43 protein-coding genes and 1 pseudogene (1 of these 44 only partly in view) are annotated in these 57,033 nt (G+C 72.8%); 17 read left to right on the top strand and 27 right to left on the bottom strand.

The window, feature by feature from the left end; genetic code table 11:
• The 9 genes from ACFWP3_RS21250 to ACFWP3_RS21210 all read right to left on the bottom strand — a co-directional run.
• Positions 1 to 557, bottom strand: partial view of a GNAT family N-acetyltransferase gene (locus tag ACFWP3_RS21250; protein ID WP_384223266.1) — the 5' portion only. Its footprint begins 37 nt before the window's first position; only the first 557 of its 594 coding nucleotides appear in the window; its start codon is at positions 555 to 557; its stop codon lies beyond the left edge, outside the window.
• Positions 554 to 1,882, bottom strand: a complete 1,329-nt coding sequence (locus tag ACFWP3_RS21245; RefSeq protein ID WP_384223264.1) for a lysine N(6)-hydroxylase/L-ornithine N(5)-oxygenase family protein — start codon at positions 1,880 to 1,882, stop codon at positions 554 to 556. Before ACFWP3_RS21245 ends, ACFWP3_RS21250 begins: the two co-directional genes overlap by 4 nt.
• Positions 1,839 to 3,329, bottom strand: a complete 1,491-nt coding sequence (locus tag ACFWP3_RS21240) for a pyridoxal phosphate-dependent decarboxylase family protein (protein ID WP_384223260.1) — start codon at positions 3,327 to 3,329, stop codon at positions 1,839 to 1,841. The genes ACFWP3_RS21245 and ACFWP3_RS21240 overlap by 44 nt, the downstream gene beginning before the upstream one ends.
• Before the next feature lie 147 nt (positions 3,330 to 3,476).
• Positions 3,477 to 4,376 carry a siderophore-interacting protein gene (locus tag ACFWP3_RS21235; RefSeq protein ID WP_384223257.1) on the bottom strand — a complete coding sequence of 300 codons (900 nt, stop codon included), beginning with the start codon at positions 4,374 to 4,376 and terminating at the stop codon, positions 3,477 to 3,479.
• A gap of 41 nt (positions 4,377 to 4,417) precedes the next feature.
• Positions 4,418 to 5,455, bottom strand: a complete 1,038-nt coding sequence (locus tag ACFWP3_RS21230; protein ID WP_384223254.1) for an ABC transporter substrate-binding protein — start codon at positions 5,453 to 5,455, stop codon at positions 4,418 to 4,420.
• Positions 5,456 to 5,774: 319 nt separating this feature from the next.
• Entirely contained in the window at positions 5,775 to 6,935 is a 1,161-nt protein-coding gene (locus ACFWP3_RS21225; RefSeq protein WP_384223252.1) for an acyl-CoA dehydrogenase family protein, read from the bottom strand.
• Between the two features lie 7 nt (positions 6,936 to 6,942).
• The gene (locus ACFWP3_RS21220; protein WP_384223294.1) at positions 6,943 to 7,860 is read right to left on the bottom strand and encodes a hydroxymethylglutaryl-CoA lyase; all 918 of its coding nucleotides are present in this window, start codon (positions 7,858 to 7,860) and stop codon (positions 6,943 to 6,945) included.
• Between the two features lie 11 nt (positions 7,861 to 7,871).
• Entirely contained in the window at positions 7,872 to 9,929 is a 2,058-nt protein-coding gene (locus ACFWP3_RS21215) for an acetyl-CoA carboxylase biotin carboxylase subunit (protein ID WP_384223250.1), read from the bottom strand.
• Positions 9,930 to 9,945: 16 nt separating this feature from the next.
• Entirely contained in the window at positions 9,946 to 11,562 is a 1,617-nt protein-coding gene (locus tag ACFWP3_RS21210) for a carboxyl transferase domain-containing protein (RefSeq protein ID WP_384223248.1), read from the bottom strand.
• A 99-nt stretch (positions 11,563 to 11,661) separates the two neighbouring features.
• Here ACFWP3_RS21210 and ACFWP3_RS21205 point away from each other — a divergent pair, with 99 nt between their 5' ends.
• The 3 genes from ACFWP3_RS21205 to ACFWP3_RS21195 all read left to right on the top strand — a co-directional run bounded on the left by ACFWP3_RS21205 (position 11,662) and on the right by ACFWP3_RS21195 (position 14,373).
• Positions 11,662 to 12,240: a TetR/AcrR family transcriptional regulator gene (locus ACFWP3_RS21205; protein ID WP_384223246.1), complete on the top strand. Its 579-nt coding sequence runs from the start codon at positions 11,662 to 11,664 to the stop codon at positions 12,238 to 12,240.
• A gap of 56 nt (positions 12,241 to 12,296) precedes the next feature.
• On the top strand, positions 12,297 to 13,109 hold the full coding sequence (locus ACFWP3_RS21200; protein ID WP_384223243.1) for a phosphatase: 813 nt from the start codon (positions 12,297 to 12,299) through the stop codon (positions 13,107 to 13,109).
• A 451-nt stretch (positions 13,110 to 13,560) separates the two neighbouring features.
• Complete coding sequence (locus ACFWP3_RS21195) at positions 13,561 to 14,373, top strand: DUF4253 domain-containing protein (protein ID WP_384223241.1); 813 nt, start codon at positions 13,561 to 13,563, stop codon at positions 14,371 to 14,373.
• Here ACFWP3_RS21195 and ACFWP3_RS21190 read toward each other — a convergent pair whose 3' ends face one another.
• The 6 genes from ACFWP3_RS21190 to ACFWP3_RS21165 all read right to left on the bottom strand — a co-directional run bounded on the left by ACFWP3_RS21190 (position 14,374) and on the right by ACFWP3_RS21165 (position 21,964).
• On the bottom strand, positions 14,374 to 15,315 hold the full coding sequence (locus ACFWP3_RS21190) for a cation diffusion facilitator family transporter (RefSeq protein WP_384223238.1): 942 nt from the start codon (positions 15,313 to 15,315) through the stop codon (positions 14,374 to 14,376). It lies immediately after the preceding gene.
• 19 nt (positions 15,316 to 15,334) lie between these two features.
• Positions 15,335 to 16,213, bottom strand: a complete 879-nt coding sequence (tesB, locus tag ACFWP3_RS21185; protein ID WP_384223235.1) for an acyl-CoA thioesterase II — start codon at positions 16,211 to 16,213, stop codon at positions 15,335 to 15,337.
• Between the two features lie 27 nt (positions 16,214 to 16,240).
• Complete coding sequence (locus ACFWP3_RS21180) at positions 16,241 to 17,398, bottom strand: acyl-CoA dehydrogenase family protein (protein WP_384223232.1); 1,158 nt, start codon at positions 17,396 to 17,398, stop codon at positions 16,241 to 16,243.
• Between the two features lie 105 nt (positions 17,399 to 17,503).
• Positions 17,504 to 19,012, bottom strand: a complete 1,509-nt coding sequence (locus ACFWP3_RS21175; protein ID WP_384223230.1) for a cytochrome ubiquinol oxidase subunit I — start codon at positions 19,010 to 19,012, stop codon at positions 17,504 to 17,506.
• 147 nt (positions 19,013 to 19,159) lie between these two features.
• Positions 19,160 to 20,191: an FUSC family protein gene (locus ACFWP3_RS21170; protein ID WP_384223227.1), complete on the bottom strand. Its 1,032-nt coding sequence runs from the start codon at positions 20,189 to 20,191 to the stop codon at positions 19,160 to 19,162.
• Positions 20,192 to 20,296: 105 nt separating this feature from the next.
• Positions 20,297 to 21,964 carry a helix-turn-helix domain-containing protein gene (locus tag ACFWP3_RS21165; RefSeq protein WP_384223224.1) on the bottom strand — a complete coding sequence of 556 codons (1,668 nt, stop codon included), beginning with the start codon at positions 21,962 to 21,964 and terminating at the stop codon, positions 20,297 to 20,299.
• A gap of 116 nt (positions 21,965 to 22,080) precedes the next feature.
• Here ACFWP3_RS21165 and speB point away from each other — a divergent pair, with 116 nt between their 5' ends.
• From speB to ACFWP3_RS21150, 3 genes are all read left to right on the top strand, one after another.
• Positions 22,081 to 23,043: an agmatinase gene (gene speB, locus ACFWP3_RS21160; RefSeq protein ID WP_361713502.1), complete on the top strand. Its 963-nt coding sequence runs from the start codon at positions 22,081 to 22,083 to the stop codon at positions 23,041 to 23,043.
• A 5-nt stretch (positions 23,044 to 23,048) separates the two neighbouring features.
• Positions 23,049 to 24,731, top strand: a complete 1,683-nt coding sequence (locus tag ACFWP3_RS21155; protein WP_384223220.1) for a thiamine pyrophosphate-binding protein — start codon at positions 23,049 to 23,051, stop codon at positions 24,729 to 24,731.
• 172 nt (positions 24,732 to 24,903) lie between these two features.
• The gene (locus ACFWP3_RS21150; RefSeq protein ID WP_384223217.1) at positions 24,904 to 28,692 is read left to right on the top strand and encodes an ABC transporter ATP-binding protein; all 3,789 of its coding nucleotides are present in this window, start codon (positions 24,904 to 24,906) and stop codon (positions 28,690 to 28,692) included.
• Between the two features lie 12 nt (positions 28,693 to 28,704).
• On the opposite strand, the gene ACFWP3_RS21145 is transcribed toward ACFWP3_RS21150, so the two are convergent.
• Positions 28,705 to 29,259 (bottom strand): EF-hand domain-containing protein, encoded by a 555-nt coding sequence (locus tag ACFWP3_RS21145; RefSeq protein WP_384223214.1) that lies wholly within the window; start codon positions 29,257 to 29,259, stop codon positions 28,705 to 28,707.
• A 256-nt stretch (positions 29,260 to 29,515) separates the two neighbouring features.
• Here ACFWP3_RS21145 and ACFWP3_RS21140 point away from each other — a divergent pair, with 256 nt between their 5' ends.
• Positions 29,516 to 29,887 carry a hypothetical protein gene (locus tag ACFWP3_RS21140; RefSeq protein WP_384223211.1) on the top strand — a complete coding sequence of 124 codons (372 nt, stop codon included), beginning with the start codon at positions 29,516 to 29,518 and terminating at the stop codon, positions 29,885 to 29,887.
• Positions 29,888 to 29,971: 84 nt separating this feature from the next.
• Positions 29,972 to 31,405 (top strand): aminopeptidase, encoded by a 1,434-nt coding sequence (locus ACFWP3_RS21135; protein ID WP_384223207.1) that lies wholly within the window; start codon positions 29,972 to 29,974, stop codon positions 31,403 to 31,405.
• Positions 31,406 to 31,444: 39 nt separating this feature from the next.
• Here ACFWP3_RS21135 and ACFWP3_RS21130 read toward each other — a convergent pair whose 3' ends face one another.
• The gene (locus ACFWP3_RS21130; protein ID WP_384223292.1) at positions 31,445 to 33,205 is read right to left on the bottom strand and encodes a glycoside hydrolase family 3 protein; all 1,761 of its coding nucleotides are present in this window, start codon (positions 33,203 to 33,205) and stop codon (positions 31,445 to 31,447) included.
• A 55-nt stretch (positions 33,206 to 33,260) separates the two neighbouring features.
• Positions 33,261 to 34,217, bottom strand: a complete 957-nt coding sequence (locus tag ACFWP3_RS21125) for a LysR substrate-binding domain-containing protein (RefSeq protein WP_384223204.1) — start codon at positions 34,215 to 34,217, stop codon at positions 33,261 to 33,263.
• A gap of 101 nt (positions 34,218 to 34,318) precedes the next feature.
• Here ACFWP3_RS21125 and ACFWP3_RS21120 point away from each other — a divergent pair, with 101 nt between their 5' ends.
• On the top strand, positions 34,319 to 35,287 hold the full coding sequence (locus tag ACFWP3_RS21120; protein ID WP_384223202.1) for an EamA family transporter: 969 nt from the start codon (positions 34,319 to 34,321) through the stop codon (positions 35,285 to 35,287).
• On the opposite strand, the pseudogene ACFWP3_RS21115 reads toward ACFWP3_RS21120, so the two are convergent.
• Together ACFWP3_RS21115 and ACFWP3_RS21110 are read right to left on the bottom strand one after the other, a co-directional pair.
• Positions 35,193 to 35,696, bottom strand: a pseudogene (locus ACFWP3_RS21115) (GNAT family N-acetyltransferase); the annotation flags it as partial. The gene ACFWP3_RS21120 and the pseudogene ACFWP3_RS21115 sit on opposite strands and share 95 nt — an antisense overlap.
• Positions 35,697 to 35,747: 51 nt before the next feature.
• A complete protein-coding gene (locus ACFWP3_RS21110) occupies positions 35,748 to 36,314 on the bottom strand; it encodes a DUF937 domain-containing protein (protein ID WP_384223199.1) in 567 nt (188 codons plus the stop codon).
• 277 nt (positions 36,315 to 36,591) lie between these two features.
• On the opposite strand from ACFWP3_RS21110, the gene ACFWP3_RS21105 reads away from it, so the two are divergent.
• Positions 36,592 to 38,850: an ATP-dependent RecD-like DNA helicase gene (locus tag ACFWP3_RS21105; protein WP_384223196.1), complete on the top strand. Its 2,259-nt coding sequence runs from the start codon at positions 36,592 to 36,594 to the stop codon at positions 38,848 to 38,850.
• Positions 38,851 to 39,032: 182 nt separating this feature from the next.
• Positions 39,033 to 40,322 carry a citrate synthase gene (locus ACFWP3_RS21100; RefSeq protein WP_030229520.1) on the top strand — a complete coding sequence of 430 codons (1,290 nt, stop codon included), beginning with the start codon at positions 39,033 to 39,035 and terminating at the stop codon, positions 40,320 to 40,322.
• 406 nt (positions 40,323 to 40,728) lie between these two features.
• Here ACFWP3_RS21100 and ACFWP3_RS21095 read toward each other — a convergent pair whose 3' ends face one another.
• Positions 40,729 to 43,017, bottom strand: coding sequence for a heavy metal translocating P-type ATPase (locus ACFWP3_RS21095; RefSeq protein WP_384223193.1), 2,289 nt, complete (start codon positions 43,015 to 43,017; stop codon positions 40,729 to 40,731).
• A 93-nt stretch (positions 43,018 to 43,110) separates the two neighbouring features.
• Positions 43,111 to 43,344, bottom strand: a complete 234-nt coding sequence (locus ACFWP3_RS21090) for a heavy-metal-associated domain-containing protein (RefSeq protein WP_384223192.1) — start codon at positions 43,342 to 43,344, stop codon at positions 43,111 to 43,113.
• A gap of 162 nt (positions 43,345 to 43,506) precedes the next feature.
• Between ACFWP3_RS21090 and ACFWP3_RS21085 the strand changes: the two genes are divergently transcribed.
• Complete coding sequence (locus ACFWP3_RS21085; protein WP_384223190.1) at positions 43,507 to 44,730, top strand: cation:proton antiporter; 1,224 nt, start codon at positions 43,507 to 43,509, stop codon at positions 44,728 to 44,730.
• Here the strand turns inward: ACFWP3_RS21085 and ACFWP3_RS21080 are convergent.
• Positions 44,708 to 45,367 carry a TetR family transcriptional regulator gene (locus ACFWP3_RS21080; protein ID WP_384223188.1) on the bottom strand — a complete coding sequence of 220 codons (660 nt, stop codon included), beginning with the start codon at positions 45,365 to 45,367 and terminating at the stop codon, positions 44,708 to 44,710. The two genes, ACFWP3_RS21085 and ACFWP3_RS21080, sit on opposite strands and share 23 nt — an antisense overlap.
• Before the next feature lie 131 nt (positions 45,368 to 45,498).
• Between ACFWP3_RS21080 and ACFWP3_RS21075 the strand changes: the two genes are divergently transcribed.
• A complete protein-coding gene (locus ACFWP3_RS21075; RefSeq protein WP_384223186.1) occupies positions 45,499 to 47,766 on the top strand; it encodes an MMPL family transporter in 2,268 nt (755 codons plus the stop codon).
• A gap of 59 nt (positions 47,767 to 47,825) precedes the next feature.
• Here the strand turns inward: ACFWP3_RS21075 and ACFWP3_RS21070 are convergent, their stop codons facing one another.
• From ACFWP3_RS21070 to ACFWP3_RS21060, 3 genes are all read right to left on the bottom strand, one after another.
• A complete protein-coding gene (locus tag ACFWP3_RS21070; protein ID WP_384223183.1) occupies positions 47,826 to 48,026 on the bottom strand; it encodes a helix-turn-helix transcriptional regulator in 201 nt (66 codons plus the stop codon).
• Between the two features lie 382 nt (positions 48,027 to 48,408).
• The gene (locus tag ACFWP3_RS21065) at positions 48,409 to 49,422 is read right to left on the bottom strand and encodes a Gfo/Idh/MocA family protein (protein WP_384223180.1); all 1,014 of its coding nucleotides are present in this window, start codon (positions 49,420 to 49,422) and stop codon (positions 48,409 to 48,411) included.
• Between the two features lie 20 nt (positions 49,423 to 49,442).
• Positions 49,443 to 50,357: a sugar phosphate isomerase/epimerase family protein gene (locus ACFWP3_RS21060; RefSeq protein WP_384223178.1), complete on the bottom strand. Its 915-nt coding sequence runs from the start codon at positions 50,355 to 50,357 to the stop codon at positions 49,443 to 49,445.
• Between the two features lie 41 nt (positions 50,358 to 50,398).
• On the opposite strand from ACFWP3_RS21060, the gene iolC reads away from it, so the two are divergent.
• From iolC to ACFWP3_RS21040, 4 genes are read left to right on the top strand one after another with little or no spacing between them, the layout of a single operon-like run.
• Complete coding sequence (gene iolC, locus ACFWP3_RS21055; protein WP_384223175.1) at positions 50,399 to 51,385, top strand: 5-dehydro-2-deoxygluconokinase; 987 nt, start codon at positions 50,399 to 50,401, stop codon at positions 51,383 to 51,385.
• 7 nt (positions 51,386 to 51,392) lie between these two features.
• On the top strand, positions 51,393 to 52,403 hold the full coding sequence (gene iolB / locus ACFWP3_RS21050) for a 5-deoxy-glucuronate isomerase (RefSeq protein WP_384223289.1): 1,011 nt from the start codon (positions 51,393 to 51,395) through the stop codon (positions 52,401 to 52,403).
• Positions 52,400 to 54,268: a 3D-(3,5/4)-trihydroxycyclohexane-1,2-dione acylhydrolase (decyclizing) gene (gene iolD, locus ACFWP3_RS21045; protein WP_384223173.1), complete on the top strand. Its 1,869-nt coding sequence runs from the start codon at positions 52,400 to 52,402 to the stop codon at positions 54,266 to 54,268. The genes iolB and iolD overlap by 4 nt, the downstream gene beginning before the upstream one ends.
• A 13-nt stretch (positions 54,269 to 54,281) precedes the next feature.
• Positions 54,282 to 55,781, top strand: coding sequence for a CoA-acylating methylmalonate-semialdehyde dehydrogenase (locus ACFWP3_RS21040; protein ID WP_384223171.1), 1,500 nt, complete (start codon positions 54,282 to 54,284; stop codon positions 55,779 to 55,781).
• 76 nt (positions 55,782 to 55,857) lie between these two features.
• Here ACFWP3_RS21040 and ACFWP3_RS21035 read toward each other — a convergent pair whose 3' ends face one another.
• Positions 55,858 to 56,886: a WxL protein peptidoglycan domain-containing protein gene (locus tag ACFWP3_RS21035; protein ID WP_384223169.1), complete on the bottom strand. Its 1,029-nt coding sequence runs from the start codon at positions 56,884 to 56,886 to the stop codon at positions 55,858 to 55,860.
• Positions 56,887 to 57,033 lie beyond the last annotated feature (147 nt).

Here is a 57,033-nt window from a genome sequence, read left to right as displayed (position 1 = left end):
TCGAACTGCGCGCGGGTGCAGAAGCTGAGGAGGGCTTCCTTCTCCGGCTTCTGGACCGGGCGCTCGGGCACGAAGCCGACGGCCTCGTTCAGGGCGTGGACGGCGGTGTTGGCGACATCGGGTTCGACGACGACGCGCTCGGTGGCCGGGTCGGCGAAGATCGCGGCCATGACGGTGGTGATGACCGCGCGGGTGAACCCGTGCAGCGGCCGGTCGCTGGGCGCGACCAGGAAGTGCATGCCGACGTCGCCGGGCTGGGCGTCGTACAGGCCGACCAGCTCCAGCTCGGCCGGGTCGTACGTCTCCATCAGGAAGGCGGGGCGGCCCTCGTGCAGGCCGATGAAGGCCTGGTGGTGCTCGTGGGCGGCGATCCGCATGTACTCGCGCTCGACGTCCGGCAGCGAGGCGTCCTGCATCATCCAGAACGAGGCCTTGGGGTGCGTGACCCAGCCGTGCAGCAGCTCCGCGTCGGCGAAGGGGTCCAGGGGACGGACGGAGAAGGTCCCGAGGGCCGCGTCGGTGCGGCTGTAGAGGGTCTCGTTGGCGGTGGTGCTCATACGTGCGCGCCTTCCGGGGCTGCGAACTGCTGGAACGCGATGGACTTCTCGACCTTGTAGTGCTCGCGGCCGAGGAGCTCGGCGACGATGTAGGCGTTGCGGTACGCGGCCATGCCCAGGTCGGGGGAGGTCAGGGAGTGGTTGTGGGTCGTGCCGTTCTGGAGGTAGACCCCGCGGCCCGTGGTGTCGATGCTGTAGTTGCGGGCGGCGTCGAGACGGCCGCGGCCGTCGAAGTTCAGCCGCTCGCGCACCGGGGCGAGGAACTCCGGGATCCGGTACTTGTAGCCGGTGGCCAGGACCAGGCCCTCGGAGGCGAGGGTGAAGTCGCGCTCCTGCTCCTCCTGGCGCAGCCCCAGGGTGTAGGTGCCCGTGGTGGTGTCGTACGCCGTGCTGTTGAGCGAGGTGTTGGTCAGCAGGGTGGTCGGCACCCGGCCCGGCATGCCGATCTTCTTCTGGTAGAGCAGGTCGAAGATCGCGTTGATCAGGTCGCCGTCGATGCCCTTGAAGAGGTTCTTCTGCTGGGTCTCGAGCCGGTAGCGGGTGTCCTCGGGGAGGGCGTGGAAGTAGTCCACGTACTCGGGGGAGGTCATCTCCAGCGTCAGCTTCGTGTACTCCAGCGGGAAGAAGCGCGGGGAGCGCGTGACCCAGTTGAGCTGGTAGCCGTGCACGTCGATCTCGGCGAGGAGGTCGTAGTAGATCTCGGCCGCGCTCTGGCCGGAGCCGACCAGGGTGATCGACTTCTTCTTCTGCAGCTCGGCCTTGTTCTGCATGTAGGCGGAGTTGTGCAGGAAGTCGCCGCCGAGGTTGGCGCAGGCCTCGGGGACGAACGGCGGGGTGCCGGTGCCCAGGACCAGGCGGCGGGCCCGGTGGGTCTCGCCCTTGTCCGTGTGGACCTCGTACAGGCCGGCCTGCTCGTCGTAGGTGACCTCGGTGACCGAGGTGGACCACTGGACGTTGTCGAGGCGGTCGGCGGCCCAGCGGCAGTAGTCGTTGTACTCGGCCCGCAGCGGGTAGAAGTTCTCCCGGATGTAGAAGGAGTACAGCCGGTCCTGGTCCTTCAGGTAGTTCAGGAAGGAGAACGGCGAGGTCGGGTCGGCGAGGGTGACCAGGTCCGACATGAACGGCGTCTGGAGGTGGGCGCCGTCCAGCAACATCCCGGCGTGCCACTCGAAGTGCGGCTTCGACTCGATGAAGAGGCCGTCGATCTCGTCGAGCGGGGCGGTCAGGCAGGCGAGTCCCAGATTGAACGGACCGACGCCGATGCCGATGAAGTCGTGGGTCTTAGCGGTGGAGGGCAAGGGATTCTCCCAGGAACTGCTCGGCATGTGCGGCGAGAAGGTCGAGGACGGCGGTGATGTCGGCCGTCGTGGTCTGCGGGTTGAGGAGGGTGAACTTCAGGTACTGGTCCCCGTCCACCTTGGTTCCGGCGACGACGGCCTCGCCCGAGGCGAACAGGGCCTTGCGGGCGTGCAGGTTGGCCTCGTCGACGAGCTCCTTGCGGACGTCGCCCTCGGGGACGTAGCGGAAGACCAGCGTGGAGATCTGCGGCTTGACGACGACCTCGAAGCGCGGGTCGGCGTCGATGATGTCCCAGCCGGCGGCGGCCAGGTCGATGACCTCGTCGAAGAGGGAGCCGATACCGTCGGCGCCCATGACGCGCAGGGTCATCCAGAGCTTGAGCGCGTCGAAGCGGCGCGTGGTCTGGATGGACTTGTCGACCTGGTTGGGGATGCGCTCCTCGGCCATGCGGCGCGGATTGAGGTAGTCCGCGTGGTACGTGGCGTGCTTGAGGGTGTCGCGGTCGCGGACCAGCATGGCGCTGGAACTGACGGGCTGGAAGAACGACTTGTGGTAGTCGACGGTGACCGAGTCGGCGCGCTCGATGCCGTCGAGGAGGTGCCGGCGGGTGGGGGAGGCCAGCAGCCCGCAGCCGTAGGCGGCGTCCACGTGCATCCACGCGGAGTGCTCGTCGGCCAGGCGGGCGATCTCGGGGAGCGGGTCGATGGACCCGAAGTCGGTGGTGCCGGCGGTGGCGACGACGGCCATCGGGAAGAGGCCCTCGGCGGCGCACTCCTCGAGCTCCAGGGCGAGCACGGAGGTGTCCATCCGGCGGTTGCGGTCGACGGGGACCGAGATGACGGCCTCGTAGCCGAGTCCGAGCATGGCGGCCGACTTCTTCACGCTGAAGTGGCTGGCCTCGGAGGTGAAGATGCGCAGCTTCGGCAGGAGTTCGGCCTTGGTGAGCTCGCGGCCCGCGTCCAGTTCCTTCTTCATGACCAGGCGGCAGGCCTCGTCACGGGCGAGCAGCAGCGCGTGGAAGTTGGACTGGCTGCCGCCGGAGGTGAAGATGCCGTCCGCGGCCGGGCCGAGGCCGATGCGCTGCGTGGTCCAGTCGACGAGGCGGCGCTCGATGAGCGTGCCGCCGATGGACTGGTCCCAGGTGTCGAGGGAGGAATTGACGGCCGAGAGGACCGCCTCGCCGAGCACCGCCGGGATCACGACCGGGCAGTTGAGGTGGCCGAGGTAGCGCGGGTGGTGGAAGTAGACCGCGTCGCGCAGGTAGACGTCCTCCAGCTCGTCCAGGACGGCGGCCGCGTCGCCGAGCGGCTGGTCCAGGTCGATCCCGTTGATGACCGGGGCGAGTTCGTCGACGGATATACCGGTGTGGGGACGCTCCGTGGTCGCGAGTTTGGCGGCGACGCGAGCGACGCCCTCGGTGACGGAACGCCGGTAGAGGTCCGCGGTCGTCTCGTTCAGCAGATGCGAGCGCATCAACTTTCCTCCGGGCAGGGGGGAGAAGGGGAGGGTGGGGCGTGTGAGGCTTAGGTTAGCCTAACCTAAGCGAATAGGCCAAATGAAGAGGGGCCCTGGCTGAAAACCAGGGCCCGTCTCAACTGCCTTACTGCCTGCGGAAACTGACTAGAGCTCGGACGCGGGGTCCTCACTCGGGGCCTTGCCCGCGTATGCCTCGGCGAGGAGCTGCTCCTCGCTCGCGCCGAGCCGCCAGTAGCCGGTGAAACGCACCGAGCGGCGGTCGACGGATCGTTCCTGCACGAAGTGGCGGCGCGTGGCGCGCACCGTGCCCGCCTCGCCCGCCAGCCACACGTACGGAGCTTCGGCGGCGAGCGGGCCGGCCGCGCGCAGCGCGTTCAGCACCTGCTCGGTGCGCTCCCGGCCGTCGCCCTCGCGGACGATCCAGGTGATGTCCGCCTCGGCGAGGGTCGACAGCGCGAGCCGGTCGTCCTCGTGCGGAACCTCGAACCAGGCCCGGACCCGGGTCCCGGCCGGCAGCCGGTCCAGGATCGCGGCCGCGGCCGGCAGGGCGGTCTCGTCCGCGTACATCCAGACCGCGTCGGCCCCGGCCGGCGGCTGGAACCGCACCGACTTGTTCTCGGCGACGGCCGGGCCGATCGCCAGGATCCGGCGGCCGGTCACCGCGCGGCCCGCCCAGTGGGAGGCGGGGCTCGCGTCCCCGTGCAGGACGAAGTCGATGTCGACCTCGTCCACGCCCCCGGCCGTACGGCGCTGTTCGCGCACGGTGTAGGAGCGCATCACCGGCCGGTCCTCGTCCGGCATCCCGCGCCAGGCGGCGAACCAGGTGTCCTGGTCCGTGGACGGGAGCACGGTGTGCTCCTGGCCGGGCGAGGGCAGGAAGAGCGACAGGCTCTGGTCGAAGCCGCCCGAGCGGAAGTCCGCGAGGGACTCACCGCCGAACGTCACCCGCAGGAAGGAGTGTCCGAGGCGGCGCGTGCGGAGCACGTCCAGCGCGAAGAACCGGAAGTGCAGAGCGGCCGGGACGTCGGACGCGGTGACGGTCATACGGAGAGTCCCCCCTGGGATTCAGCCGGAAGGAAGGGCGGTCAGCCGACCTTCTTGGCGTTCTGGATGGCCTTGGCGAGGTCCTCGAGGATCGTGGCGCACTTGTCGTACGAGTAGATCGGCTCGGTGACGCGCGGGGTGATCTGGCCGGCCTTGACGGCGGGCAGCTCGGCCCAGGTGGCCTTCGCCTTCAGGTCCTCCGGCTGCAGGGTGCCGGTGCGGTTGTCGAGGAAGACGACGTCGGCCTTGTACTTGCCGGCGTTCTCCCAGCTGAGGCTCTCGAAGAAGCCGCCCTCGTCCAGCTTCTCCGGGGTGACGAACTCGACGCCCAGGGTCTTGAAGTACTTCAGGTCGGCCGAGGTGTCCGGGGTGGAGACATAGAACAGGTCGGCGGAGCCGGAGCCGACGAGGACCTTGATGCCCGGGTTGGCCTTGGTGGCCTCGCGGACCTTCGCCGCGGCCGCCTCGAAGCGGGCCCTGGCGTCGACGGCCTTCTTGTCGTTCATGTCGGCGCCGAGGGACTTGGCGAGCTCGGCGGTGCGCTCCAGGGCCTTGTCCAGGGTGGCGTCGCCGCCCACGGAGATCGCGGCGGCCGGGGCCAGCTGCAGGATCTTGTCCTTGGAGGCCTCGGGCACGTACCAGTAGCTGCCGTCCCACGTGTTGGTGACGAGCAGGTCGGGCTGGAGGGCCGCGTACTTCTCGACGTTGAACTCGTCGTAGACGTTGCCGATGATCTCGAGCTTGGAGATGTCCATCGAACCGGCCTGGACGTCGGGCTTGCCGTCGGCGGTCTTGGTCGGGCCGAAGACGCCCTTGACCGGGATGCCGTAGTCGTACAGCGCGGCGGCGGTGCCGGTGAAGGCGACGATGTTCTTCGGCTTGGCCTTGGTGCTGACGTCCTTGCCGAGGTCGTCCTTGAAGGACCAGGCGCCCGACGCCGCGGCGCCCTTGTCCGCGCCGCCGTCGCCCTTCGCCGAGTCGGTGCCACCGCACGCGGCCAGCGCCGCGACGAGGCCGAGGGCGCCGCCTGCCGCGATGAAACCGCGGCGGGTGAAGGAGAGGGTTCGGGACTTGGGCATGTCGGTGTCCGTTTTCGTGCGTGCCGGGCGGCGCCTGTGCCGTTCGGTGGGAAGGTTAGCCTAACCTTGGCCGAAAACGGTAAGGGGGCCCTAAGTTTTTCAGGGCCCCCGGCGCGCGGGCGTCCCGCGCGCCGTACCGCGTCCGGTGCTGCGACTAGGGCCTGTCCGGCGGATCATGGCCGGGGTCGCGGCGTCTGGCACGGCACCTCGCCGCGTTGCCGAAACGCCCCAATAGCTCCGCTATCAGGACGCTTCGGCGCCTTGCGATGCACCGCACCAGACGCCGCGACCCATCCGACCCTGATCCGCCGGACAGGCCCTAGGCGGAGAAGCCCAGTTCGCGCGCGATGAGCATGCGCTGGACCTCGCTGGTGCCCTCGCCGATCTCCAGGATCTTCGAGTCCCGCCACATCCGCGCCACCGGGTACTCGTTCATGAACCCGTAGCCGCCGTGGATCTGCGTCGCGTCCCGGGCGTTGTCCACGGCCACCGTGGAGGAGTACAGCTTGGCGATCGCCGCCTCCTTCTTGAACGGCTCGCCGCGGACCAGCCGGGAAGCGGCGTCGCGCCAGCCGATACGGGCCATGTGCGCGCGCGTCTCCATGTCCGCCAGCTTGAACTGGATGGCCTGGTTGTCGCCGATCGCCTTGCCGAAGGCGTGCCGCTCCTTCGCGTACTTCACCGACTCGTCCACACAGCCCTGGGCCAGGCCCGTCGCGAGCGCGGAGATGGCGATGCGGCCCTCGTCGAGGATCCGCAGGAACTGCGCGTAGCCGCGGCCCTCTTCGCCGACCAGGTTGGCGAGCGGCACCCGTACGCCGTCGAAGGACAGCTCGCGGGTGTCCGAGGCGTTCCAGCCGACCTTGGAGTACGGCGCGGCCACCGTGAAGCCGGGCGTGCCGGACGGGACGATGATCGAGGAGATCTCCGGGCGGCCGTCCGCCTTGCGGCCCGTCACGGCGGTGACGGTGACCAGGCCGGTGATGTCCGTACCGGAGTTGGTGATGAAGCACTTCGAGCCGTTGATGACCCACTCGTCGCCGTCGCGGACGGCCGTGGTGCGGGTGCCGCCGGCATCGCTGCCCGCGCCCGGCTCGGTCAGGCCGAAAGCGCCCAGGATCTCCCCGGAGCACATCTTCGGCAGCCACTCGCGCTTCTGCTCCTCGGTCCCGAAGAGGTAGAGGGGCATGGCGCCGAGGGAGACCCCGGCCTCCAGGGTGATGGCGACGGAGGAGTCGACGCGGGCCAGCTCCTCCAGGGCGATGCCGAGGGCGAGGTAGTCGCCGCCCATGCCGCCGTACTCCTCGGGGAAGGGCAGGCCGAACAGGCCCATGCGGCCCATCTCGGCGACGATCTCGTACGGGAACTCGTGGCGCTCGTACAGGTCGCCGATCTTCGGCGCGATCACGTCGTGCGCGAAGGCCTCGACGGTGCGGCGGAGTTCCTCGTGCTCGGGGGTGAGCCGGTGGTCGAGGGACATGAGTCACTTACTCCTTGTGGGAGAGGGCGCGGACGGTACGGGAGGGGCTGGGGCGTCCCAGCCGTTCGGCCATCCACACGCTCGTGGCGGTGAGGGCGGCCAGGTCGACACCGGTCTCGATGCCGAGGCCGTCGAGCATCCACACCAGGTCCTCGGTGGCGAGGTTCCCGGTGGCGCTCTTGGCGTACGGGCACCCGCCGAGGCCGCCGGCGGAGGCGTCGACCGTGCTCACGCCGTGCTGGAGCGCGGCGAGGGTGTTGGACAGGGCCTGGCCGTAGGTGTCGTGGAAGTGCACGCCGATCCGGTCGGTGGGCACGCCTTCCTCGTTGAGCGCGCTCAGCAGGGCCTGGACGTGGCCGGGCGTGGCCACGCCGATGGTGTCGCCGAGGCTCAGCTCGTCACAGCCGAGGTCGAGCAGGGCCTTGGCGGTGCGGACCACCTGGTGGACCGGGACCGGCCCCTCCCAGGGGTCGCCGAAGCACATCGACAGATAGCCGCGGACGTGCGTCTTGCCCTCTTTGGCCCGGGCCACGACGGGCTCGAACATGGCCAGGGACTCGGCGACGGTCCGGTTGAGGTTGCGCAGGGCGAAGGTCTCGGTGGCCGAGCCGAACACGGCGATGCGGGTGGCACCGAGCGCCAGCGCCCGCTCGAGGCCGCGCTCGTTGGGCACGAGCACGGGCAGCGCGGCGTCGAGGTCGCCGAGCAGCGGGAAGAGCTGCTCGGCGTCGGCGAGCTGCGGAACCCACTTCGGGTGGACGAAGCTGGTGGCCTCGATCGTGGTGAGGCCGGCGGCGGCCAGCCGGTGGACGAACTCGGCCTTGACGGCGGTCGGGACGGCCGTCTTCTCGTTCTGCAGGCCGTCACGGGCGCCGACCTCGTGGATCTTGACCCGGGCCGGCAGGCCGGGCGCCGGGACGGTCATGGGCAGGCCGCTCACGCGCCCTCCTCCTCGTCCGGGGTGACGACGGCCAGGACCTGGTCCATGGCCACGGTGGCGCCAGCGGTGACATCGAGCTCGGTGACGGTCCCGGCGTGCGGGGAGGAGATGACGTGCTCCATCTTCATCGCCTCGACCACGAGGAGGCTCTGGCCGGCGGCCACCTTGTCGCCGACGGCCACCTTGACGACCGTGACGGTGCCGGGCATCGGGGCGGCGAGGGTGTCGGCGCCCGCGCCGGCCGCGGCCTTCGCCGAGACGGGGTCGTGGTGCTGGACGTGCCAGCTGTCCGCGTCGCGGCCCAGCCAGGTCCCCTCCGGGGAGGTCGCGTACGCGAAGCGGTGCGTCACGCCGTCGACTTCGACGGTGACGGTGTCGTCGGTGCGGGTGACGATGCGGCCGCGCGCCGGTGCGCTGGGGCTCTGCCCCAGACCCCGCGCCTCAAGCGCCGGCGAGGCTGGATCTGCCCCGGCTTCGTCGGCGACGAGCAGCTCCGTGGCCGAGCCCGACGGGCGGGTGCGGACCGTCACCGGGTCCTGGCCCGGGAGGCGGAAGTGGTGCACCGTCCAGGCCGGGGTGCCGCCGAGGCGCCAGCCGTTGCCGGCGTCGAAGGGGTCGGTCCAGCCCTCCTGCCGCGGCTTCGTCACGGGCTGCGCCAGCAGGGCAGCCGCCGCGTACACCTCATCCGGGACGCCGTCCGGGAGCAGCCCGGGAAGGTCCCGCTCCACCAGCCCGGTGTCCAGGTCGCCCGAGACCACATCCGGGTGCGCCAGCAGCCTCCGCAGGAAACCCGCGTTGGTCTGCACCCCCAGAATCACCGTGTCCGCCAGCGCAGCCCTCAGCACCCGCAGGGCGGTCGCCCGGTCCGGCCCGTACGCGATCACCTTTGACAGCATCGGGTCGTACGTCGAACCCACGGGCACGCCCGCGGTCAGACCCGAGTCGGTGCGCACCGCCCCGCCCGACGGTTCCGAAAGCGCCAGCACCGTCCCGCCGGAGGGCAGGAACCCCCGCGCCGGGTCCTCCGCGCACACCCGGGCCTCGATCGCGTGGCCCGTCAGCCGGACCTCGTCCTGGGTGAACGGCAGGACCCCGCCGGAGGCCACCCGCAGCTGCTGCTCCACCAGGTCCAGGCCGGTGATCAGCTCCGTCACCGGGTGCTCGACCTGGAGGCGGGTGTTCATCTCCATGAAGTAGTAAGAGGACGGGTCCCCGCCCGGGACGATGAACTCCACCGTGCCCGCGCCCACGTACCCGCACGAGCGGGCCGCCTCCACCGCCGCCGCGCCCATCGCCGCCCGGGTCTTCTCGTCCAGCAGGACCGACGGCGCCTCCTCGATCACCTTCTGGTGGCGCCGCTGGAGCGAGCACTCGCGCTCGCCCAGGTGGACCACGTTTCCGTGGGAGTCGGCGAGCACCTGGATCTCGATGTGCCGGGGCCGGTCGACCCACCGCTCGACCAGGAGCGTGTCGTCGCCGAAGGAGGAGCGGGCCTCGCGGCGGGCCGCCGCGATCTCCTCGGCCAGCACGGCCTCGTCCCGCACCAGCCGCATGCCCTTGCCGCCGCCGCCCGCCGAGGGCTTCAGCAGCACGGGCATGCCGATCTCCTCGGCGGCGGCGACCAGTTCGGCGTCGGACAGGCCGCTGCCCGAGGAGCCCGGGACCACCGGGACCCCGGCGGCGCGCACCGTCTCCTTGGCCCGGATCTTGTCGCCCATCAGGGAGATCGCCGAAGCCGGGGGCCCGATGAAGCCGAGACCGGCCTCCGCGCACGCCTCCGCGAAGGCCGCGTTCTCCGCGAGGAAGCCGTAGCCCGGGTGGACCGCCTCGGCGCCCGTCCGCCGCGCGGCATCCAGCAGCCGCTCCACCGACAGGTAGCTCTCGGCGGCCGCCGCCGGACCGATGCGGACGGCCGTGTCGGCCTCCCGCACGTGGCGGGCGTCCGCGTCCGCGTCGCTGAAGACGGCCACCGACCGCACGCCCAGCTCGCGCAGGGTGCGGATGACGCGTACCGCGATCTCGCCGCGGTTGGCGACCAGAACAGTGCTGAACATCAGTGAGGTCCTCACGTCACATACGGAAGATGCCGAAGCCCGAGTCGCCCAGCGGGGCGTTCGCGCACGCGGTCAGGGCCAGACCCAGCACCTGTCGGGTCTCCAGCGGGTCGATGACCCCGTCGTCCCACAGCCGGGCGGTGGCGTAGTAGGCGTTGCCCTGCTCCTCGTACTGCGCCCGGACCGGGGCCTTGAAGGCCTCCTCGTCCTCGGCCGGCCACTCCTGGCCGGCGCCCTCGATCTGGTCCCGCTTGACCGTGGCCAGCACCGAGGCCGCCTGCTCGCCGCCCATCACGGAGATCTTGGCGTTGGGCCACATCCACAGGAACCGCGGCGAGTACGCCCGCCCGCACATCGAGTAGTTGCCGGCCCCGTACGAGCCGCCGACGACCACCGTCAGCTTCGGCACCCGGGTGCAGGCCACCGCCGTCACCATCTTGGCGCCGTGCTTGGCGATGCCGCCCGCCTCGTAGTCGCGGCCGACCATGAAGCCCGAGATGTTCTGGAGGAACAGCAGCGGGATGCCGCGCTGGTCGCACAGCTCGATGAAGTGGGCGCCCTTCTGGGCGGATTCGGAGAACAGGATGCCGTTGTTGGCGACGATCCCGACCGGGTGCCCGTGGATCCGGGCGAAGCCGGTGACCAGGGTCTGCCCGAACTCGGCCTTGAACTCCTGGAAGCGGGAGCCGTCCACGATCCGCGCGATGATCTCGCGGGCGTCGTACGGGGTGCGGGAGTCGACCGGGACCGCGCCGTACAGCCCGTACGGGTCCACCTTGGGCTCCTCGGGAGCCTCCACCGACCAGGGCAGGGCCCCGCGCTCCGGCAGGGTCGACACGATGTTGCGCACGATCCGCAGCGCGTGCGCGTCGTCCTCCGCGAGGTGGTCGGTGACGCCGGAGGTCCGCGAGTGGACCTCGCCGCCGCCCAGCTCCTCCGCCGTGACCACCTCGCCGGTGGCGGCCTTCACCAGCGGCGGGCCGCCGAGGAAGATCGTGCCCTGGCCGCGGACGATGACGGCCTCGTCGCTCATCGCCGGGACGTACGCGCCGCCCGCCGTGCACGAGCCGAGGACGGCGGCGATCTGCGGGATGCCGGCGCCCGACATGCGCGCCTGGTTGTAGAAGATGCGGCCGAAGTGCTCGCGGTCCGGGAAGACCTCGTCCTGCATGGGCAGGAAGGCGCCGCCGGAGTCGACCAGGTAGAGGCAGGGGAGATGGTTCTCCAGGGCCACCTCCTGGGCGCGCAGGTGCTTCTTGACGGTCATCGGGTAGTACGTGCCGCCCTTGACGGTGGCGTCGTTCGCGACGATCACGCACTCGCGCCCGCTGACCCGTCCGATGCCCGCGATCACCCCGGCGGCGGGGGCCGCGCCCCCGTACATGCCCTCGGCGGCCAGCGGGGCCAGCTCCAGGAAGGGGGACCCGGGGTCCAGGAGGGTGTCCACCCGGTCGCGGGGCAGGAGCTTCCCGCGGGCGGTGTGGCGGGCGCGGGCCTTCTCGCCGCCGCCGAGCCGCGCCGCGTCGAGCCGGGCCCGCAGGCCCTCGGTCAGCTCGCGGTGGGCGGCCTCGTTGGTCCGCCAGGCCTCGGACGCCGGGTCCGCGGCGCTCGTCAGCACTGGTGCCTGCTGCATCGGTCGAGCTCCCTTGCTCGGTGCACGCTGTTAATGAGCGTTAACGCATGTACCGCCTAGGTTAACGAGCGCTAACGGCCCTGTCTAGAATGGTTTCCCATGAGCACCAGTGCCGCCGCCCCGACACGTCGCGAGCAGATCCTCAGCGAGGCCGCCCGCCTCTTCGCCGCGCGCGGATTCCACGGCGTCGGGGTCGACGAGATAGGGGCCGCGGTCGGCATCAGCGGCCCCGGCCTCTACCGCCACTTCGCGGGCAAGGACGCCATGCTGGCCGAGCTGCTGGTCGGCATCAGCGAACGGCTGCTGACCGGCGGCCGACACCGGGTGGAGGAGGCCGCGGGTGATCCCGCGCTGGTCCTGTCCTCCCTCATCGACGGGCACATCGACTTCGCCCTCGACGACCGGGCGCTGATCACCCTGCACGACCGGGAGCTCGACCGGCTCCGCGACACCGACCGCAAGCTCGTGCGGCAGCTCCAGCGCCAGTACGTGGAGCTGTGGGTGGACGTCGTACGGGAACTGCACCCGGAGGTGGGCGAGGCCGAGGTACGGGTCTCCGTGCACGCGGTCTTCGGCCTGCTGAACTCCACCCCGCACCTGGCGGCCCTCGGCCGGGAGGCGACGGAGTCCCTGCTCCGGCGGCTCGCGCACGGGGCGTTCGGGGCTCTGACGGTGTGAACCGGCGCGTCCACCGGTCGGGATGGGCGAGGCGGCTGCGCCCGGGCGGCGGCAGAATGGGCCGCATGCCGAAGCCGATAGAGACGCCCGTACCGAGCCGCGCCGAACTCGTCGACCACCTGGTCCGCACGCGCATCGCGGGACAGGTCGCCACGCCGCGCGAGAACAACCTCTCCCACTACCGCAAGCTCGCCAACGGCGACCGGCACTACTGGCTCGGGCTGGAGCTGGGCGACCGCTGGAGCGACGAGCAGGACGTGCTCGCCGTCATGGCGGAGCGCTGCGGGGTCGTGGACGACCCGGCGCACCGCTTCGGCCAGGACACCATCGACCCGGAGCTGACCGTGTCCGGCCTGGACCGGCTGGCGGCCCGGCTGCACAAGGCCGCGCTGGACCGGCAGAGCGTGCTGCTCGCCACCGGGCACCCGGGCGGGCTGCTGGACGTCCACCGGGCCACGGCGGCGGCCCTGCGGGCGGCGGGCTGCGAGATCGTGGTGATCCCGTCCGGGCTGACCGCCGACGAGGGCTCCGTGTGGCAGTTCGCGGACGTCGCCGTGCTGGAGCGCGGCGCGACGCTGTGGCACACCCACTCGCCGGAGCCGATGGCCGCGATCCTGGACGGCCTCGCGGCGGCCGGCCGGCCGCAGCCGGACCTGATCGTCGCCGACCACGGCTGGGCGGGCTGCGCGGCGCAGCGCGGCCTGGACGCGGTGGGGTACGCGGACTGCAACGACCCGGCGCTCTTCCTCGGCGAGGCCGAGGGGACCCTCCAGGTGGCCGTCCCCCTGGACGACCACGTCCGCGACCCCCGCTTCTACGACCCGATGACGGCCTACCTGCTGTCCGCGGCCGGGCTGCTGGACACGTAGCCGCACCCTGCCGGGCGCCACGCCGCGCCGGGCGTACCGCGCCGTACCGCGCCGCGCTGGGCCGTGCCGCGCCGTACGGTGCCGCGCCGGGCCGTACCGTGCCGCGCCCGGCCGTACCGCGCCGTACGGTGCCGCGCCCGGCCGTCCCGCGCCGTACGGTGCCGCGCCGGGCTGTACCGCGCCGCGCCCGGCCGTCCCGCGCCGTACGGTGCCGCGCCGGGCTGTACCGCGCCGCGCCCGGCCGTCCCGCGCCGTACGGTGCCGCGCCCGGCTGTACCGTGCCGCGCCCGGCCGTCCCGCGCCGTACGGTGCCGCGCCCGGCCGTCCCGCGCCGTACGGTGCCGCGCCCGCCCGTACCGCGCCGCGCCCGGCCGTACCGCGCCGCGCCCGGCCGTCCCGCGCCGTACCGGCCCGCCCCGCGCTGTCAGTGCGGGTCGTTACGGTCGCGGCCATGAGCGAACTCCCGAATCCGCTGTCGGCGCTCGGCTCCGCCGCAGGCCTGCCGCCCGGCCGCCTGGTCACCCGGGACGCCCGGCGCCGGCTGCGGCGCACCCGGCAGGAGCCGGTGCTGTGGCTCTCCGACGGGCCGGTCGACGCCCCCGCCGCCGCGTACCCGGCGCCGCCCGGGTTGCGGACCGTACTGCTCCACGACCGGCACGGGCCCGAGGAATGGTGGGACACCCGGGAGTTCCTGCGGCCGGAGTGGACGTCCGCCCCCGACGACCACCACGTCCAGCCGGTGCTCCGCGAGTTTTGGGAGGCCGTGGTCCCGGACCCCGAGGAGGGGCGGGAGGGCGAGGATCTGATCGCCCCCTTCGGCCGGGCCTGGCCGGGACTCGCCGAGGCGGGCCGGGCCCGGGAGGCGGACCCCGACGCGGGCGCCGACGGGCTCGCCCGGCAGCTGATCCGAGACGGCTCGCTCGGCCGCCCCCGGCTGGCCCTGGTCCCGGCCGGGCGCGGCGCCGACATCCCGGCCGCGATCGGCTGGGCCGGTCCCGTCAACCACGAGAACGACACGGGCCGGATCAGCGCCGTCCTGCGCTCCTGGGAGGACCGCTACGGCGTCCGCGTCCTGGCCCTCGGCTTCGCCACCCTCGACCTGTACGTCCCCGCCCCGCCCCGCACCCTCGCCGAGGCCCTGCCGCTGGCGGCCGAGCACTTCGCCTTCGCGCCCGACAACGTCTGCCAGGGCTCCGGCACCGTCCGCGACTACGCCCAGGAGGCCCTGATCGGCTCGACGCACTGGTCGTTCTGGTGGGACTAGCTAGTCCCGGAACACGCCCGGCGGAGCCGGGGCCGGTGTCGGGTCCAGGTAGACGCGGCGGATGGCCGGGAACGCCTCGCGGAGCCGGGCCTCCGCCTCCTCGCACGAGGCCTCCACCTGGCCCGCCGACGCCAGGTCGCGGAAGTCGACCTTCGCCGCGACCAGCACCTCCGCCGGGCCCTGCACCAGCGTGGTCAGCTCCAGCACCGCCTCGACGTGCGGCACCGCCAGCAGCTCCTCCCGGACCCGCGCCCGCATCGCGGCGGGCAGCGGCCGCCCGATCAGGTACTGCGCGTTCGAGCGCCCCAGCTCCCACGCCACCCACACCAGCAGCAGCCCGATCAGCAGCGAGGCCACCCCGTCGAACACCCCGGACCCGGTGAGCTGCGCTCCCAGCAGCCCGCCCGCGGCCAGCGCCAGGCCGATCAGCGCGGCCACGTTCTCCAGCAGCACCGCCTTCACCGCCGTATCGGGGGTGTGCTTCACGTACCGCCCCAGGGGAGCCCCCATCCGGGCGGCCTCGCCCCGCATCTGACGCCAGGCCACCAGCAGCGAGTAGCCCTCCAGGACGAAGGCCACCGCGAGGATGAGGTAGGACAGCGTCGGGTTCCCGGGCTCCTCGCCCTGCACCAGCGTGTGGATGCCGTCGTAGACCGCGAACACCGCGCCGCCGGCGAAGGTCGCGATCGACGCCAGCAGCGCCCAGATGTACCGCTCGGGCCCGTACCCCAGGGGGTGCGCCTCGTCCGCCGGTCTCGCGCTGCGCTTCAGCGCGGTCAGCAGCAGTACCTCGGTCACCGTGTCGGCCACCGAGTGCGCGGCCTCGGACAGCATCGCGCTGGACCCGCTGACGATCCCGCCCACCGCCTTCGCGGCGGCGATGCCGAGGTTGGTCACGACGGCGACGACGACCGTGCCGACGCTTTCGGATTCTCCGGACATGATGTGACGGTATGTCTGATCATGTGCGCGGGACGCGTACGACACCCTCCTGGATGACGGTCACGGCCAGCCGGCCGTCCTGGGTCCAGATGCGGGCCTGGCCCAGCCCCCGGCCGGCGGCCGCCGACGGGGACTCCTGGTCGTACAGCAGCCACTCGTCCGCGCGGAACGGCCGGTGGAACCACATCGCGTGGTCCAGCGAGGCGCCGACCACGTCGCCGACCGCCCACCCGCCGCGCCCGTGCGCGAGCAGCACCGAGTCCAGCAGGGTCATGTCGGAGACGTAGGTGGCCAGGCAGGTGTGCAGCAGCGAGTCGTCGCTCTCCAGCTTGCCGGCCGTACGGAACCACACCTGCGAGCGCGGCTCCACCGGCTCGCCGACGCTGCCCCAGGGCGGGGTCGTGGCGTACCGCAGGTCCACCGCGCCGCGCGCCTCGATCAGCCGCTCCACCGTGCCCGGGTCGCGGAAGATCTCCCGGTACGCGGGCAGCGACTCGGCCGCGGTCGGCAGCGTCTCCGGATCGGGCGCGGAGGGCATGGCGGCCTGGTGGTCCAGGCCCTCCTCGTGCGTCTGGAAGGACGCGGAGAGGTGGAAGACGGGCTGGCCGTGCTGGACGGCGACCACCCGGCGCGTGGTGAAGGAGCGCCCGTCGCGGATCCGGTCCACCGAGTAGACGATGGGCGCGCCGGGGTCCCCGGCGCGCAGGAAGTACGAGTGCAGCGAGTGCGCGGTGCGGTCCTCGGGCACGGTGCGGCCGGCCGCGACCAGTGCCTGGGCCGCGACCTGGCCGCCGAAGACCCGCGGTACCACCGCCGAACGGCTGGTGCCGCGGAAGATGTTCTCCTCGATCTGCTCGAGGTCGAGCAGATCGAGGAGCGTCGTCAGTGCCTCGTTCATGGGGGAAGGGTAGGTGCCCCGACTCCCTTACAGGCCCATGGACTTGGCGATGATGGACTTCATGACCTCGCTGGTGCCGCCGTAGATGCGGTTCACGCGGTTGTCGGCGTACAGGCGGGCGATCGGGTACTCGTTCATGTAGCCGTAGCCGCCGTGCAGCTGGAGGCACTTGTCGATCACGCGGTGCGCGACCTCGGTGCAGAACAGCTTGGCGGAGGCGGCCTCGGCGGCGGTGAGCTCACCGGCGTCCAGGGCCTCCAGGGCGCGGTCGGCGACGGCCTCGGCGGCGTCCACCTCGGCCTGGCAGGCGGCCAGCTCGAACTTGGTGTTCTGGAAGTGCGCGACGGGCTTGCCGAAGACGGTGCGCTCGGTCACGTACTGCTGGGCGAACCGGATGGCGGCCTTGGCCTGCGCGTACGCGCCGAAGGCGATGCCCCAGCGCTCGGAGGGCAGGTTGGCGCCGAGGTAGTAGAAGCCCTTGTTCTCCTCGCCGAGCAGGTCCTCGACCGGCACCTTCACGTCGACGAACGCCAGCTCGGCGGTGTCGGAGGTGCGCAGGCCCAGCTTGTCCAGCTTGCGGCCGATCGAGTAGCCCTCGGACTTGGTGTCCACGGCGAACAGGGAGATGCCGAAGCGGCGGTCCTCCGCGCTCGGGGCGGAGGTGCGGGCGCAGACGATCACGCGGTCGGCGTGGACGCCACCGGTGATGAAGGTCTTGGCGCCGTTGAGGACGTAGTGCGTGCCGTCCTCGGAGAGCTTGGCGGTGGTCTTCATGCCCGCGACGTCGGAGCCGGTGCCCGGCTCGGTCATCGCCAGCGCCCACATCTCCTCGCCGGAGACGAACTTCGGGAGGTAGCGCTTCTTCTGCTCGTCGTCGGCGAGCATCTTGATGTAGGGGAGGGCGAGCAGCACGTGCACGCCGGAGCCGCCGAAGTTCACGCCCGCGCGCGAGGTCTCCTCGTAGAGCACGGCCTCGAACTTGTGGGTGTCCAGGCCGGCGCCGCCGAACTCCTCGGGGACGTTGATACCGAAGACGCCGAGCTCGCCGAGCTTGTAGTAGAAGTCGCGCGGCGCCTGGCCGGCCTGGAACCACTCGTCGTAGACCGGGACGACCTCGGCCTCGATGAAGGCGCGGATGGTCTCGCGGAACGCCTCGTGGTCCTCGTTGAAAACGGTACGGCGCACGGCCGACTCCTCTCGGTGGCGGCGCGACGCCGCTTATGCCTAAGCGCTTGCTCAGACTAAGTTACCGGCGGGTTGTCGTCCCTGTCCATACCGGGTTCCCGACCGTCAGTACGAGAACGCCATCGGCCGGTCGGGGTCCTCGTCTTCGCCGCCGATCCGGCGCGGCGCGGCCAGGTCGGAGGCGGTGACCTCGGGCGGGCCGGCCATGACGGACCTGGCCAGGAGGCGGACCTCGATGACGGCGAGGAGCGCGTACAGCAGGCCGAACGCGGCGAGGGAGGCGATGACCTCGCCGTGGGACACGCCGGGCGAGACGGCGTCGGCGGTGCGCAGGACTCCGTAGACCGCCCAGGGCTGGCGGCCCATCTCGGTGAAGATCCAGCCCCAGGAGCAGGCGATCAGCGGGAAGGCCAGCGTCCACACGGCCGCGCGCCAGTACCAGGTGGTCAGCAGGGACCCCAGGGTCCGGCCGCGGGTCAGGGCCAGGTGCGGCACCTCGTCCTCGCCGGTCCGCAGCCCCGGGGCGAGCAGGACCTTGCGGCGGGTCAGCCACAGCCCGACCGCGCCCACGGCGAGCGAGGTCATGCCGAAGCCCATCATGAAGCGGAAGCCCCAGAACGCGACCGGGATGTCGGGCTTGTAGTCCCCCGGCCCGTGCTGCGCCTCCTCGACCGCCTGCGTGTCGTTGATGCCCGCCACGTACCCGGTGAAGTTCCCCACCGCGAGGAACGAGAGCAGGCCGGGGACCGACCACTCCACGCTGTTGTGCCCCTTGGAGACGTCGCCGACGGCGAACACCGAGAACGGGGCGGACGTCTGGCCGTCCCACAGCGCCTCGGCCGCGGCCATCTTCATCGGCTGCTGCTGGACCATCACCTTGCCGAGGCTGTCCCCGCTGAAGGCCACCAGCACCCCGGCCACCAGCATCGTCACCAAGCCCAGCCGCATCGAGGCGCGCATCACCGGCACGTGCCGGCCGCGCCGCAGGTGCAGGGCCGAGATGCCCAGCATGAACGCCCCGCCGACCAGGAAGGCGGCCGAGAGGGTGTGGTAGACGACGACCAGCGTCGTGTTCTGGGTGAGCACGAGCCAGAAGTCGGTGAGCTCGGCGCGGCCGCGCTCCCCGTTCATCCGGTAGCCGACGGGGTGCTGCATCCAGGAGTTGGCCGCCAGGATGAACCAGGCGGAGAGGACGGTGGCGACCGCGACGATCCAGATGCAGGCCAGGTGGATCCTCTTCGGCAGCCTGTCCCAGCCGAAGATCCACAGGCCCACGAAGGTCGACTCGAGGAAGAAGGCGATCAGCGCCTCGAAGGCCAGCGGAGCCCCGAAGATGTCACCGACGAACCGCGAGTAGGCGGACCAGTTCATGCCGAACTGGAACTCCAGCACGATCCCGGTGACCACACCCACCGCCATGTTGATCAGGAGCAGCTTTCCCCAGAACTTGGTGGCCGAAAGGTACTTCTCCCGCCCCGTCCGCACCCACGCGGTCTGGAGCACCGCGACCAGCGTCGCCAGGGAGATCGTGAGCGGGACGAACAGGAAGTGGTAGACGGTCGTCATGCCGAACTGCCACCGGGCCATCGTGTCGAAGGCCACCGCCAGCTCCATCCGGGATCCTCCCTCGCCTCGCCCGCCCGGTCCGCAGGGGACACTCTCGCCCGGGCCGGCCGCGCCGCCCGCCAGCGGCGGTCCGACGGCCCGGGATGTACACCGGACGGCCGAGGCGCCCGTCCCGTCCGAGCCGGCCGGACGCGCTCAGCCCGCGGCCGGGTCCGGGTACGCGGCCAGCGCCTCGAGGGTGAGGTGGACCCCGGCCCGCAGCGCGGCGTCGCGGCGGCCGGGATACGAGGCCCGGTGCTCCGCTTCGAGCTCCCGCGCCCGCCGCAGCCGCTCCGCGCAGTCCTCCCCGCGCAGGGCCGCGTCCAGGGCCGAGGCGGTCGCCTCCACGAGCGGAGCCATGGCGCGCACCGCCCCCTCGGCCCCGCCGGCGGACCGGGTCTCCAGCTCCTGCGCGAGGAAGTACAGGGCCGGAGCCGTCCGCGCGGCCAGCCGCAGGCGGGGGCGCAGGACGTCCGCCGCCCCGGCGGGGGCCCGCCGGGGCGGCAGCAGGAGCAGCCGCGCCGACCGGTGGTCCAGTGCGGCGGACAGCTCGTACGGGCGGTGCCACAGCGCGAACGACTCCGCGGGGGCGGGCGCGGGCGCGGGGGCCGGGCCCGTGGGACGCCCGGCGGCAGCCAGGGCGGCGATCCGCTCCAGGCGGGCGCGCAGACCGGTGCGGTACGCCTCCAGGCCGTCCGCCGCCTCGCGGTACAGGTCGGGCGGCCACAGCAGCGGGCCGAGGAGCGCCACGACCGCGATGCCGACCGCGCTCTCCCACAGCCGGGCCGGCGGATACCCGGGCACCGGAGTCGCGTAGATCACCAGGGCCGTGACCAGCACCTGCTGGTTGGGGGAGCCGTCGTGGCGCAGCAGGTACATCCCGGCGCAGCCGCCCACCAGGAGGAGCACGAACGACAGGGAGCCCAGCGGCAGCCAGTGCAGGACCACCACGCTCAGCACCACGCCCACGACCACGCCCACGAGCCGTTCCAGGGCCAGCCGGGGCGCCGCGAACACGTCCCCGCGCAGGATCAGCACGGCCGGCAGGGCGGCGGGCACCGGGGCCGTGCTCGTGCCGATCCACAGGCACACGAACCAGGGCAGGGCCGCGCACACCACCATCCGGGCGGCCGGTGCCAGCTGCTCACGCAGGAGGCGGCTCCGCGCCGGTGCGGACATCCCGGACATGCGGCACATCGTAGGGGCGGGCCCCGCCTCCCGAGGACCGGTGCGGCGCGCGCCGGGCCGCCGTCAGCCGCCCGGCCGGGCGTACGGGGCGGGCCCCGGGCCGCTTCAGGCCTCCGGGGGCCCGGCCCAGCGCAGGGCGAACCACAGCTCCATCCGGACGTCGGGGTCGTCCAGGTCCCGCTCCAGCAGCTCGGCGCAGCGGGCCACGCGCTGGCGCACGGTGTTGCGGTGCACGCCCAGGTCGGCGGCCGTGCGGTCCCAGCCGCCGTGGTGGGCCAGCCAGCCGCGCAGGGTGTCCCGCAGCGCGGGCGGGAGCGGCGCCAGCAGGGCCGCGGCGTGCGCACGGGCCTCCGCCTCGCCGACCAGGCCCGCGAAGCCGGGGGCGGAATGCCGGGCCAGCGGGGTGCGGGCCGCCTCCGCGCGCTCCAGGGCGCGTGCGGCCTGCGCGTCGGCGCCGGCCAGGGCCCCCGGCGCGGCCGGGGCGCTGACCCCCAGCCGCCACCCCGGCTGCGGGACGGGCTCCCGGTCGGTCAGCAGCCGCACGCCGCCCTCGTACGGGTCGAGCAGTACGGTGCCCAGCGCGGCCCCGAGGGCCCGCGGGTCACCGGCCCCCCGGGCGTGGACCACGTGCCAGGGTCCGGGGGCCAGGGCGTCGGCCGGGTTGGCGCCGAGCAGCAGCCGGGTCAGCGCGGAGGCCTCGTCCCCGGCCGGGCGGGGTGCGGTGAGCAGGGACAGCAGGACGGCCGCGACGGAGGCGACGGTGTGGTCGCCCGGGGCCCGGCCCGGGGTGGCGAGGGCCAGCACCCGGCCGCCGCCGACGGCGTAGGCGGCCAGGTGCGTCCCGGCCAGGGTGTCGGTGGCGGTCGCCGCGGACCCGGGCGCCACCCGCTCCGCAAGCGCGTCCACCGCACCCCGCACCTCCGCACCGGGCGCACCCCCGGCACTGCGCACCACACCCCACCCGGTCCCGCCCCGCCCTGCCGCGGCCCCGGCCGCGGCAGGGCCGCCCACCGCGTCCCGCGCCGGTGCGGATCCGACGGACCCGGACCCGGACCCGGCGGGCGCGGCCCCGCGGCCTGCGGCCTGCGCGGACCCGGCGGGCACGGCCCCGCGGCCTGCGGCCTGCGCGGACCCGGCGGGCACGGCGGGCACGGCCCCGGCAGGCGCGGACGCGCCCGGTCCGGACCCGCCCGCCCCGGGGCCGGGATCGGGCTGGGCCGCGGAGGCCGGCGCGAGCAGGGCTGCCCAGCCGCCCAGGATTGCCGCCAGGCGGGCGAGGACCGCGGGGACCGGGTCGGGTCGGGCGGCCGCCGCCGCGAGGGACTGCTGCGCCTCGGTCACGCGGCGCAGCTCGCGCGTACGGGCCTCCTCCATCAGCCGCCACACGGCCCGGCCCACGGCGGTGAACGGCGTCGCGGGCGGCACCTCGACCAGCGGCAGCCCGTGCCGGGCGCAGGCTTCGGCCAGCGCCCGCGGCACCGTCTCGTGCACCGGGGTGACCCCGAAGCCGACGGCGGCCGCCCCGGCCCGCACGAGCCGCTCGACGTACGGCCCGGCCTCCGCCCCGCCGCCCTGCGGGCCCGCCCCCGCCAGCCCCGCCCCCGCCGTGAGCAGCAGCTCCCCGCCCAGCAGGTACGGCGACGGGTCCGCCATCTCCGAGGCGTGCACCCCGTGCACCTCGGCCTCGGCGGGCCCGGCCAGCCGGCGCAGCCCCAGCTCCGCGTCGGCGAGCAGCCGCCCGAGGGCGACCGGCGGGGTGGGAGGGGCCTCCATGGATACTCCGTACACATCGAAGGGCGGTAGTGGATGAAACGTACACTTCGCGGCCAGAGAGCACCGGCTTACGCTCGAAGGACCGCACTTGTAGGACCTCCAGAAGGGCACCCCCCATGAGCACGCAGCCGCGCGGCCCCGTCGACTCCTCCCGCATCCCGCGCTACGCGGGCCCGGCGACCTTCGCCCGGCTGCCGCGCCTCGACGAGGTCGGCTCCGCCGACGTCGCCGTCGTCGGCGTGCCCTTCGACTCCGGCGTCTCCTACCGCCCCGGCGCCCGCTTCGGCGGCAACGCGATCCGTGAGGCCTCGCGCCTGCTGCGCCCGTACAACCCGGCCCAGGACGCCTCCCCCTTCGCCCTCGCCCAGGTCGCGGACGCCGGCGACATCGCCGTGAACCCGTTCAACATCAACGAGGCCGTCGAGACGGTCGAGGCCGCGGCCGACGAGCTGCTCGGCGCCGGCTCCCGCCTGATGACCCTCGGCGGCGACCACACCATCGCCCTCCCGCTGCTGCGTTCCGTCGCCAAGAAGCACGGCCCGGTCGCGCTCCTCCACTTCGACGCGCACCTGGACACCTGGGACACCTACTTCGGCGCCGAGTACACCCACGGCACCCCGTTCCGCCGCGCCGTCGAGGAGGGCATCCTCGACACCGAGGCGCTCTCGCACGTCGGCACGCGCGGCCCGCTGTACGGCAAGCAGGACCTCGACGACGACGCCAAAATGGGCTTCGGCATCGTCACCTCCGCGGACGTCTACCGCCGCGGCGCCGACGAGGTGGCCGACCAGCTGCGCCAGCGCATCGGCGACCGCCCCCTCTACATCTCCATCGACATCGACGTACTGGACCCGGCCCACGCGCCCGGCACCGGCACCCCCGAGGCGGGCGGCATGACCTCCCGCGAGCTGCTGGAGATCATCCGCGGTCTGTCCTCCTGCAACCTCGTTTCCGCCGACGTGGTGGAGGTGGCCCCGGCGTACGATCACGCGGAGATCACCTCGGTCGCGGCCTCGCACACCGCGTACGAGCTCACCACGATCATGAGCCGACAGATCGCGCAGTCGAAGGGCAAGTAACAGAAGTGACGCACGACCACGACCTGGTGCTCCGTCCCACCGAGGCCCAGACGGCCGCCGCGCTGTCGCCGCCGCCGGGCCGCACGGGCGGGGACCTGGTCGTGGAGACCCTGCGTTCGCTGGGCGCCACCACCGTCTTCGGACTGCCCGGCCAGCACGCGCTGGCCGTCTTCGACGCGGTCGGCCGCTCGGACCTGCGCCTGGTCACCCTGCGCACGGAGAACAACGCGGGCTTCGCGGCGGACGCGTACGGCCGCATCACGGGCGAGGCCGTGCCGCTGCTGCTGTCGACGGGGCCGGGCGCGCTGATGGCCCTGCCGGCGCTCGCCGAGGCGGCGGCCGCCTCCGCCCCCGTCCTCGCCATCTCCTCCCAGGTGCCGGTGGCGGGCCTGGGCGGCGGGCGCCGCGGGCACCTGCACGAACTGCGCGACCAGTCGGCCTCCTTCCGGGACGTGGTCAAGTCGGTCCACGTGGCCCGCACCCCCTCGCAGATCCCGTCCGTGGTCGCGGAGGCCTGGGAATCGGCCCTGACCGCACCCCACGGCCCGGTCTGGGTGGAGATCCCGGAGGACGTGCTGCGCGCCGAGACGCTCATCCCGCAGGTCACGGGCGTGGACGCGACCCCGCACGAGCTCGCCCCGCGCCCGGAGCTGACCGCCGTCGCCGCCCACTGGCTGTCCGGGGCCTCCCGCCCGGTGATCATCGCGGGCGGCGGGGTCATCCGCTCCGACGCCTCGGGCAAGCTCAGGCAGCTGGCGGAACGCCTGAACGCGCCCGTGGTCACCACCTTCGGCGGCAAGGGCGCCTTCCCGTGGACCCACCCGCTCTCCCTCCAGTCCTGGCTGGAGGACCGCCACATGACCGACTTCCTGGAGGACGCGGACGTCCTCCTCGTCGTCGGCTCGGGCCTGGGCGAGCTGTCCTCGAACTACCACACGTTCTTCCCCACCGGCCGGGTCGTCCAGATCGAGGCGGACCTCGGGAAGCTGGAGTCCAACCACCCGGCCCTGGGCATCCACGCAGACGCCCGCCTCGCCCTCCAGGCCCTGCTGGAGACGGTCGACGAGCGCCCGGACCCGTACGCCCCGGACCGCGTCAGGATGGTCCTGTCCGACATCGCGGACCGGCTGTCCGCCCAGGAGCTCACCCTGGAGCAGGGCCTGCTGGCCTCGATCCGGGCCGCCCTCCCGCCGCGCTCCCCGTCCTTCTGGGACATGACGATCCTGTCCTACTGGGCGTGGTCGGCCTTCGACGCCAAGCACCCCAACACCATGCACTCGGCCCAGGGCGCGGGCGGCCTCGGCTACGCCTTCCCCGCGGCCCTCGGCGCCGCCGTCGCCGAGCCGGGCACCCCGGTGCTCGCCGTGTCCGGCGACGGCGGCGCGATGTACTCCGCCGCCGAGCTGGCCACCGCGCGCCAGCACGACCTGGACGTCACCTGGCTGATCGTGGACGACGGCGGCTACGGCATCCTGCGCGAGTACATGACGGAGTCCTACGGCCGCTCCACCGGCACCGAGCTCACCCGCCCCGACTTCGGCGCGCTGGCGGCCTCCTTCGACGTCCCGGCGACCACCACCACCACCGAGTCCCTGACGGCTGACCTCAAGAAGGCCCTCGCCACCCCCGGCCCCTCCGTCGTGGTCCTCCCGGCCACCCTCAGGATGTTCGCGCCGACCCACCTCTGAGCGCCCGGGCCCCCTGCGGGCTCCCCGATCCCCCTCCGAGCCGCCGCCCGCCCCCGACGGGCGAAGCCCGCTCGCGGCACCCGGACACCGGTGCGATTGTTGCGGCGGGATGAAATCCGCCGGTCCGGGCGTTGGGGCATGTCGGTAGTACGGACGAACGGGGAGGCTTCACGTGACGGCGGCTGGCGAAAAACAGGGCTGGGGCAGGCGGCTCGCCGCGTACACGTGGCGCTACAAGGTCAACGTGCTGCTCGCGCTCGGGTCCTCGCTGGCCGGCATGGCCGTCATGGCGCTCGTACCGCTGGTCACCAAGGTGATCATCGACGACGTCATCGGGGACCGGTCCAAGCCCATGGGGCCCTGGGCGGGCATGCTCATAGCCGCCGCCCTCCTCGTGTACGTACTGACCTACATCCGCAGGTACTACGGCGGGCGGCTCGCCCTCGACGTCCAGCACGACCTGCGCACCGACATGTACGACACCATCGCCCGCCTCGACGGGCGGCGGCAGGACGAGCTGTCCACCGGGCAGGTCGTCGGGCGGGCCACGAGCGACCTCCAGCTGATCCAGGGCCTGCTCTTCATGCTCCCGATGACCATCGGGAACTTCCTGCTGTTCGGGATATCCCTCGGGATCATGCTGGCGCTGTCCCCGCTGCTGACCCTCGTCGCACTGCTGATGGCCCCCGCCCTCTGGTTCATCGCCAAGCGCAGCCGCAAGAAGCTCTTCCCCGCCACCTGGTACGCCCAGGGCCAGGCCGCCGCCGTCGCGAGCGTCGTCGACGGCGCCGTCACCGGCGTCCGCGTGGTCAAGGGCTTCGGCCAGGAGGAGCAGGAGTCCGCCAAGCTGCGGACCGCCGGGCAGCGGCTGTTCGCAGGCCGGATGCGGACCATCCGGCTGAACTCGCGCTACACCCCCGCCCTCCAGGCGGTGCCCGCCCTCGCCCAGGTCGCCATGCTGGCCCTCGGCGGCTGGATGGCCACCCGCGGCCAGGTCACCCTCGGCACCTTCGTGGCCTTCTCCACCTACCTCGCCCAGCTCGTCGGCCCCGTCCGGCTGCTCGCCATGGTGCTGACGGTGGGGCAGCAGGCGCGGGCCGGCGTGGAGCGCGTCTTCGAGCTCATCGACACCGAGCCCGTCATCCGGGAGGGCAAGCACGAACTGCCCGCCGACGCGCCCGCGACCATCGCCTTCGACGAGGTCCGCTTCGGCTACGACCCCGAGCGGCCCGTCCTCGACGGGTTCTCGCTCTCCGTCGCCGAGGGCGAGACCGTCGCCGTCGTCGGCGCCTCCGGCAGCGGCAAGTCCACCGTCTCGCTGCTCCTGCCGCGCTTCTACGACGCCGACGGCGGATCGGTCCGCGTCGGCGGGCACGACGTGCGCGAGCTGACGTACGGATCCCTGCGCGCCGCCATCGGACTGGTCCCGGAGGACTCGTTCCTCTTCTCCGACACCATCCGCGCCAACATCGCCTACGGGCACCCCGGCGCCACCGACGAGCAGATCGAGGCCGCCGCCCGCGCCGCCCAGGCCGACGGGTTCATCAGGGCCCTGCCCAACGGGTACGACACCAAGGTCGGCGAACAGGGGCTCACCCTCTCCGGCGGCCAGCGCCAGCGCGTCGCACTCGCCCGGGCCATCCTCACCGACCCGAGGCTGCTCCTCCTCGACGACGCCACCTCCGCCGTGGACGCCCGCGTCGAGCACGAGATCCACGAGGCGCTGCGCTCGGTCATGGCCGGCCGGACCACCCTGCTGATCGCCCACCGCCGCTCCACGCTCGCACTGGCCGACCGGATCGCCGTACTCGACCGCGGCCGGCTCTCCGACATCGGCACCCACGAGGAACTGGAGCGCCGCTCCGCCCTCTACCGCAGGCTGCTGACCGACCCCGACGCGCTCGGCGCCGGCTCGCCGCGGACCCGCGAGGCGCTGCCGATGGCCGAGTTCGAGCGGGACATCGACCGCGACATCGAACGGGACATCGAGCTCGAGGCGGAGATCGACTCCGAGCCCGTCAGCGCCAAGCGCCGGGTCGCCGGCGGGATCACCCCCGAGCTCTGGCGGCGTCAGGAGGAGTCCGACAGCGCCGCCGCAGCCTCCATCCCCGGCATGCCGGCCACCCCCGAACTGCTTGCCCAGGTCGCCGCCCTGCCGCCCGCCGACGACAAGCCCGATGTGGACGAGACCCGCGCCGCGGCCGCCGAGCAGAGCTACGGCCTGCGCCGCCTGCTCCGCGGCTTCGGGGCGCCGCTCGCGATCAGCCTCGGCCTCGTCGCCGTCGACGCGGGCTCCGGACTGCTCCTGCCGATCATGATCCGGCACGGGATCGACCAGGGCGTGGAGAAGGCCGCCCTGGGCGCGGTCTGGGCCGCCGCCGTCCTCGCCCTCGTGGTCGTCCTCGGGCAGTGGACCGCGCAGTTCGCCGAGACCCGGATGACGGGCCGCACCGGCGAGCGCGTGCTGTACTCGCTCCGCGTCAAGATCTTCGCCCAGCTCCAGCGCCTCGGCCTCGACTTCTACGAGCGCGAGCTGACCGGCAAGATCATGACCCGGATGACCACCGACGTGGACGCCCTCTCCACCTTCCTCCAGACCGGGCTCGTCACCGCCGTCGTCTCCGTCTTCACCTTCTTCGGCATCCTGGTCGCCCTCCTCGTCCTCGACGTCGAGCTCGCCCTGATCGTCTTCGCCACGCTGCCGCTGCTGGTGCTCGGCACGATCGTCTTCCGCCGCAAGTCGGTCGCCGCGTACGAGCTCGCCCGCGACCGGGTCAGCCTGGTCAACGCCGACCTCCAGGAGTCCGTCGCCGGGCTCCGCATCGTCCAGGCCTTCCGCCGCGAGGGCTCCGGCGCCCGCCGCTTCGCGGAGCGCAGCGACTCGTACCGCGAGGCCCGGGTGCGCGGCCAGTGGCTGATATCCGTCTACTTCCCGTTCGTGCAGCTGCTGTCCTCGGGCGCCGCGGCCGCCGTGCTGATCGCCGGCGCCGGCCGGGTCGAGGCGGGCACGCTCACCACCGGCGCGCTGGTCGCGTACCTGCTCTACATCGACCTGTTCTTCGCCCCGGTCCAGCAGCTGTCCCAGGTCTTCGACGGCTACCAGCAGGCCACCGTCTCCCTCGGCCGCATCCAGGGGCTGCTGCGCGAGCCGACCAGCACCCCGCACGCCGAAGAGCCGCATCCGGTGCCCGAGCTGCGCGGCGAGATCGCCTTCGAGGACGTCCGCTTCGCCTACGGCACCGCCGAGGAGCGGGGGGAGAAGGGCGACGCCCTGGCGGGAATCAACCTGCGCATACCCGCCGGGCAGACCGTCGCCTTCGTCGGCGAGACCGGAGCCGGCAAGTCCACGCTGGTCAAGATGGTGGCCCGGTTCTACGATCCGACCTCCGGCCGGATCACCGCCGACGGGGCCGACCTGCGGGAGCTCGACCTGACGGCCTACCGCCACCGGCTGGGCGTCGTCCCCCAGGAGCCCTACCTCTTCCCCGGCACCGTGCGCGACGCCATCGCCTACGGGCGGCCCGACGCGCAGGACGCCGAGGTGGAGGCGGCCGCCCGCGCGGTCGGCGCCCACGACATGATCGCCACGCTCGACGGCGGCTACCTGCACACCGTGGCCGAGCGCGGCCGCAACCTCTCCGCCGGGCAGCGCCAGCTGATCGCACTGGCCCGGGCCGAGCTCGTCGACCCGGACGTGCTGCTGCTCGACGAGGCCACCGCCGCCCTGGACCTGGCCACGGAGGCCCAGGTCAACCACGCCACCGAACGGCTCGCCGGCAAGCGCACCACCCTGGTGGTGGCGCACCGGCTGACCACGGCCGCCCGCGCCGACCGGGTCGTGGTCATGGACCGGGGCCGGGTCGTCGAGGACGGCACCCACGCCGAACTCCTGGCGCACGGCGGCCGGTACGCACGGCTGTGGCGCACCTTCGTCGGAGAGGACGAGCGCGCCGCGGCCTGACCGCCGGGCGGGTCAGAGCTCGCCGAAGAACAGGTTGCCCGGGGCGTCCTGGTCGGTGCCGGTGTAGTACTCGCGCACGGCGTCGAGGAGTTCGTCCACGGTCAGGGTGCCGTCCCCGTCGGCGTCGATGCGCCGGAACAGCGCCTCGGCGTCATCGGGGCTCAGCTCCGTGTCGAAGGCCTCCTGGGCCCGGTGGAACTCCTCCGGGCTGATGCGCCCGTCGTCGTCGGTGTCCACGACGGTGAGGATCGCCTGCATCATCGGCCGCAGCGAGCGGTCGTACGCGGGGCCGCCCTGCTGGTACAGCCGCGTCATGCCCACCTTGTACTCCTCGGGCGTGACCACGCTGTCCCGGTCGGTGTCCAGCTCCGTGAAGAGGTCCTGCCAGAAGTTGGCGATCCCCTGGATCACCGCGTCGGCCTTGGGCGAGTCCTCGGGCTCGGACAGGGCCGTCAGCATCCGGGCGCCGAGCGCGAAGATGTCCTTCGCGTCGATCACGCCGTTCCCGTCCGCGTCGAGGCGGTTGAAGGAGCGCTCCAGCTTGCGGTCGAGCAGGTCGTTCGTCACGTGGGTGCCTTTCACGGCTACGGAGAGAGGGGACGGGTAACACAGCGTAATGTCCCCTCCGGTCGCGAACTCCCGTTCTCCCGCCGGGGGATGGCGGATGCACCCTTACGGGCGACGGGCGCCGAGAAGCAACCTTCCAGGGGTTCCGCGCGTCGTACGTGCGTGCGCACGTTGTACGTACGACCGATCGGGGGACAGGGTGTTGCAGGGAACGAGGGGGTGGCGGGGGCGCGGCCGGCGGGCCGCGGTGCCCGGGGTGTTCGCCACCGCGCTGTGGCTCGGCGTCGGCGGGCTGTTCGCGGCTCCGCCCGCGTGGGCGCAGCCGGGGGGCGGGGCCGCCGCCGGCACCTGCGCGGGCCGGCTGGCCAGGACGCTGCCGCTCGCGGAGGGCGAGGTGCGCGTGTACAAGAGCCGCACCCACGCCTGCGCGCTCACCGTGGCCCGGGTCCCCGGTCAGCGGCGGGAGATGGCGGTGAGCATCCAGGGCCGTGGCGGGGCACCGATCCGCGATATCGGGCAATTCACCCATTACGCCGGTCCCGTCACCGTGGGAGCGATCGGCCGCTGCGTGTATGTAAAGGGGAGCGTGGGGGCCGAATCGGCCGAATCCGGCTGGATCCTGTGCTGACGGACCGGCCCAACTAGGTCTGTTCAGCAGCGTGTTCGCCCCGCTAGGTTCACCGCGACCGAAGTGAACTCAAGGGGAGGGTGAATGCGCAAGACGCTCGGATGGCTGCTGTCGCTCGTGGTGCTGATCGGCACCATGGGCGCGGCCGGCTCCACGGCACAAGCGGCCACCGCCGCGGGGCCCGCGGCCGCCACGGACATCAAGGACCAGATCCTCGGCATTCCCGGCATGAGCCTGATAGAGGAGAAGCCGTACCCCGGCTACCGCTTCTTCGTACTGAACTACGAGCAGCCGGTCGACCACCGGAAGCCGTGGAAGGGCACCTTCAAGCAGCGTCTGACCCTGCTGCACAAGGACGTCTCGCGCCCGACGGTGTTCTTCACCTCCGGCTACAACGTCAACACCAACCCGCGCCGCAGTGAGCCGACGACCATCGTCGACGGCAACCAGGTGTCCATGGAGTACCGGTTCTTCACCCCCTCCCGGCCCGACCCGGCCAACTGGGAGAACCTGGACATCTGGCAGGCCGCCAGCGACCAGCACCGCATCTTCGGCGCGCTGAAGAAGATCTACCCCAAGAACTGGCTGTCCACGGGCGGCAGCAAGGGCGGTATGACGGCGACGTACTACGAGCGCTTCTACCCGCGCGACATGGACGGAGTCGTCGCGTACGTCGCGCCGAACGACGTCGTCAACAACGAGGACTCGGCCTACGACCGGTTCTTCGCCAAGGTCGGCACCAAGGAGTGCCGCGACCGGCTGAACGCCGTGCAGCGCGAGGCGCTGGTGCGCCGTGAGCCGCTGGAGGCCAAGTACGCGGCCGCCGCCGCCGAGAACGGCTGGACCTTCACCACCGTCGGCAACCTCGACAAGGCCTACGAGGCCGTCGTGCTCGACTACGTGTGGGCCTTCTGGCAGTACAGCCTGCTCGCCGACTGCTCCTCCATCCCGGCCGCCGCCACCGCGAGCGACCAGGAGATCTGGGACACGATCGACGCGATCTCGGGCTTCTCCGCCTACGCCGACCAGGGCCTGGCCACGTACACGCCGTACTACTACCAGGCGGGCACCCAGCTCGGTTCGCCCGACATCAAGCAGCCCCACCTCAAGGGCCTGAGCCGCTACGGCTACCAGCCGCCGCGCAACTTCGTGCCCCGCGACATCCCCATGACCTTCCAGCCGGGAGCCATGAAGGACATCGACGGCTGGGTGCGCGACAACGCGAACCAGATGCTGTTCGTGTACGGGCAGAACGACCCGTGGGGCGCCGAGCCGTTCCGCATCGGGTACAAGGCGCGCGACAGCCACGTGATGATCGCGCCGGGCGCCAACCACGGGGCCAACGTCGCCCAGCTCCTCGACGGCGAGAAGGCCCTGGCGACCGCGAAGATCCTCCAGTGGGCCGGGGTCGCCCCGGCCGCCGCGATCGCCGACGAGGCGAAGGCGGCGCCGCTGGCCGCGCCGGACGCCACGCTCGACCAGCGCGACCTGGAGCGCGAGCCGCAGCTGCGGCCGTAGTCCCCGGCCTCCGGTCCGCCCCGGGTGACGGGGTGGCGTCTAGTACGCCGCCCCGTGGCCCAGCGGGTAGCGGCCCGGGACCGGGACCGGCAGGCGGCCGGCCGGGCGCACCGCACCGGTGAGCACCCGGGCGGCCGCCCGCATCTCCGCATCACCCCAGGTGTAGGTCGCCACCTCCGCCGCGCACGCCGGCAGCCGGGCCGAGTCGTACGGATTGCGGAGCGCGACCACGACCACCGGCACCCCGGTGGCCAGCAGGTCGGCCACCAGCGTGCGCTGCGGGCTCTCGCCCTCGGGCACGTTGTACGTGCACACCAGCACCGCCGCGTGACCGGGCGCGGCGGCCGCCGCGCGGGCGGGCGGCAGGGCCGTGGCCCGGCAGCCCAGGGCGGTCAGCTCCCGCGCCAGGACGGCCGTCGGGGGCCCCGTGGTGCCGCTGGGCGAGACCGGGTCCGTCCCGGTGACCAGCAGCCGGGGAGCGGCCGAGGCGTCCAGCGGCAGCAGGCCGGCGGGATTGGCCAGGACGGTCGTCGTACCCTCCGCGATCGCGGAGGCGGCCGCGAGGTGCTCCGGGACGCCGACGCTCTCGTCCACCGTCCCGGCCGAGGCGCCCGCCCCGTCGAACAGGCCCCGGCGCGCCTTCAGTTCCAGGATCCGCAGCACCGACTCCTCGATCCGCTCCTCCGTCAGCTCCCCGCTCTCCACGGCCGCCAGCACGCTGCGGTGGGCGAGCCCCAGGTCCGGCGGGTTCAGCAGCTGGTCGCAGCCCGCGAGCAGGGCCAGCACCGGCACCCGGTCGTCCCCGTACTTCTGGCGGACCCCGGCCATGTCGAGGGCGTCGGTGACCACCACCCCCCGGAAGCCCAGACGTTCGCGCAGGATGCCGGTCACGATCGGCCGGGACAGGGTCGCCGGATCCCCGGAGGGGTCCAGCGCCGGGAAGACGATGTGGGCCGTCATGACCGCGTCCACGCCCGCCTCCACCGCGGCCCTGAACGGTGGTTCGTCCAGCTCCTCCCAGACGGCCCGGCTGTGCCGCATCACCGGCAGCCCGACATGGCTGTCGGTCTCGGTGTCCCCGTGCCCCGGGAAGTGCTTCGCGGTCGCCGCGACACCGGCCGCCTGGTAGCCGCGGACCTGGGCGGCGACCAGCTCCGCCACCGCACCGGGGTCGGCGCCGAAGGACCGTACGCCGATCACCGGATTGGCCGGATTCACGTTGACGTCCGCCACCGGCGCGTAATCCTGCCGGATGCCCATGGCCGCCAGCTCGGTCCCCGCGATGCGCGCGGCCCGCCGGGCTTCGGCGGTGGAGCCGGTCGCGCGGTGCTGCGCGCCGAGCGCCATCGCCCCCGGGAACAGGGTCGCGGGCTTGCCGACGCGGGCCACCGCCCCGTGCTCCTGGTCGGTGGAGAGCAGCAGCGGGATGCCGGGGCCGGAGGCGAGGGCGGCCTCCTGGAGGCCGGCCGACAGCGCGGCGATCTGGTGCGGGGTACGGGTGTTGTGGGCCCAGGCGAAGTAGATGATCCCGCCCAGGTGGTAGCGGGAGACCAGCTCGGCCGCGGTGCGCACCCCGAACAGCTCCAGGTTCTTCTCGGCGTCCGCCGGGTCCGGCTCGGTCGCCGAGTGCCCGTACGCGCGGGACACGAAGAGCTGCCCGACCTTCTCGGCGAGGCTCATCCGGTCGACCAGGCGGCGAACCGGCCGGGCGGGGGCACGCCCGGGGGCCCGCCCGTCGTCCGCGGTGCGGTCGGCGCCCGCGGTGGCGGCGGCGGCCCCGGCGCCCGCGACGGCGGCCATGGCGGCCGCGGCGAGCAGGGTCCGGCGTGAGGCGTGGTTCGGCACGCGCCGGACCCTACTGCGGGGCCGCGGCCGAAGGGGGAGGGACACTCGGGAGTTCCCCCGGATGACCTGAACGCGCGGCCCACTGCTCCTGGAGCGTCCGGACGGCCTCGGTGATCGCCGGACGGCGGGCGGCACCGGTCCGCCACAGCGCGTACAGCCGGCGCACCGGGCCCGGCTCCAGCGGGACGGCCACCGCGCCCGGCGGCAGCGCGCCGGTGCCCAGCCGGGGCACCACGGCCACCCCGAGCCCGGCCGCGACCAGGGCGGTGATCGTGTGGTTCTCCTCCGCCACGTGCGCGATGTCCGGCTCGAGGCCGGCCGTGCGCAGGGTCCGCACCAGCCAGTCGTGGCAGACCCGCCCCGGCGGCTGGCACACCCAGCGCTGGCCGCCGAGGTCGGCCCGCAGGATGACCGCGCGCGTGGTGAACGGGTGCCCGGCCGGCACCACCAGATCGCAGAGGTCGTCCCCGATCACCGCCTGTTCGACCCCTTCGGGGGCCGGCAGCGGGGCGATGTCCCAGTCGTGGGCCACCGCCAGATCGGTGACGCCCCGGGCCACCAGGTCCACCGACAGGTGCGGGTCCACCTCTGTCAGGCGTACGTCGAGCGCCGGATGCCGGCGGGCCAGATCGGCCAGCACCCCCGGCAGCAGCCCGCGCGCCGCCGAGGCGAACGCGGCCACCGTCAGCAGCCCGCTGGGCCGTCCGCGGCGCTCCTCCAGGGTGGTCTCGGCACGTTCCACGATCGCCAGCAACTCCCGGGCGGTGTCGGCCAGATGCCGGGCCTCCTCGGTCAGCGCCACCCCGCGTCCGCGCCGTTCGAGCAGGGTGGTGCGGGTCTCCCGCTCCAGCTTGGAGATCTGCTGCGAGACGGCGGAGGGGGTGTAGCCGAGGGCGGCGGCCGCTCCCGCGACCGAGCCGTGGACGGAGACGGCGTGCAGGGCGCGCAACCGGGCGAGATCGAGCATGCCCTCATCGTGGCACCCCCGATCACCCGGTAGCAATGCTTCATCCATCCCGGAAGACATTCGCGCTGGTGCTACATGGTCGGGCGGCCGATGCTCGGAGCATGCGTCCCGTACACACCGCACTCGCCGTGCTCGTCGCCGCCGTCTGGGGCTTCAACTTCGTCGTCATCGAGATCGGGCTCGGCCACTTCCCGCCGCTGCTGCTGTCCGCCCTGCGCTTCCTCGTCGCCGCCCTGCCCGCCGTGTTCTTCGTCGGGCGGCCCAAGGTCGCCTGGAAGTGGGTCATCGGGGTCGGCCTGGCCCTGGGCATCGCCAAGTTCGGCCTGCTCTTCACCGGCATGGCCGCCGGGATGCCGGCCGGCCTGTCCTCCCTCGTGCTCCAGGTCCAGGCCGTCTTCACCGCCGTCCTCGCCGCGGTCCTGCTGCGCGAACGGCCGGGCCGGGTGCGGCTGCTGGGGATGGGCGTGGCGCTCGCCGGGATCGCGGTGGCCGCCGTGGACGGCGGGACGTCCGGGCCGGTGCTCGGCTTCACCCTGGTCGTCGCGGCCGCCGCCTGCTGGGGCGTCTCCAACGTGCTGACCCGCAAGGCGTCCCCGCCCGACGCGCTGAACTTCATGGTCTGGGTGTGCACGGTGCCCGTGCTGCCGCTGTTCGGGCTCTCCCTGCTGCTGGAGGGCCCCGAGCGGGACCTGGCCGCGCTGCGCGCCCTGGACTGGTCGGGGGCGGCCGTCATCGGCTACGTGGCCTGGGTGTCCACCGTCTTCGGCTTCGGCGCCTGGGGCTATCTGCTGCGCCGCTACCCGGCCTCCTCGGTGGCGCCGTTCTCGCTGCTGGTCCCGGTGTTCGGGATGTCCTCGGCGGCCCTGGTGCTCGGGGAGTCCGTCTCGGGGCTGCGCTGGCTGGCCGCCGTACTGCTGGTCGGCGGGGTGGCCCTGACCTCGCGGGCGCCGGCGCGGACGTCCTCGCGGGGCGGGCTCACCGCGGCTGGTTCTCCTGGAGCGGCAGCCGCCAGTCCTGTCCCGTCAGGTTCACTCCGTACGCACGGTGCGGCCGCTCCGCGATCAGGGTGAACCCGGCCCGCAGGTACAGCTCGCGGGCGTCGGTCAGCACATCGTCGGTCCACAGCATCAGCTCGCGGTAGCCGACCGAGCGGGCGAAGTCGACGACCGCGGCGACCAGCCGGGTGCCGATGCCGAGGCCGCGGCCCTCCGGGTCGACCAGGAGCAGCCGCAACCGGGCGGTGCCGGCCGCGGCGTCCTCCCGTACGCACATCACCGAGCCGACGGGACGCCCGTCGAGCTCGGCGATCCAGGCCCGTTCCAGATAGGGGTCGTGGTCCTCGGCGAAGTCCGCGACGATCCGGGCGACCATGCCCTCGAAGTCGGCGTTCCAGCCGTACTCGGCGGCGTACAGCGCGCCGTGGCGCTGCACGATCCACCCCAGGTCTCCCGGTGCCGGGTCCCGCAGCCGCACGCTTTCAGCCATGCGCCAACTCTAGGCGGCCCGGGCGGGCGCGTACCGCCGAACGGGCTACTTCTTGCCGCCGAGGATCTGGCCCAGCAGGTCGCCGAGGCCGCCGCCCTGCCCCGGGGCCGCGCCGGGTGCCGGGGCGCCCGTACCGGGGGCGGCCGGGGTGCCCGGTACGGGTGCGGTGCCCGCCGGGCCGCCGGCGGCCGCGCCCGCGCCCTTGCCGGCGGCCGCGCGCTTGGCGAAGACGGCCAGCAGCACCGGGATCAGCAGCTCGATGACCCGGCTGATGGCGGGGGCGGGGATACCGGTCTTCTTCGAGACGGCGTTGGCCACGGGCTTGCTCACCTTGGCGAGCACCCCGGCCATCAGCCCGCCGCCCAGCAGCCCGCCGCCGAGCGTGGCGACGCCCTGCAGCGGCGGCTCGGCCACCTCCGCGACGGCCTGCCGGACCTCGTCGTCGTCATCGGCGTCGGCCTTCTCCTGGAGGCTGCCGGTCATCGCGCCCACCGTCTGCGCGACGGTGTCGCGGGCGCCGGCGGTGTCGGTGCCGAGCAGTCCGGCGATCTCGGTCAGCTTCTCGTCGCCGAGCTCGCCCAGCACGTCGTCTTGGAATGAGGATTCGCTCATGCCTGAAACGCTACTTCTGAGGTGATTTGGCGGCACCTCGGGTGGGAGTTGGGTAACGGAAACATAAAGCTCCGCTTCCTGGTGCAACCCTGCGCCGGTATCGCGGGTCGTATGGTGCGTCGGCACTTCCGGGAGGGGATCTGGGGGGATCGGGAAGTCCGGCGAGGGAGGGGTAACCGTGAGGGGGTCCGGCCGCGAGGCCGGACCCCCTTCTGGTCTCCCGGGGGCCGGTCCACAGGCCTGCCGCGCTGTCGGCGCGGGACGGTAGCTTCGGGGCATGGCAACGAACGGGGCGCAGGCGCAGTCGGTGCAACTGGCGGTGGTCGAGGGCGTGCTCGAGCGCATCACCTATGCCAACGAGGACAGCGGCTACACGGTCGCGCGCGTCGACACCGGCCGCGGCAGCGGCGACCTCCTCACCGTCGTCGGCTCCCTGCTGGGCGCCCAGCCCGGGGAATCGCTGCGCATGGAGGGCCGCTGGGGCTCCCACCCCCAGTACGGCAGGCAGTTCACCGTCGAGAACTACAGCACCCTGCTCCCCGCCACCATCCAGGGCATCCGCCGCTACCTCGGCTCCGGCCTGATCAAGGGCATCGGCCCGAAGATCGCCGACCGGATCGTGGAGCACTTCGGCCTCGACACCCTCGACGTCATCGAGGACGAGCCCGAGCGGCTGATCGAGGTGCCCGGGCTCGGCCCCAAGCGGACCGGGATGATCGGGGCCGCCTGGGAGGAGCAGAAGGCCATCAAGGAGGTCATGGTCTTCCTCCAGGGCGTCGGCGTCTCCACCTCCATCGCGGTGCGCATCTACAAGAAATACGCCGACGCCTCCATCTCGGTGGTGAAGAACCAGCCCTACCGGCTCGCCGCCGACGTGTGGGGCATCGGCTTCCTCACCGCCGACCGCATCGCCCAGGCCGTCGGCATCCCGCACGACAGCCCCGAGCGGGTCAAGGCCGGGCTCCAGTACGCCCTGTCCCAGTCCACCGACCAGGGGCACTGCTTCCTGCCCGAGGACCGGCTCATCGCCGACGGGGTCAAGCTGCTCCAGGTGGACACCGGGCTGGTCATCGACTGCCTGGCCGAACTCGCCGCCGATCCGGAGGGCGTCGTACGGGAGTCCGTGCCCGATCCGCAGGGCGGGCCGGACCCGCTGACCGCCGTGTACCTGGTGCCCTTCCACCGCGCCGAGCTGTCGCTGGTGGGCCAGGTGAGAAGGCTGCTGCGCGCCGAAGAAGACCGGATGCCCGGATTCCAGGACGTGGACTGGGACAAGGCGCTGGGCTGGCTCGCCGGGCGGACCGGGGCCACCCTGGCCCCCGAACAGCGGGACGCGGTCCGGCTCGCGCTGACCCGCAAGGTGGCCGTCATGACCGGCGGCCCCGGCTGCGGCAAGTCCTTCACCGTGCGCTCCATCGTCGAGCTGGCCCGGGCCAAGAAGGCCAAGGTGGTGCTCGCGGCCCCCACCGGCCGGGCGGCGAAGCGGCTGGCCGAGCTCACCGGGGCCGAGGCCTCCACGGTCCACCGGCTGCTGGAGCTCAAACCCGGCGGGGACGCGGCGTACGACCGGGAGCGGCCGCTGGACGCGGACCTGGTCGTGGTCGACGAGGCCTCGATGCTGGACCTGCTGCTGGCCAACAAACTGGTCAAGGCGGTGGCCCCGGGCGCCCACCTGCTGCTGGTCGGGGACGTGGACCAGCTGCCCTCGGTCGGCGCCGGCGAGGTGCTGCGTGATCTGCTGGCCGAGGGCGGCCCGGTGCCCGCGGTCCGGCTGACGCGCATCTTCCGGCAGGCCCAGCAGTCGGGCGTGGTCACCAACGCCCACCGGATCAACACCGGTGTGCCCCCGATCACCGACGGGCTGCCGGACTTCTTCCTCTTCCCCGAGGAGGACACCGAGGCGGCGGGCGTGCTCGCCGTGGACGTGGCGGCCCGGCGGATTCCGGCCAGGTTCGGGCTCGACCCGCGGCGCGACGTCCAGGTGCTCGCGCCCATGCACCGCGGCCCGGCCGGCGCCGGAAACCTCAACGGCCTGCTCCAGCAGGCCATGACGCCGGCCCGGCCGGACCTGCCCGAGAAGAGGTTCGGCGGCCGGGTCTTCCGGGTGGGCGACAAGGTCACCCAGATCCGGAACAACTACGAGAAGGGCGCCAACGGCGTCTTCAACGGCACGGTCGGCGTCGTCACCGGCCTCGACCCGGTCGAACAGCGCCTGACGGTACGGACGGAGGAGGACGAGGAGATCGCATACGAGTTCGCGGAGCTCGACGAGCTGGCCCACGCGTACGCCGTCACCATCCACCGCTCCCAGGGGAGTGAATATCCGGCGGTCGTGATCCCGGTCACCACCGGTGCTTGGATGATGCTCCAGCGAAATCTCCTCTACACGGCGGTGACCAGGGCGAAGAAACTGGTCGTCCTCGTCGGGTCCCGCAAAGCCCTCGGTCAGGCGGTGCGTACCGTTTCCGCAGGCAGGAGGTACACGGCGGTCGCGCCCAGGCTGTCCGGCCGGATACCGGTGGGAAACATCACCTAGATGATCGATCATTTGGGGTTCCACGACCGGTGCGGAGGGGGCAGGATGAGCAGCTTGACGGCACTGAGTGCCGTTGAAAGCACCAAAGGCCGACCCCGAGTGCACTCTCCTGCGCCAAATGGGGGAAGGTAGAGGCAGTCAGGGCACCTCGAAGAAGAGGCACTACGTCGGTGAGGGATGACGTGAGCGACAACTCTGTAGTACTCCGGTACGCGGACGGTGAATACACCTACCCGGTGGTCGAGAGCACCGTCGGTGACCAGGGCTTCGACATCTCGAAGCTGAGGGCCCAGACCGGGCTCGTCACTCTGGACAGCGGCTACGGCAACACCGCGGCCTACAAGTCCGCGATTACCTACCTCGACGGTGAGCAGGGCATCCTGCGCTACCGCGGTTACCCGATCGAGCAGCTGGCGGAGCGCTCGACCTTCATCGAGGTCGCCTACCTGCTGATCAACGGTGAGCTGCCGACCGTCGACCAGCTCGCGTCGTTCCGCAACGAGATCACCCAGCACACGCTGCTGCACGAGGACGTGAAGCGCTTCTACGACGGCTTCCCGCGCGACGCGCACCCGATGGCGATGCTGTCCTCCGTGGTCAGCGCGCTGTCGACGTTCTACCAGGACAGCCACAACCCGTTCGACGAGAAGCAGCGCCACCTCTCGACGATCCGGCTGCTGGCCAAGCTCCCGACGATCGCGGCCTACGCGTACAAGAAGTCGGTCGGCCACCCGGTGGTCTACCCGCGCAACGACCTCGGCTACGTCGAGAACTTCCTGCGCATGACCTTCTCCGTGCCGGCCCAGGAGTACGACCTGGACCCGGTCGTGGTCTCGGCGCTCGACAAGCTGCTGATCCTGCACGCGGACCACGAGCAGAACTGTTCGACCTCCACCGTGCGCCTGGTCGGCTCCTCGCAGGCGAACATGTTCGCCTCGATCTCCGCCGGCATCTCGGCCCTGTGGGGTCCGCTGCACGGTGGCGCCAACCAGTCGGTCCTGGAGATGCTCGAGGGCATCAAGAACGACGGCGGCGACGTCGACGCCTTCATCCGCAAGGTGAAGAACAAGGAAGACGGCGTCCGCCTCATGGGCTTCGGACACCGCGTCTACAAGAGCTTCGACCCCCGGGCGAAGATCATCAAGGCGGCGGCGCACGACGTCCTCTCGGCGCTCGGCAAGAGCGACGAGCTGCTCGACATCGCGCTCAAGCTCGAAGAGCACGCGCTGGCCGACGAGTACTTCGTCTCGCGCAACCTCTACCCGAACGTGGACTTCTACACGGGTCTGATCTACCGCGCGATGGGCTTCCCGACCGAGATGTTCACCGTGCTCTTCGCGCTCGGCCGGCTCCCCGGCTGGATCGCCCAGTGGCACGAGATGATCAAGGAGCCGGGTTCCCGCATCGGCCGTCCGCGCCAGATCTACACGGGCGAGGTCCTGCGCGACTTCGTGCCCGTCGAGGCCCGCTGACCCGAGGCCCTCGCTCCCGGACGTCCGGGCCGGGACCTCCGGCCTCCGGCTCGGACAGACACCGGTTCAGGCTTGCGAAAAGCGCCCCGCCGTCGATCCCCCCACGGGTCGGCGGTCGGGGCGCTTTCCTTTCCCCGGTACGGATTCCCCCCACGGGACCCGAGCCGGGGCGTCGGTGTCTGCCGGGACCCGTTCGGGTCGGGAGGGCCGCTCAAAGCCTCCCGCGGGAACGTGTCCCGGCCGGCCGGTGCCGCACGGACGTCCCCCAAGACCTCCGTGGAACGTCCCCCAAGACATTCCTGGCACCGCCCCATTAGACCCGTGCCGACCCCGGATGGTTACGTTGGCATCACTGTGATCTGCGTCTCCCGTGAAGGAGGTGTGTGGGCGATGCGAAGGCGATCCACTAGCGGAAGGACCGCAACCGGAGGCTGTTGGTCACGACGAAGACCGAAGAGAAGGCCATCGCTGCGCCCGCGATCATCGGGTTGAGCAGCCCGGCGGCCGCCAGCGGCAGGGCCGCCACGTTGTACCCGAAGGCCCAGAACAGGTTGCCCTTGATGGTGGCCAGGGTCCGCCGGGACAGCCGGATCGCGTCCGCGGCGACCCGCAGGTCTCCCCGTACGAGGGTCAGGTCGCCCGCCTCGATCGCGGCGTCCGTCCCGGTGCCCATGGCCAGGCCCAGGTCGGCCTGGGCGAGCGCGGCCGCGTCGTTGACCCCGTCGCCGACCATCGCGACCGTACGGCCCTGCGCCTGGAGGCGGCGTACGACGTCCACCTTGTCCTGCGGGAGCACCTCGGCGATCACCTCGTCGATGCCGACCTCCCGGGCCACCGTCTCGGCGACGGCCTTGTTGTCGCCGGTCAGCAGGACCGGCGTGAGGCCGAGCGCCCGCAGCCGGGCCACCGCCTCGGCGCTGGTCTCCTTGACCGCGTCGGCCACCGTCAGCACCCCGCGCGCGGCGCCGTCCCAGGCCACGAGGACGGCGGTGCTGCCCGCGGCCTCGGCGGCCGCCTTGGCCTGCGCGAGGGGGGCCGGCAGCGCGATCGACCAGTCGGCCAGCAGCTGTTCGCGGCCCACCAGGACGGCGTGCCCGTCGACCACGCCCTGGACGCCGAGCCCCGCGAGGTTCTCGAACCCCTCGGGTACCGGCAGTTCGCCCACCCGCTCGGCGGCCCCCGTGGCGATGGCGCGGGCGATCGGGTGCTCGGAGGCGTGCTCCAGGGAGCCCGCGAGGCGCAGGAGCTCCTTCTCGTCGACCCGCTCGCCGGTGTGCACGCCGGCCAGGGTCATCTTCCCGGTGGTGACGGTCCCGGTCTTGTCCAGGACGACGGTGTCCACGCGGCGGGTGGACTCCAGCACCTCGGGTCCCTTGATCAGGATGCCGAGCTGCGCGCCGCGGCCGGTGCCGACCATCAGCGCGGTCGGGGTGGCCAGGCCCAGGGCGCACGGGCAGGCGATGATCAGGACGGCCACGGCGGCGGTGAAGGCGGCGGTGGGATCGTCGGTGATCAGCAGCCAGGTGAGCCAGGTGCCGAGGGCGAGCAGCAGCACCACGGGCACGAAGACCGCGGAGATCCGGTCGGCGAGGCGCTGGACCTCGGCCTTGCCGTTCTGCGCATCCTCGACCAGCCGGGCCATCCGGGCGAGCTGGGTGTCGGCGCCGATCCGGGTGGCCTCGACCACCAGCCGGCCGGAGGCGTTGACGGTGGCGCCGGTGACGGAGTCGCCGACGGAGACCTCGACGGGGACCGACTCGCCGGTGAGCATGGAGGCGTCCACGGCGGAGCTGCCCTCGACGACCGTGCCGTCGGTGGCGACCTTCTCGCCGGGGCGGACGACGAACCGGTCGCCGACCGCGAGCGAGCTCACCGGCACGCGGACCTCCCGGCCCCCGCGCAGTACGGCGACGTCCTTGGCGCCCAGTTCCAGCAGGGCCCTGAGGGCCGCGCCCGCCTTCCGCTTCGAGCGGGCCTCCAGGTAGCGGCCGAGCAGGATGAAGCTGACGACGCCGGCCGCGACCTCCAGGTAGATGGCGGAGGAGCCGTCGGTACGGGAGATCGTCAGGTCGAAGCCGTGCCGCATGCCGGGCATGCCCGCGTGGCCGAGGAACAGGGCCCACAGGGACCAGGCGAAGGCGGCGAGAGTGCCGACCGAGACCAGGGTGTCCATGGTGGCGGCGCCGTGCCGGGCGTTGGTCCAGGCGGCCTTGTGGAAGGGGAGGCCGCCCCAGACGACGACGGGCGCGGCGAGGGTCAGCGAGAGCCACTGCCAGTTGTCGAACTGGAGGGCCGGGACCATGGCGAGCAGGACGACGGGCAGGGCGAGGCCGGCGGAGACGAGCAGTCGCTGGCGCAGGGCGGCCGTCGCGGGGTCCCGTACGGCGGCGTCGGCGGCGGCGTCCGCGGCCTTCGCGCCTTCCGGAGTGCCGGGGGCCGCTTCCGGTTCCGGTTCCGGCGGCGGGGGCTCCTCGGCGGTGTACCCGGTCTTCACGACGGTCGCGATGAGATCGGCGACCTGGACGTCGGCCGCGTACGAGATCTTCGCCTTCTCGGTGGCGTAGTTCACCGTGGCGGTCACGCCGTCCATCCGGTTCAGCTTCTTCTCGATGCGGGCCGCGCAGGAGGCGCAGGTCATTCCGCCGATCGAGAGTTCGACCGCCGCTATGGGCCCGTCGTGGACTGTGCTGGTCATGTTCCGGCTCCAGGGGGAGGGCCGGGGTGTACGGAACCAGTATGAGCTGGCCGGCACACCCCGGCGGGGTGCTGCCGAAGGGGAGGGACCGGCTCAGACCCGGCCGGTGAACTCGTAGCCCGCCTCGTCCACGGCGGCGCGTACGTCCTCGTCGGCCAGCGGGGCGGCGGAGGTCACGGTGACCTCGCCGGTCGCGGCGACGGCCTTGACCGCGCTGACGCCCGGCAGCGCGGAGAGCTCGGTGGTCACCGCGCCCTCGCAGTGCCCGCAGGTCATGCCGGTCACCCGGTAGACGGTGGTGGTCTGGGTGTCCGTCTCGGCGGTCATGTCGTTCTCCTCTTCAAGGGCGTGTGCGGTCGCCGGGGGCGGCGCGTCACTCCACCGTCCTCCCGACACTTCGAGACTATACCCCTAGGGGGTATGGATGCGAGTAGCCGCGCCGGTTCATTTGGGGTGGCCGGGCGGGATGAATCATATGTAAATGCTCATATGGATCATCCGGGAACCTTCGTTCTGATCACGGCCGTGGCCGTACTGGCGCCCCTGCTCGCCTACGGGATCTCGCGCTGGCTGCCCGTACCGCTGGTGATCTTCGAGATCCTGCTCGGCATCCTGATCGGGCCGGACGTGCTCGGGTGGGCCCACACCGGGCAGGTGATCGACGTGCTGAGCCGGCTCGGCCTCGCGATGCTGATCTTCCTGGCCGGTTACGAGATCGACTTCGACCGGGTCAAGGGGGACACCCTCAAGCGGTCGGTGTGGGCGTGGCTGATCGCCCTCGTGCTGGGGCTGGGCATCGGCACCCTGCTCACCCGCGGCGGCGGCTTCGACAAGGGGGTCTACGTCGGCACCGCGCTCACCAGCACCGCCCTCGGCGCGATCCTGCCGGTGCTGCGCGATGCCGGGGACCTGCGGAACCGGTTCGGCTCCGTGATGATGGCGATGGGGGCGGTCGGCGAGTTCGGGCCGATCATCGCCATGGCGCTGTTGCTGAGCGGCCGGGCCCCGGGGCGCTCGGCGGCGCTGCTGGCGGCCTTCGCGGTGCTGACGGCGGCGGCGGTGTTCTGGGCGCTGCGGCCCAAGCCGCCCTGGTTTTCGAACGTCATCGCCAAGACCCTGCACAGCAGCGCCCAGTTCGCGGTGCGGCTGGTGGTGCTGGTGCTGGTGGGGATGCTGGGGCTGGCCCAGGTGCTCGGGCTCGACATCCTGCTCGGGGCCTTCGCGGCCGGGCTGGTGACCCGGCTGGTGCTGCAGGGGGCCGCGCCGGAGAGCAGCGGGACCGTGCTGTCGAAGGTGGAGGCCATCGGCTTCGGCTTCCTGGTGCCGCTGTTCTTCGTGGTCACCGGGATCGAGTTCGACCTGGAGGCGCTGCTCGGGGGCGGCCGGGAGCTCCTGCTGCTGCCGGTGTTCCTGCTGCTCTTCGTGCTGGTGCGGGGGCTGCCGATGTGGCTGCTGGCCCCGCGGGACCTGGGGCGGCGGGACAGGTCGGCGCTGGTGCTGTTCGGGTCCACCGCCCTGCCGCTGGTGGTCGCGATCACCACGCTGGGGGTGCAGGCCGGGCAGGTGGAGCCGGGGGAGGCGGCGGCGCTGGTGGGCGCCGGGATGCTGTCCGTGCTGGTGTTCCCGCTGGCGGGGCTGCGGCTGCGGGCCGGGGGCCGGGCCGGGCGGGGGGCCGGGCGCAGGGAGCGGGTCAGGGGGAGTGAGTCGTGGTGACCATCGGCTCCAGGTAGCGCAGCAGCACGGTCTTCAGCTCGGCGGTGTACGCGTCGCGTTCGGCGTCCTCGTGGGCCAGGATCAGGTCCAGCGAGGACTTGAAGATGCCCAGGATCATGTTCGAGGTGTGGGTGAGCTCGGCGGGCGTGGCCTGCGGGCAGAAGGAGTGCAGTACGCCCTCGACCCGGGTGAGCAGGCCGGAGTGCAGCTCCTCGTGCTCCTGGTTCATGGCGCCCGGGATGCCGGAGCCGTGCATGAGCGCCCAGAAGGCCGGGTTCTCGCAGTTGAAGGCGATGACCGGGTCCAGGACGGCGTCCAGCAGCTCGGGCAGCGGCCGCTGGAGGTTCTCGGGCAGGAAGGCCTGGCCGTGCGTCTCGTGGGCGCGCTGGAGCAGCCGGCCGCCGAGCTCGACCGCGATGGCCTCCTTGTTCGGGAAGAACTGGTAGAGCGTGCCCGGTGAGACGCCGGCCTCGCGGGCGATGGCGTTGGTGCTGGCCGCGGCGTAGCCGGTACGGCAGAACACCCCGGCGGCGGCGGCCAGGAGCTGGGAAACCCGGCGCTCGCCCCGTGCCTGGCGGCGGCGCGGTGCGGCGGTTTCTTCGGTTTCGGTTGTTTTGCCCCTGGGAGTTCCCGGCATGTCCAATCCCTTGCTTCCCGTGGGTGATTGACAAACGCGAGTGATCGCTCGCATTCTGAGGGAACGCGAGCGATTGCTCGTGTTTGCCAGTCTATTCGGCCTGGCAATCACGGTGAAGGGGACACCGAGTCATGTCCGAAGTCAAGAATCCGCCGTCGCCCGGGGAGAGCGGCAGGTGGACCCGGTTCGTCACGGCCCGGCCGCGGCTCTCGCTGCTGCTCGCCCTGCTGGTCACGGCGCTGGCCGTGTTCGCGGGCGGCGGCGCCGCCGAACGGATGGGCAGCGGCGGCTGGGAGGACCCGGGCGCCCGGTCCACCTATGCCGCCAAGGCGCTGGAGCGCGAGTTCCCGGCCTCCCAGCCCAATCTGCTCCTGCTCATGGACGCAGGCCCGGGGACCGCCGGAGTGGACGATCCCGCCGTCGCGGCCGAGGCCGAGCGGCTCACGGCGCGGCTCGCCGCCGAACAGGGGGTCGTCGGCGTCGGCTCGTACTGGCGCACCCAACTGCCCGCCCTGCGCTCCGAGGACGGCCGCCAGGCCCTCGTCTCCGCCCGGGTCCTGGGCGACGAGAAGACCGCCACCCGCGTCCTGGACCGGATCGCCCCGCGCTACCAGGGCGAGCACGGCCCCGTGCGGGTCTCCCTCGGCGGGCCGGCCGCGGTCCAGCGCGAGGTGACCGCCACCATCCAGGAAGACCTGCTGCGCGCCGAGATGATCGCCCTGCCGGTCACCCTCGTCCTGCTCATCCTCGTCTTCGGCAGCGCCGTCGCCGCCCTGCTCCCCCTCGGCGTGGGCATCGTGGCCATCCTCGGCACCAATGCGGTGCTGCGCGGCCTCACCGAGTTCACCGAGGTCTCCGTCTTCGCCCAGAATCTGACCACCGCGCTCGGACTCGGGCTCGCCATCGACTACGCCCTGTTCATCGTCCGCAGGTTCCGCGAGGAACTCGCCGCGGGGCGGGACCCGGTGGCCGCCGTCGGGGCCACCCTGCGCACCGCGGGCCGCACCGTGCTGTTCTCGGCGCTGACCGTCGCGGTCTCGCTCTCGGCCATGCTCTTCTTCCCGATGTACTTCCTGCGCTCCTTCGCCTACGCCGGGGTGGCGGTGGTCCTGCTCGCCGCGGCGGCCGCGCTGATCCTGCTGCCGGCGGCCCTGGTGCTGCTCGGCGAGCGGGTCAACTCCCTGGACCTGCGGCGGCTGTGGCGGCGCGGGCGCCCTGCCGGCGCCCCGGCGGAACCGGGGCGGGGCTGGGCGCGGACGGCCGGCCTGGTGATGCGCCGGGCCCCCGTGTTCGCCGTGGCCACCACGGCCGGGCTGCTGCTCCTCGGACTGCCGTTCCTCGGCGTGAAGTTCGGCACCGTGGACGACCGGCAGCTGCCGAAGACCGCGCAGTCGCATGTGGTCCAGCAGCAGATCCGCGACTCCTTCCCGGGCAGCCCCGGCGGAGGGCTCACCGTCCTCACCGAGGGCGCGGCCGGGCCCGCCGAGCTCGCCGCCTACCGGGAGCGGCTCGCCGCCCTGCCCGGGGTGGTCCGGGTCGACGGGCCGGTGAGCTCCGCGGAGCCCTCGCGGTACGCCTACTTCTCGCTCACCACCGAGGGGGAGGCGGTGGGGCAGCAGGCCCAGGACCTGGTCGGCGAGGTGCGGAAGGTGGAAGCGGACTTCCAGGCCTCCGTGACCGGACAGGCGGCCGTGCTGGTCGACGCTCAGGAGGCCATAGCCGGGAAACTGCCCGCGGCGCTGGCCCTGGTCGTGCTCGCCACGCTGCTCCTGGTGTTCCTGCTCACCGGCAGCCTGCTCATACCGGTCCAGGCGGTCCTGCTCAACGCCCTGAGCCTGACCGCGATGTTCGGGGCGGTGGTGTGGGTCTTCCAGGACGGCAACCTCTCCGGACTGCTCGCCTTCACCTCCACCGGCGACATCGAGACCACCCTGCCGGTGCTGATGTTCTGCATCGCCTTCGGACTGTCCATGGACTACGGGGTGTTCCTCATATCCCGGATCAAGGAGGAGTACGACCGGACCGGCGACCACGAGGGGGCCGTGCGCAGCGGACTGGCCCGTACCGGCGGGCTGATCACCGCGGCGGCTGTGATCCTGGCGGTGGTGATGGTGGCCATCGGCACCTCGCGGGTCACCAACACCAAGATGCTGGGGCTCGGGATCGCGCTGGCGGTGCTCATGGACGCCATGGTCGTGCGCAGCCTGCTGGTCCCGGCGGTCATGAAGCTGACCGGGAAGGCCACCTGGTGGGCGCCGGGCCCGCTGCGCAGGCTGCACGGGAGGATCGGACTGAGCGAAGGGCAGTCCCTGCCGCCGTCGGCCGAGCCGGATACGGATACGGATGCGGATACGGATGCGGCTCCGGAGCCCGAGAAGGTGCCCGCCGGGAAGGCCTAGCCGGGTGAGGCGGGGGGACGGGGCCGGCCCCGGCGGCCCCGTTCGGCAGTCGGTGCCGGTCAGCCCTCGCGGCGCCCCCGGTTGCCGGGGCGCCGGGCCACCCAGGTGCGGATCGTATCGGCGTACCAGTAGGGCTTGCCGCCCTCCATGTGGTCGGGCGCGGGAAGCAGGCCGTGCTTCCGGTAGGAGCGCACCGTGTCGGGCTGGACCCGGATGTGGGCGGCAATCTCCTTGTAAGACCACAGCTGTCGGTCGCTCATGACGCACCTCCTGGTCCACGCCGCGGGGCCGGCCGGGAGGCCGTCGGGGGAGCCGGCGCGTGGACACTGACGATCAGTCGGGTTGTGCCCGGGGAACGACGCGAGGTGAGGGCAGGGGAGGGGCTGTCGACCGCCTGTGACGGAAAACCCGCGTCATGCGGATATGCGTGACACAAGTGCGACCCCTGTGACAGATGCGGCACAGGGGTGCACAAGTGGCCCGGCGGTGACCGGGGCCGGCCTCAGCGGCTGAGGGGCCGGGCGGGCAGCGGTACGAGGGGCCGGGCGCTCAGCAGTACGAGGGGCCGGGTGCGCAGCGGTACGAGGGGCCGGGCGGGCAGCGGTGGGAGGGCCGGGTGCTCCGCGGTGGGAGGGCCGGAGTTCAGCGGTAGAGGGGCGGGCGGTCGACCAGGGCCACCGGGGCCCGTACGCCGGTGCGCGCCGCCGTGAGGCCCGCCTCCGAGACGGCGGCGGCCGCGTAGCCGTCCCACGCGTCCGGCCCGTCCACCCCGCCCCGCGCGGCCGCGGCCACCCAGCGGCGCAGCTGCCGGTCGTAGGCGTCGGCGAAGCGCACCGTGAAGTCCTGGTCGATCGCGCCGCCCCAGCGGCCCGCCGACTGCACCACCATCGCGTGCCCGTCACCGATCCGGGCACTGCCGGACTCCCCGACCGCCTCGCACTGCACCTGGTAGCCGAAGCCGCAGTTGACGAAGATCTCCACGTCCACCACGGCCCCGCCCGAGGTCTCCAGCAGCACCAGCCGGGGATCGCGCAGCCCCTCCGGAGCCGCCGAGGACGGGGTGGGGGACAGCACGGACACAGCCGTGATCTCCTGCCCCAGCAGCCAGCGGGCCGCGTCCACCTCGTGCACCACGGAATCGCTGATCAGCATGTCGCTGGTGAAGAAGGACGGCGAGGAGGCATTGCGGTGCCGGCAGTGCAGGAAGAGCGGGCGTCCGATCCCGCCCGCGTCCAGCAGCTCCTTCAGGCGTTCGTACTCGGCGTCGTACCGGCGCATGAACCCCACCTGGACCAGCCGCCGGCCCAGCCGCTGCTCGGCCTCCATGATGCGCAGCGCGCCCGCCGGATCGGGGGTCAGCGGCTTCTCGCACAGCACGGGCAGCCCCCGCTCCAGGGCCGCCCCGATCGCCTCCTCGTGCGCGGGCCCGGGGGAGGCGATCAGTACGGCCCCCACCCCGGGCGCGGCTATGGCGGCCGCCGGGTCCGTGTACGCGGCGGCGCCCTCCAGGGTGCCCGCGACCTCCTTGACCCGGTCCCCGTCCGGGTCGGCCACCGCCACCACCCGGGCCCCGCCGACGGTCTGCCCGATCCGGCGGACGTGGTCGGCGCCCATCTTCCCCGTGCCGATGACGGCGATGCCGAGGGTGCTGCTCATGTCGTGTTCCTCCCGGGAGTTCAGCGGGCGCCGCAGGAGCGCAGGTAGGAGCGGGTGCGCCGGGCGATCGGCAGCGGACGGTCGGGATCGCAGGGGTACATGTCCTGTTCCACGATGGCGAACAGGTCCACGCCCAGCCGCTGCGCGGCCGCCAGCACCGGCTCCAGCGCCGGCACCCCCGCCGGCGGTTCGCACATCACCCCGCGGCCCACGGCCGGACCGAACGGCAGCCCCTCCGCGACCACTTCGGCCAGGATCCGCGGATCCACCTGCTTCAGGTGCAGGTAGCCGATCCGCTCGGAGAAGGTCTCGATGGCCTGGACGCTGTCGCCCCCGCAGTACGCGTAATGGCCGGTGTCCAGGCAGAGCGAGACCAGGCCGGGGTCGGTGGCGTCCAGGAACCGCGCCACGTTCTCGGGGGTGTCGATGTGCGTGTCGGCATGGGGATGGACCACGATCCGCAGCCCGTACCGGTCCTGCACCTCCCGGCCCAGCCGCTCGGTCTGCGCGGCCAGTTCACGCCACTGCGCGGGAGTGAGGGTGCGGTCCTCCAGCACCTCGCCGGTCTTGTCGTCCCGCCAGAAGGAGGGGATGACCACGAGATGCGCGGCCCCCATCGCCCGGGTGAGGGCGGCGATCCGCGACACGTGCTCCCAGGTGTCCTCCCACACGGCGGGCCCGTGATGGAGTCCGGTGAAGACGGTGCCGGCCGAGACCCGCAGCCCGCGCTTGGCCGTTTCCTCGGCGAGTCGGGCGGGATCGGTGGGCAGGTAGCCGTAGGGGCCGAGCTCGATCCATTCGTACCCGGCGTCGGCGACCTCGTCGAGGAACCGCTCCCAAGGGGTCTGCGCGGGGTCGTCGGGAAACCAGACACCCCAGGAGTCCGGAGCCGAACCGACGCGGATACGGGTCAACGCGGGCGGGGAGGACGTCATAGCGGCCACCTTAGGGTGCGAGGCTCGAAGGGACGGTGAAGATGGTGGGACCAGCGGGAGGACTGACCGTGAGCGGCGACGGATTCGCGTTCGACCTGATCACGATGGGGCGCATCGGGGTGGATCTCTACCCGTTGACGACGGGCGTACCACTGGCGGAGGCGGACACCTTCGGCAAGTTCCTGGGCGGCTCCCCGGCGAACGTGGCCGTCGCGGCCGCCCGGCTGGGCCGGCGCACGGCGCTGATCAGCCGTACCGGCGCGGACCCGTTCGGCACGTACCTGCGGTCCGAGCTGCGGGGGTTCGGGGTGGACGAACGGTGGGTGACCGAGGTCGCCGGCCGCCCCACCCCGATCACCTTCTGCGAGATCTTCCCGCCCGACCACTTCCCGCTGTACTTCTACCGGCTGCCCAAGGCCCCCGATCTGGAGATCGCGGCGGAGGAGCTGGACCTGGCGGCCGTCCGCGAGGCCAAGGTGTTCTGGATGACGGGCACCGGCCTGAGCGAGGAGCCGAGCCGCACGGCCACGCTGGCCGCGCTGGAGGCCCGCGCGAAGTCCGGGACCACCGTCTTCGACCTGGACTGGCGGCCGATGCTGTGGCGCGAGAAGCCCGGCGCGCACTACGAGCGGGCGCTGGCCCTGGCGACGGTGGCCGTCGGCAACGCCGAGGAGTGCGAGATCGCCACCGGCGAGTCGGAGCCGTACGCGGCGGCGCGGGCGCTGCTCGCCGCCGGGGTGGAACTGGCGGTGGTCAAACGGGGCCCGGAGGGCGTGCTGGCCGTCCACCGCGACGGGACGGTGGCGGAGGTCCCGCCGGTTCCCGTCCGGGTGGTGAACGGGCTGGGGGCCGGGGACGCGTTCGGCGGTGCGCTGTGCCACGGGCTGCTCGCCGGGTGGGACCTGGCGGCGGTCATGCGGTACGCGAACGCGGCCGGGGCGATCGTGGCTTCGCGGCTGGCGTGCGCTGCGGCGATGCCGGTCTCCGACGAGGTGGAGGAGGTGCTGGGCCGTGCCGGTGGTCTCTGAGTGGGGGATGGAGTGGACGAGGCTGGTCGTCCTCGAGCTGGAACCGGGCGAGGTGTACGCGCACGCGTGCGGTGAGGCTGAGTGGATCGTGCTGCCGCTCGCGGGGGCGGCCAGGGTCACGTGCCGGGGCTCCGCGCCTGACCCGGCCACCCCCGAGACCCGGGGCTCCGCCCCCGACCCCGCGCCTCAATCGCCGGCGGGGCTCAAGGATCGGGGCTCCGCCCCGGACCCCGCGCCTCAATCGCCGGCGGGGCTGGAGGTGCCGGTGTTTGAGGCGCGGGGGGCTGGGGGCGGAGCCCCCAGCAGCGGGACGCAGGTGTTCGAACTGCTGGGGCGGGGCGGGGTGTTCCAGGGGGTCAGCGACTTCGCGTACCTGCCCCGCGACGGGCACGCGGAGGTGACCTCGGCCGCCGGCGGGCGGTTCGCCCTCGCGGGGGCCCGGTGCGAGCGGCGGCTGCCCGCCCGCTACGGCCCCGCCGCAGCCGTGCCCGTCGAGCTCCGCGGCGCAGCCCAGTGCTCCCGGCAGGTCAACAACTTCGCCGCGGCCGGCCCGGCCGGGTTCCCCTGCGACCGGCTCATCGCCGTCGAGGTGCTCACGCCCGGCGGCAACTGGTCCTCGTACCCGCCGCACAAGCACGACGAGCACCACCCCGGCGAGGAGTCCCGGCTCGAGGAGATCTACTACTTCGAGATCGCCCCGCACGGCGACACCCCCGGCCTCGGCTACCAGCGCGTCTCGCCCTCCCCGGCCGGGAAGACCGACGTCCTCGCCGAGGTGCGGACCGGGGACGCCGTGCTGATCCCGGACGGCTGGCACGGGCCATCCATCGCCGCCCCGGGGCACGACATGTACTACCTCAACGTGATGGCCGGTCCGGACACGAGCCGCGAGTGGCTGATCCGGGACCACCCCGACCACGGCTGGATCCGCGCCACCTGGCCGGGGCAGGACATCGACCCCCGGCTGCCCTACCCCCAGGCCCCCCGGACGGCCCCGCAGACGGAGGCACCCCGATGAGACTCACCGTCGCCCAGGCGCTCGTCGCCTTCCTCGCCCGCCAGTACACCGAACGCGACGGCCGGCGCCACCGGCTCATCGCGGCCACCTGGGGGATCTTCGGGCACGGGAACGTGGCGGGCATCGGCCAGGCCCTCCTGGAGACCGGCTCCCGCTCGATGCCCTTCCTCCAGGGCCGCAACGAGCAGGCCATGGTGCACGCCGCCGTCGGCTACGCCCGCCAGAGCGGGCGGCTCTCCGCGCACGCCGTGACCACCTCCATCGGGCCCGGCGCCACCAACCTCGTCACCGGCGCCGCCCTCGCCACGATCAACCGGATCCCGGTGCTCCTGCTGCCCGGCGACACCTTCGCCACGCGGCCCGCCGACCCCGTGCTCCAGCAGCTGGAGGTCCCGTACGCGGGGGACCTCTCCGTCAACGACGCCCTGCGGCCTGTCTCCCGGTTCTTCGACCGGATCACCCGCCCCGAGGCCCTCGTCCCGGCCGCCCTCCAGGCGATGCGCGTCCTCACCGACCCCGTGCAGACCGGGGCCGTCACCCTCGCGCTGCCGCAGGACGTGCAGGCGGAGGCGTACGAGTGGCCCGAGGAGTTCTTCGCCGAGCGGGTGTGGGGCGTGCGCCGGCCCCGGCCCGACCGCGCCGAGCTGGCCGCGGCGGCCGAGGCCGTACGCCGGGCCGAGCGGCCCCTGATCGTCGCCGGCGGCGGGATCCGGCACAGCGAGGCCCAGGCGGCCCTCGCCGAGTTCGCCGCGGCCACCGGGATCCCGGTGGCCACGACCCAGGCGGGCAAGGGCGTGCTCCCGTACGACCACCCGGCCGAGGTCGGCGGGATCGGGCACACGGGGACGGCCACCGCGGACGACCTGGCCCGGGAGGCGGACCTCGTCATCGCCGCCGGGACCCGGCTGACCGACTTCACCACCGCCTCCGCGACCCTCTTCAGGAACCCGACCGTCCGGTTTATTGGCCTGAACCTCGACCCGTACGACGCCCACAAACTGGCCGCGCTGCCCCTGGTCGCCGACGCCCGCGAGGGGCTCGACGAGCTCCGGGCGGCGCTCGGCGGCCACCGGGTGGACCCCGCCCACGAGGCGGCGTACGGACGGCGCAAGGCGGACTGGGAGGCCCGCGTCGACCTGGCCTTCGCCGCCCCCGACGAGGACCTCCCGCCCACCCAGGCCCAGGTCCTCGGCCTGCTCGACGCCCTCGTCGACGACACCGACATCCTGATCAACGCCGCCGGCTCGCTCCCCGGCGACCTGCACAAGCTGTGGCGGGCCCGCTCGGCCGACCAGTACCACGTGGAGTACGGCTACTCCTGCATGGGCTACGAGATCCCGGCCGCGATCGGCGTCGCGCTCGCCGCGCCCGGCCGCCCGATCTGGGCGCTGGTCGGCGACGGGACGTACCTGATGAACCCGACCGAGATCGTCACGGCCGTCCAGGAGGGCATCCCGGTCAGGATGGTCGTCCTCGACAACCACGGCTACGCCTCCATCGGCGGCCTGTCGGGGGCGGTGGGCGGCGAGGGCTTCGGCACCGCGTACCGCTTCCGGGGGCCCGACACCACATACACGGGCGAGCCCCTCCCGGTGGACCTCGCGGCCAACGCGGCCTCCCTCGGGATGGCCGTGATCCGCGCCCGGACCGTACGTGACCTGCGCGAAGCCCTGGCCGAGGCCCGCTCGGCGACCCGTCCCACATGTGTCTACATCCAGACCCGAACGCCCGACACTGTGTCGGGCCCACCCCCCGCACAGGCGTGGTGGGATGTTCCTGTGGCCGAGACCGCGACCCGCAAGGCGGCGGCCGAAGCCCGTGAAGAGTACGACCGGCAAGCCGCGCAGCGACGTCGCCATCTGTGAAGGAGCAAGGCAAATGAAGACCGTCAACCACTGGATCGGTGGCAAGACCGTCGAGGGCGCGTCGGGCAACTACGGCCCGGTCACCGACCCGGCCACCGGCGTGGTCACCACCCAGGTCGCGCTCGCCTCGGCCGCGGAGGTCGACGCCGCGGTACAGGTCGCGAAGGAGGCCTTCCTGACCTGGGGCCAGTCCTCGCTGGCCGCCCGTACCAAGGTGCTGTTCGCCTACCGGGCCCTGCTGGACGCCAACCGCGACGCCATCGCCGAGCTGATCACCGCCGAGCACGGCAAGGTCCACTCGGACGCGCTGGGCGAGGTCGCCCGCGGCCTGGAGATCGTCGAGCTGGCCTGCGGGATCACCACGCAGCTCAAGGGCGAGCTGTCGACCTCGGTCTCCAACCGCGTCGACGTCTCCGCCATCCGCCAGCCGCTGGGCGTGGTCGCGGGCATCACCCCGTTCAACTTCCCGGCGATGGTCCCGATGTGGATGTTCCCGCTGGCCGTGGCCTGCGGAAACACCTTCATCCTCAAGCCCAGCGAGAAGGACCCCTCCGCTTCCGTCAAGCTCGCCGAGCTGATGACCGAGGCCGGTCTGCCCGCGGGCGTGCTCAACGTGGTCCACGGTGACAAGGTCGCGGTCGACGCCCTGCTGGCCCACCCCGACATCGCGGCCGTCTCCTTCGTGGGCTCGACCCCGATCGCCCGCCACATCCACACCACCGCCTCCGCCAACGGCAAGCGCGTCCAGGCGCTGGGCGGCGCCAAGAACCACATGCTGGTGCTCCCCGACGCCGACCTGGACGCGGCCGCCGACGCGGCGGTCTCCGCGGCCTACGGCTCGGCCGGCGAGCGCTGCATGGCGATCTCCGCCGTCGTGGCCGTCGGCTCCATCGCCGACACCCTCGTCGACAAGATCCGCGAGCGCGCCGAGAAGATCAAGATCGGCCCCGGCAACGACCCGACCTCCGAGATGGGCCCGCTGATCACGGCCGCCCACCGCGACAAGGTCGCCTCGTACGTCAAGGGCGCGGCCGCCCAGGGCGCCGACGTGGTCCTGGACGGCACCGGCTACACCGTCGAGGGCAACGAGAACGGCCACTGGATCGGCCTGTCCCTGCTCGACAACGTGAAGACCGACTCCGACGCCTACCGCGACGAGATCTTCGGCCCGGTGCTGTGCGTGCTGCGCACCGATACCTACGAGGAGGGCGTGGCTCTCATCAACGCCTCGCCGTTCGGCAACGGCACCGCGATCTTCACCCGCGACGGCGGCGCGGCCCGCCGCTTCCAGCTGGAGATCCAGGCCGGCATGGTCGGCGTCAACGTCCCGATCCCGGTGCCGGTGGGCTACCACTCCTTCGGTGGCTGGAAGGACTCGCTCTTCGGCGACCACCACATCTACGGCAACGACGGCATCCACTTCTACACCCGCGGCAAGGTCGTCACGACCCGCTGGCCGGACCCCTCGGACGCCCCGGCGGGCGTGGACCTCGGGTTCCCCCGCAACCACTGACACCGCGGCGCCACCCCGGAACGCGGAACCCCCGGCCCACCCTCACCGGCCGGGGGTTCCCGCCGTCCGGCGGCCGTCAGTGCGTGCGGGCCAGGTCCGGGGCGGGCTCCGGGCGGTCTTCGGACGTGGTCCGGCGGCGGCGCAGCACCCAGAAGGCGAGGGCCGCGCCCGTCAGGACCAGGGCCGCGCCCGCGGCGGGCCACGGGACGGCGACGAACTCGGCCGTGGAGCGCGAGGTGAGGTCCGGGTGGGCCGTGGCGCCGGCCGTGACGGTCAGCGTCACCCAGTCCAGCTGGGGGGCGTCCGGCCACGGCTCGGTCAGCTCGACGCGCTGGCCGGGCAGCAGGGTCAGCTTCAGTTCGCGGGACGGACGGCTGAACACCTCGCGTCCGAACAGGCCCTGCGCCGACAGTTCCACCTTCGGCTCGACGACCACGTTGCCCCGGTTCACCAGGGCGTACGAGACCGTGGCGCGGGCGTCCTTCACCCAGGGCAGCAGCGGGGCCGCGCGGCTGACCCGTACGTCCTCCACGCTCAGCCCGGGCGTCACCGGCCCCGGAACCCGGAAGTACAGCCGGGCGCCCACCGAGCGCTTCACCCCGACCTGGACCTTGCCCTCCTGCTGCACGCCCTCCACGGCCGTGTTCAGGGCCACGATCCCGCCGACGTGGTCGCCGGGCGTCGCGTCCGCCGGGACCTTCACCGTGAACGGGATGTCCTTGCGGCCCTTGGCCGGCACGGTCACGGTGGCCGCCGCCTCCGGCGCCAGCGCGATCCACGCGCCGACGTCCCCGGGCTTGGTCTCCACCGGCAGCAGGGCGAAGGCGCCGCCCACCGGGGTGTTCACCGCGTCCGTGGCGAACACCTGGAAGGTCAGGTCCTTGTCCGAGGAGTTCAGGATCGTCGCGCTGTCCTGGACGGTGGTGCCGGCCGCGCCCTGGTGGAAGAAGTAGGCGCGGTCGGTCATCGCCGCACCGGCGGCGGGCGTGGGGAAGACCCCCCAGGTGCCGTTGTCCGCCGCCGTCGCGGTGGTGGCCGGGAGCAGGCCCGCGCCCAGCAGCAGCAGACCGGCGAGCAGACCGTACAGAGAGGTGCGGGTGCGCATGGGCGGGGTCTCCAGTCGGCGCGGAAAAAGGGGGAAGGTGGTGGGGGGGCCGGGGGCCCCCCCCCCCACCCGCGCCGGCGCCGGCCGCCCCGGGGGCCGCCGCGCACGACGCGGCGCCGCCCCCCGCCCCGCCCCGCGCCCCGGCCG

It is taken from the genome of Streptomyces sp. NPDC058525 (genome assembly GCF_042719495.1).
In the GTDB taxonomy this organism is placed as follows: Bacteria; Actinomycetota; Actinomycetes; order Streptomycetales; family Streptomycetaceae; genus Streptomyces.
Note: the sequence above shows the minus strand (reverse complement) of the source record. Positions and strands in the feature narration are given on the sequence as shown.

What these genes read in the sequence shown, in the direction of transcription:
- ACFWP3_RS21245 (WP_384223264.1), bottom strand. Translation starts at nt 1,882, where the DNA reads ATGCCGAGCAGTTCCTGGGAGAATCCCTTGCCCTCCACCGCTAAGACC.
- ACFWP3_RS21240 (WP_384223260.1), bottom strand. Translation starts at nt 3,329, where the DNA reads ATGCGCTCGCATCTGCTGAACGAGACGACCGCGGACCTCTACCGGCGT.
- ACFWP3_RS21235 (WP_384223257.1), bottom strand. Translation starts at nt 4,376, where the DNA reads ATGACCGTCACCGCGTCCGACGTCCCGGCCGCTCTGCACTTCCGGTTC.
- ACFWP3_RS21230 (WP_384223254.1), bottom strand. Translation starts at nt 5,455, where the DNA reads ATGCCCAAGTCCCGAACCCTCTCCTTCACCCGCCGCGGTTTCATCGCG.
- ACFWP3_RS21225 (WP_384223252.1), bottom strand. Translation starts at nt 6,935, where the DNA reads ATGTCCCTCGACCACCGGCTCACCCCCGAGCACGAGGAACTCCGCCGC.
- ACFWP3_RS21220 (WP_384223294.1), bottom strand. Translation starts at nt 7,860, where the DNA reads ATGACCGTCCCGGCGCCCGGCCTGCCGGCCCGGGTCAAGATCCACGAG.
- ACFWP3_RS21215 (WP_384223250.1), bottom strand. Translation starts at nt 9,929, where the DNA reads ATGTTCAGCACTGTTCTGGTCGCCAACCGCGGCGAGATCGCGGTACGC.
- ACFWP3_RS21210 (WP_384223248.1), bottom strand. Translation starts at nt 11,562, where the DNA reads ATGCAGCAGGCACCAGTGCTGACGAGCGCCGCGGACCCGGCGTCCGAG.
- ACFWP3_RS21205 (WP_384223246.1), top strand. Translation starts at nt 11,662, where the DNA reads ATGAGCACCAGTGCCGCCGCCCCGACACGTCGCGAGCAGATCCTCAGC.
- ACFWP3_RS21200 (WP_384223243.1), top strand. Translation starts at nt 12,297, where the DNA reads ATGGGCCGCATGCCGAAGCCGATAGAGACGCCCGTACCGAGCCGCGCC.
- ACFWP3_RS21195 (WP_384223241.1), top strand. Translation starts at nt 13,561, where the DNA reads ATGAGCGAACTCCCGAATCCGCTGTCGGCGCTCGGCTCCGCCGCAGGC.
- ACFWP3_RS21190 (WP_384223238.1), bottom strand. Translation starts at nt 15,315, where the DNA reads ATGTCCGGAGAATCCGAAAGCGTCGGCACGGTCGTCGTCGCCGTCGTG.
- tesB (WP_384223235.1), bottom strand. Translation starts at nt 16,213, where the DNA reads ATGAACGAGGCACTGACGACGCTCCTCGATCTGCTCGACCTCGAGCAG.
- ACFWP3_RS21175 (WP_384223230.1), bottom strand. Translation starts at nt 19,012, where the DNA reads ATGGAGCTGGCGGTGGCCTTCGACACGATGGCCCGGTGGCAGTTCGGC.
- ACFWP3_RS21170 (WP_384223227.1), bottom strand. Translation starts at nt 20,191, where the DNA reads ATGTCCGGGATGTCCGCACCGGCGCGGAGCCGCCTCCTGCGTGAGCAG.
- ACFWP3_RS21165 (WP_384223224.1), bottom strand. Translation starts at nt 21,964, where the DNA reads ATGGAGGCCCCTCCCACCCCGCCGGTCGCCCTCGGGCGGCTGCTCGCC.
- speB (WP_361713502.1), top strand. Translation starts at nt 22,081, where the DNA reads ATGAGCACGCAGCCGCGCGGCCCCGTCGACTCCTCCCGCATCCCGCGC.
- ACFWP3_RS21135 (WP_384223207.1), top strand. Translation starts at nt 29,972, where the DNA reads ATGCGCAAGACGCTCGGATGGCTGCTGTCGCTCGTGGTGCTGATCGGC.
- ACFWP3_RS21130 (WP_384223292.1), bottom strand. Translation starts at nt 33,205, where the DNA reads ATGGCCGCCGTCGCGGGCGCCGGGGCCGCCGCCGCCACCGCGGGCGCC.
- ACFWP3_RS21125 (WP_384223204.1), bottom strand. Translation starts at nt 34,217, where the DNA reads ATGCTCGATCTCGCCCGGTTGCGCGCCCTGCACGCCGTCTCCGTCCAC.
- ACFWP3_RS21120 (WP_384223202.1), top strand. Translation starts at nt 34,319, where the DNA reads ATGCGTCCCGTACACACCGCACTCGCCGTGCTCGTCGCCGCCGTCTGG.
- ACFWP3_RS21110 (WP_384223199.1), bottom strand. Translation starts at nt 36,314, where the DNA reads ATGAGCGAATCCTCATTCCAAGACGACGTGCTGGGCGAGCTCGGCGAC.
- ACFWP3_RS21105 (WP_384223196.1), top strand. Translation starts at nt 36,592, where the DNA reads ATGGCAACGAACGGGGCGCAGGCGCAGTCGGTGCAACTGGCGGTGGTC.
- ACFWP3_RS21095 (WP_384223193.1), bottom strand. Translation starts at nt 43,017, where the DNA reads ATGACCAGCACAGTCCACGACGGGCCCATAGCGGCGGTCGAACTCTCG.
- ACFWP3_RS21090 (WP_384223192.1), bottom strand. Translation starts at nt 43,344, where the DNA reads ATGACCGCCGAGACGGACACCCAGACCACCACCGTCTACCGGGTGACC.
- ACFWP3_RS21085 (WP_384223190.1), top strand. Translation starts at nt 43,507, where the DNA reads ATGGATCATCCGGGAACCTTCGTTCTGATCACGGCCGTGGCCGTACTG.
- ACFWP3_RS21080 (WP_384223188.1), bottom strand. Translation starts at nt 45,367, where the DNA reads ATGCCGGGAACTCCCAGGGGCAAAACAACCGAAACCGAAGAAACCGCC.
- ACFWP3_RS21075 (WP_384223186.1), top strand. Translation starts at nt 45,499, where the DNA reads ATGTCCGAAGTCAAGAATCCGCCGTCGCCCGGGGAGAGCGGCAGGTGG.
- ACFWP3_RS21070 (WP_384223183.1), bottom strand. Translation starts at nt 48,026, where the DNA reads ATGAGCGACCGACAGCTGTGGTCTTACAAGGAGATTGCCGCCCACATC.
- ACFWP3_RS21065 (WP_384223180.1), bottom strand. Translation starts at nt 49,422, where the DNA reads ATGAGCAGCACCCTCGGCATCGCCGTCATCGGCACGGGGAAGATGGGC.
- ACFWP3_RS21060 (WP_384223178.1), bottom strand. Translation starts at nt 50,357, where the DNA reads ATGACGTCCTCCCCGCCCGCGTTGACCCGTATCCGCGTCGGTTCGGCT.
- iolC (WP_384223175.1), top strand. Translation starts at nt 50,399, where the DNA reads ATGGTGGGACCAGCGGGAGGACTGACCGTGAGCGGCGACGGATTCGCG.
- iolB (WP_384223289.1), top strand. Translation starts at nt 51,393, where the DNA reads ATGGAGTGGACGAGGCTGGTCGTCCTCGAGCTGGAACCGGGCGAGGTG.
- iolD (WP_384223173.1), top strand. Translation starts at nt 52,400, where the DNA reads ATGAGACTCACCGTCGCCCAGGCGCTCGTCGCCTTCCTCGCCCGCCAG.
- ACFWP3_RS21040 (WP_384223171.1), top strand. Translation starts at nt 54,282, where the DNA reads ATGAAGACCGTCAACCACTGGATCGGTGGCAAGACCGTCGAGGGCGCG.
- ACFWP3_RS21035 (WP_384223169.1), bottom strand. Translation starts at nt 56,886, where the DNA reads ATGCGCACCCGCACCTCTCTGTACGGTCTGCTCGCCGGTCTGCTGCTG.